This window comes from Bacteroidota bacterium, assembly GCA_018266835.1.
Taxonomy (GTDB): Bacteria; Bacteroidota; Ignavibacteria; order Tepidaquicellales; family Tepidaquicellaceae; genus JAFDZO01.
In genome coordinates this window covers 519043-576713 of record JAFDZP010000005.1, presented here as the reverse complement: position 1 = coordinate 576713, position 57671 = coordinate 519043, and the positions used below count along the sequence as shown (strand labels likewise).

Sequence of the window (57671 nt, the reverse complement as noted above, 5' to 3'; positions counted from 1 at the left end):
AACGGAGAAGGCGCATTGATTCGTGACGGCTTAAGTAAAATTGCAGTGTACAGGGATGAGAGCGGAACGCTTCATAAATTTTCTGCAGTGTGTCCTCACTTAAAATGTATTGTTCAGTGGAATTCATCAGAGAAAAGTTGGGACTGCCCGTGCCATGGTTCGCGATTTGATAAGATGGGAAATGTTATAAATGGTCCCGCGTTAAGTAATCTTGAAAAAATTAAATAAAATTTAAATACAATTATCATGAAATCTATTTGGAAAGGTTCAATCAGTTTCGGTCTGGTAAATATTCCTGTGAAGATGTACTCAGGAACACAGAGCCATAATCTTGACTTGGACATGTTAAGAAAATCAGACCATTGTCAGGTGAGATTTGCGCGCGTTTGCAGAGACGATGGGAAGGAAATTCCCTATGAAGATATCGTAAAAGGTTATGAATATAAGGAAGGCGATTATGTTATCCTTACCGATAAAGATTTTGAAAGTGCAAACGTTGAGAAAACCCATACGATTGATATAGTTCACTTCGTGGATGAAAAAGGTGTCGATACGGTGTATTATGAAAAGCCGTATTTCCTCGAGCCGGAAAAATCAGGTACAAAACCTTATGCTTTATTGATAGAGGCGATTAAGAAAACCAAGAAGGTTGGCATAGGAAGATTTGTTTTGAAGAACAGGGAGCATATAGGAGTTGTGCGAGTTTACAATGATATTCTAATATTTAATCAGATAAGATTTCAGGATGAACTGCGAAGCCCGAAAGATTTAAAAATTCCTGATAACACAAAAGTCTCTGCAAAAGAAGTTGAACTGGCAGAGTCACTGATAAAGCAATTGAATTACAAATTTAATCCAAAGGATTACAAAGATACTTACATCAGTGAACTGAAAAAAATAATTGAGCAGAAAGCGAAAGGAAAGAAAATAACTCCTAAGGGCAAAGCACCTAAGAATACTACATCTAAAAACTTAATGACGCTGTTAAAGAAAAGCGTTTCAAGAAAAGCAGCATGAGCTTAACAAAATATAATAAGAAGAGAGATTTCAAAAAGACAAAGGAGCCTTCAGGGGCAAAGAAGGCTAAAGCTAAGTCAGATAAGAAGCAGCTGATATTTACTGTACAGAAACATTCGGCATCGCATCTTCATTATGATTTTCGATTGGAGCTTGACGGGGTGTTAAAGAGCTGGGCGGTGCCTAAAGGACCATCGCTTGACCCAAGTGTAAGAAGACTGGCAATGATGGTTGAAGACCATCCTTTTGATTACAAAGATTTCGAAGGAATTATTCCTAAAGGAAATTATGGAGCAGGGCAGGTGATTGTATGGGATAACGGATATTACATTCCGGTAGGAGGAAGCGATGATAAAGAAGAAAATGAAAAGATTATGAACAAAATGTTAAAAAAAGGTGATGTGAAATTTGCGCTGCTGGGAAAAAAACTGAAAGGGGAATTTGCATTGGTGAACATGCGTAAGGATGATAACTCATGGCTTATGATAAAGCATAAGGACGAATACGCAAGTAAAGAAGACTTAACCAAGAAAGATGTTTCTGTGCTTTCAAAGCAGACAATTGAAAGTTTAAAGAAAGCTCAGGCGAAGGAAGAGGGTGTTGAGTATGATGAAGAATCAGAAAAGAAAAAATCCGGAGGGAAAAAATCAGCACCGAAGAAACAGCCAAAGCTGAAATTATTGAAACCAAAGGAAGAAAAAAAATCTACTGCGAAAAAAACTACTAAAGAGAAATCATTAAAGAAAACGAGTAAATGAAAAGCAAAGAATCTCCCTATGCATATAATCTGAAACCTATGCTTGCAACTCTGACCGATAAAGCTTTCGACGGTAAAGACTGGGTATATGAAATTAAGTATGACGGCTACCGGGTGATTTCAAAAATTTTTAAAAAAGATGTTAAGCTGGTTTCAAGAAATTATTTATCGTTCGATGAATTATTCCCGCAGATAAGAAAAGAGTTGAAAAAAGTTAAGCACGATGTAGTGCTTGATGGAGAGGTAGTTGTATTAGATGAAAAAGGAATTCCGGATTTTCAGTTAATCCAGAATTATAAACGAACCCGCGAAGGTAATATCGTGTATTATGTGTTTGATATCCTCTGGTATGGTGATGAAAAAATCGAAGAATATCCTTTGCTGGAACGTAAAGAGTTGTTGAAAAAAGTACTGCCTAAATCAGAACTGATACAATTCAGTGAACATTATGAGCAGCACGGGAAAAAACTATTTAAGGAGGCAGCTAAGCAGGGATTTGAAGGACTTGTTGCAAAAAAAATCGACAGCAAATATTATGAGAATGTGCGCACTAAAGAATGGCTGAAGATAAAAGCTGAGCAAAGACAGGAAGCTGTGATTTGCGGATATACTGAACCGAGAAACTCGCGTAGTTATTTTGGCGCGCTTATACTCGGAGTTTATGAAAAAGGAAAATTAAAATACATTGGGCACACTGGAACGGGATTTGATGAAGAAGGATTAAAAGAGCTTTATAAAAAACTGCAGAAATATGTAAGGGAAACTTCACCGTTTGAAAAAAGAGTGCTGCCGAACAATCCCGTTACATGGGTTGAGCCGAAGGTTGTATGTGAGATAAAATTTTCAAACTGGACCGGTGACAGCATAATGAGGCATCCGGTTTACATGGGATTGCGTGAAGATAAGTCTGCTAAAGAAGTAGTAAAAGAAAAAGCAAAAAAATAATATGGATAAAATTGTAAAAGTAAATAAACGTGAACTTAAGCTGACAAATCTGCAGAAAATTTTCTGGCCTAAGGAGAAATATACAAAAGGAGATTTGCTGGAGTATTATGATAAGATTTCAAAATATATCCTGCCTTATCTCAAAGACAGACCGGAATCTTTGCTGCGCAATCCTAACGGAATAAACGGTCACAGTTTTTTTCAGAAAGATGTGGGAGATATGCCGCCTGACTGGGTTCAGACTGAAGAAATTTTCTCAGAATCAAATGATGAAAATATAAATTATCTAATATGCCAGAATAAGGAAACACTGCTTTATATGGTGAATCTTGGCTGCGTAGAAATCAATCCATGGTTTTCACGAATAAAAAAATTAGATAAACCGGATTTTATCGCAATAGATTTAGATCCGCTTGAAATAGATTTTGAATCAGTAATTGAAACTGCAAAGGCTGTAAAGGAAGTAATTGATAAAGCTAAGGCAAAGGGATATTGCAAGACATCGGGAGCAACAGGGATTCATATTTATATTCCGCTCGGCGCAAAGTATGATTATGAAATTGCAAAGGAATTTGCCCACGTAATTGCGCAGGAAGTTCATGATTTGCTGCCTGATATTACCAGCATAGAACGTATGACTAAGAACAGAAATAAAAAAGTTTACATAGATTTTTTACAAAACAGAAAAGGGCAGACGCTTGCATGTCCTTACAGTGCAAGGCCGAAGTCGGGAGCGACGGTTTCTACTCCGCTTGAATGGAAAGAACTGAAGAAAGGGTTGACTCCTCAGGATTTTAATATTAAAAATATTTTTAAACGTCTCGATAAAAAAGGTGATTTGTTCAAAGGCGCATTAGGAAAGGGTGTGGATATAATGAAATGCATGAAAAATTTAGGAAACTGATAACGGTTTACTGCATACATTAATGAGTTATTTATATATTTTAAAAGTACTACCAATTACTACTTAGTTTATAAAGCATGAGATTTTTTCAAAACAAGTTTTTATTTACATTCCTTTTACTGGCACTTCCGTTTTTATCACTTCACTCACAGGAAATTTTAAAGGTCGGAAAAATAGAGTTCATTCATAAAGATACTTCTTCTATAGAAGATAATGCGCTTGCAGATGTAATAGGTATAAATAAAGTTGATGTATTTACGCGCAGTGTTCTTGGTGAAGATATTTTCAAAATGGAGAAATTTTATTTTGATAACGGATATTTTGAAACAAAGGTTGATACTCTTGTGAAGTATGACTTGGAAGAGAAAGAAGCATTTATACAATTTATTATCAAAGAAGGAAGACATTACAGAATTGATAGTCTGAAATATAACGGTCTTGAAAAAATATCTGCTGAAGCGAGGGCTTCTATGGATAGCATTAAATCTATAAGAAGTAAAAGATATTACAATAAAGTTTTAATTATCCAGCAGACAAACCGCATTGTTGATTTACTGCAGAATATGGGCTACATGAATGCCACAGTAAGGCAGGAGCAGGGGACTATCGTAACAAAACATGATACCTCCTGTACAGTGGATATTTATTTTGAGAATGCTGATACTATTTTTTATTTCGGGAAGACGAAAATAAATATTAACGATAACAAATATGGAGTAGATGAAAAACTGATGTATAAAATGATTGAATACGAAGAAGGTGACAGATACAGTAAGGAAGTAAGGCTTATGACTGAAAGAAATATTTCCAAGTATGCAATTGTACAAAGCGCAAGAGCTGTGGTGGAGAGTATAGAGGGTACTAAGGCGAATTTTACAATTAACATTAATCTGACCAACAGAACAGAGATAACACCTTTCATTACAGGGCAATCAATAGACAATAAATTTTTCTTTGGAGGCGGAGCACAGTATGTAAATAAATATTTCTGGAGCGGCGGTAAGGTATTGAATCTCACTGCAAGCGCACTGGTAAATACATTAGATATAAACCGTTTTGAATTTTCCGCAGGAGTAACACAGCCATATGCTTTCAATAAAAGGTCAACTCTTACAGATAAAATTACCTTGGGATTATATAATCTTGAACAGTTTAGAAATTATTATGCAGGTAACTCAACAATACTTAATTATTTTATTTCAGACCATACATTTTATAACAACGCTTCATTAGAATTAAACGAGGAAATTGTCCGCTTTAAATATTACGATAAGGATTCTACTCTGGATCTTTTTAATTCAGTCCTCAGTCTTACGGTAACACATGATAATACTAATGATGCATTTAACCCGACAAAGGGGCTATATCATTCGGTTATAGTTGGAAGCGCGGGATTAATACCCAAATTAGTTTTGAATGCCTTCAACTGGAATTTAAATTATTCACAATATTTGAAAGCATATACCGCTAACAGATTTTATTTTCAGCTGGGTTCAAAGAAAAGAAGTCCTGTGCTTGCAGCTGCTTTTAAAGTCGGGAGTATTTTTGAATACGGTTCGGGAGATAAATTGGTGCCTGTTCAGACAATCTATAAATTTTTCAGCGGAGGGGGAAGCAGCTTACGAGGATGGAATGCACAGGAAAACGGAATGGTAGATAAACCCGAAGATGGCGGAAATTTTTTATTGGAAGGTAGTTTTGAAATGAGAAAAGATCTGTTCCCACGTTCAAAAGGTTTTCTGAAAAATCTGGGCGCAGTTGTATTTGTGGATTACGGTAACATCTGGAACAAAGCTTCTGATTTTAATTTCAAAGAAATTGCACTGGATATAGGTGCGGGTATAAGATATAATTTATTTATCGGACCGATAAGATTTGATGTGGGGTATAAACTATATGACCCATCGAAAAGAGAATTATCTAAATTCGCTTTTCATTTCGGGATAGGTCAGGCGTTTTAAGTTATGAGTTGTAAGTTATAAGATAGAGTTTTAATTATTGGTATATAAAAAACGCAATATTTAAAAGCATCGCGTTTTTGTTTAACAATATTAAATATTTTTTTAAAATTTAATCTTGTAAATAATTTTTACTCCGGTATTTGTAGATGTTAAGTCACCTCCGATAATCGTATTACTTACTTCCTGACGGAAGAACTGCATTAGAAGTGTTTCAGGCAAATCAAGATTAAACATTTTATTCAGCGGGTACTCGACTACAAAATCAAAGTTTTTTACTTCTTTAAATAATTGTCCACCGACTTTCACTGTAGCATCTCCGAACTCCGATGTCAACTGAACATCTGTATCCTGAACTTTCCCTTCTGTATAATTGAACTCTGCATCTACAAGGAAGGGAAGTACATCGCGGACAGTTGATGATAATATAGATGAAACATAATTTGAGCCAACAGTTGTTCCTACTGTTGTTGCTACTGATTGTCTTTCGGAAGCAGTTAACTCATTTTTAAATTTACCAAAGAGTAAATATGTAATTGCATCACCCTGTGCATCTGAGCTTGAAACTTCGCCTCCGTTTTCAAGAAGCTTTAGTTCAACTGTCGGCTTGCTTACTCTTCCTGTAATTGTTGCCATTACCTGAACTTCACTGTTTGAAGATGCGCCAATCTGATTATTTGCTTTTGTACCTGTGTAAATTGCCTGCAAATTTATTGAAGGATCATCAATGGGTCCGTCAAATGTTACGCTGCTGTTACTGATCTTAAAATTGCGATATAGTTTATAATATGAATTGCCGACTACATCAAGTCTACCATTTGCAACGATGTCTTTGCCCTGAGTTTTCATAGTCAAGTCTGCCTGTACTTCACCGAATAATCTATCCTTTGTAAGATTATTAAAATCAATGGAGACGTAAATAGTTTTAGTTGTCTTAACATTTAAATCAAAATCTATCAGGCTCGTTTTTGAGATGCTGTCTATTGTAACATATTTATATTTTTCAAAAGGATTTACTTTTCTGTAATCTTTTTGAGTGATTGCAATCAAAGAATCTTTTCCTTTTGTTGTATCTACTGCAGCATTTACATAGGTGAATTCATCGGATTCAGTATTATATCCTGAGCCATTCATAGGCACTGAAGAAATTGTTGCATCCTTTACTAAAAACTGTCCGCCGATTTTTAATTTATCAAGACTGCCTTTTACGGTTATTGGCGGAGTGCCGGGACCGCCGAGCAGATAACCATAAACTCCCAAATCATTTCGTTCAACACTCTTATCTATGATAACCATATCACCTGAAGTAGTTAAATCGATATCATTGATTTTCATTCCCGTGAAATCGATTGTGCCACGTAAATCTAGATGACGCGAATCTTCATCTATGTTTGAAACACTTAAGTTATCTATAACTAATTTTGAGTTAGAGGTGCTTGCAGCAAAAGTATAATTATAAGGCATACCTGTTGTGCTTAAGAACATATTGCCTTCAGTTATCTTTAATGAGCCGGTAAGATTCGGAGACGATACAGAACCATCGGCATTTATTTTTCCGTTGAGAAGACCTCTCGCATCTGTAAGTCCGGGAATTAATTTTAGAAAGTACTGCAACTGGAAATCTTTTGAATCAAGTTCAACTTTTACCGGGAGACTTGCAAAGTCTGAAGACGATGTATCGCTACCTAACGGATTTGCATATGGCATATTAGCTTTTACCGTTAATGAACCCTTGCTGTCAGTCGCATTTTTTAACACTGCATTTACATCTGCAATCTGATTCTCGTATTTGAAATCAGCCTTCATGCTGCCGAATAAAGTATCACCATATAACAATGAATCTGAAATTACTCTTCCCGTAATCAGAGGATTTTCTTTATTACCTTTAAAATCAATAACAATCTCTTTGATAGAGCCTCCCAGAGGATTGGGAGATTTTCTTACAATGTTTGTTGTATCAGATGCTTCTATTATTGCGAAGACATCTGAGAGCATTAGATTTTGAGATTCCAGTTTTAAATCACTTGCTCCCTTCAAGGCATAATCACCTTTGATGTCTACAATTGCTCCTCTGCTTTGAACTGCAAACTGTTCAAAGTTTACTTTTTCGTTTGGATAATAATTTACAATCCATGCCTTGTTATTAGTTGCATGATAATTTCCGTAATCCATTTTAATCGTATCTATTATTGTTTTTATTTCAGCAGCGGCTAAATTTATATTTCCGTTCATGTAAACTGAACGCGCAGTATCCTGTCTTGCAAAAAGATTTATCTTTCCTTCGCTGTTTGCAAGATTGAATTTCATTACAAGCGAGTCAATAATATTTTTACCAAATTGTGTTTTATCCCCGGTTGCATTCAGATTTAAGTCCACTGAGTTCAATCCATTATCTGCTGATGCCAAAGCATAATTATTTTTAAAATCTATATCTGAGTTAAAATCCTTCAATAATATTACAGTATCCTCATAAACGAAATTCTTTACGTTCAATTTGGTGAGTGAAGCAAATTGCGAATTTGTATTGGAGATTTTACCGTTAACATTGCCGTCAAACTGTATTCCGAATGGAATTAAAATTTTATTTGCTTTTGCCGAGTCAAGAATTTTTAAATCATAAGCTAAATCAAAATTATCGTTTGAAGTAAACGAAGAATAAGAAACAGGAACAACATTATTCTGATTCAAAGAATCCAAAGCAAGTTTTCTGTTAATCCCTTCGGAGATAACTGTAATATTCTGCATCACAACTTTTGTAATTGAAGCAAAGTTAGTGCTTCCGTTTGCGCTGAACTGAAGAAAGTCCGTCTTCGCATCAATAAAAGCAGTGCTGCCGCCGTTTTTTAAATTTACAGTCAGGGGAGTCTGAGGAATTTCATATTTACCATAGTAAGACTGCTTAATATCAAAATTAAAATTACCGTTAATATTATTTAAGCCCGAGCCTCTGCCGTTAACATCGAATGATAAATTGAGATTACTCTTATCTTCTGATTTTTTTGTCAGTGCAGCAAGGTTGAATCTGCTTACGTTTCCTTTAACATTGTAAACAGGATTTTTCATGTTGGCAATATTCACTCTGCCGGCAGCAGAAACACTTCCCATCGATGAAATATGTCTTACATTAAGTCTAATATTATTTCCGGCTGTGTTAATCTTTCCTGTGGATGAACGTATATCGTATCCTGCGAATGATGAACCCGAAATATTATAATTTACATTTGCATGCATTCTGTTCAGGGCGAAGCCTGTCCCATCGAATGATGTAGTCATATTCAGTCTGCTGTTAAGACTGTTGTCCTTTAATATTTTACCGAGATTAAAATTTGATGTCTGAATTTTACCTGAATAATTTTCTTTGTCCAGATCAAGATTTGCATTTCCATAAACACCGCCTGCATTTGTTGTATTTATATCGAACTTAGAATAAAAATTATGGTAAGTGCCCTTGTATTCAATATTTGCAAAAACCTTTCCTACATCAGCATAATTCTTAATTGCAGAATTATAATATACTGCCAGCACATCCGAAGGAAGTACTGCCATATTATTAACAGTTACATCCATGTACATACTATCTGGAGTATCGAGTTTCTGAACTCTTCCTTTTATATTAAGGTATGAGTCAGGTAGTCTTAGCGTTAAATCATTTATATAAAAATCTCCGTACTTGCCTTTTACATTGAGTGAAAGATTTACTGTGCTATCCAACATATCGACCGTTGGAAGAAAATATCTTAAATCTTTAAAATTAAACTTTTCAATTTTTATATCAGCTTCCAGATTTTTATTTTTTATATTGTTGAATGAATTGCTATCGAACGGGTCAAATCTATTCATTTTAAGCTTATCAAATTTTATGTTTGAGCGGTCAGTTATTAAATTGAAATTCCATAAATCCGTTACCGTGTCTTTTATATTTATCCCGGCATCAAAATTCAAATGTTTAATTTTAAAATCTGAATTTGTGTTGAAGGATAAATTCTTCATGCTGATATTTTTGTAATCTTTGAAGTAATCTACCGTAAATTCTATTTCAAGATTTGCAGCAAGGAAATTATTGAAATCAAACTCCTTCATAAATTTTGGCTGTGCTCCGGGAACCGTAACGGAATCTCCAGACGTTCTGAATGTTCCATTCTCAATTTTAAATTTCTTTATTGAGATGCCCCAGTCAAATGCAGATGTGGAAGTATCGTTAGGTTCAGTTGATGAGCTGAACAGTTTTGTAAAATTCCATACAAGACTATCGGCATCTTTTACTTTAGTTAAATTTATTTTTGGAGAATTTATTGTAAGATAATCCAGGCGGATTTCTTTGTTCAGCAAGCCCCATATATCATACTTTAATGTGATATAATTGAATGTAAGTAATGTATCTTTTTCTGTAATAATTGAACCTTTATTTATTGTTAGTCCTTTGAGAATATTTCCATGGAGTGATTCGATTTGTATGTTTGAGTTCTTTCCCGCCCATGATTCGTTAAGTTTATCTTTGCCGAAATTGAGTGCAATATTATTGAAGGTGTCAGTCTGAATAAAAAAGTAAAGTCCAACAACCAGTACTACAACGAAAATAACTATTCCTAAAAGTATTTTTAAAGCTAGTTTGAGATATTTGTTCATAATTGAATATAGTAATTCTCTTAATAATTAATCAATCATTATGCCAATAAATTCATATTAAAACTTCAATTTTACGGAAATTTGAAACAGGGGAGTGACATTTTATTGATATTCTGCTAAAAATGTCACACTATTTTATAGAGGGATATAAAATAAAAAACCCTTCAGAAAAGCTATCCTGAAGGGTTTCTAAATACATATAAATTAAAAACAAATTTACATCATATTACTTCACAAGTACCATTTTCTTTGTGGAAACAAACTTAGAAGCATTGCCGCCTTCTGCAATAATATTGTAGAAGTAAATACCACTTGCTAAATTTGAACCGTTGAATTGTACTGTGTAATATCCTGCACTCTGCGCTGCATTAACTATCAATGCAACTTCTTTACCGGTCATATCAAATAATTTGATTGATACCTTGCTATCGAACGGCAAATCGTAATTAATCTTTGTTGTAGGATTAAACGGATTTGGATAGTTCTGACTTAAATCAAATTTAGAAGGTACACCTACGTTGACTTCATTGGCCAGATTATAATAATTATAGTTTCCATTGAAATCAATTTGTTTCAGTCTGTAGTTGTAATTTCCGGTTTGCAAGTTCAAATCCGTGAAGCTATAGTTATGAGCAGTATTGGAAGTTCCATTTCCTGTAACTCTACCAACTTTAGTCCAGGTTTGTGAAGATGAAAGCTTTCTTTCTATATCAAAGCCGCTGTTATTTTGTTCTGAAACAGTTGTCCATTTTAAATCAACATTTCTTCTGTCAACAACAGATGAGAAAGAAGATAATTCAACAGGCAAAGGATTATCTTTATCTGTTAAAGCAAAAGTTGAGAACGAGCCTAACCCTAAAACGGTAATTGATTTACCGGCATAGTTTAGATTGGATTGTCCAGCTCCTGTACCCGGCTGATAATCAGTCCATGATACTCCGTCATATTTTGCCAGTATAAGATTCGTGCTAGGTGAATTTATAGTACCTGTCTGACTGTCATCGAAATAAATAGTTATATCATAAGTTGCTCCGCCTGACGGCTGAACATCAGGTGTGAGACTCCATGTTCCGTAACCGTATAATGCAGAGCCCGGAGGATTTGGAGGTGTTTGTCCTGAATTATAAACCGCTGTTAAGGTTCCCGGAAGCGTTCCGGCAGGACCCCAGGTGATAGATGCAAAAGTTCTTCCGAATATGGAATAGGTAGTAGTGTTTCCTAAACCAATAGTTCCTGTTTGTGTTGCATTAGGTGCTGAAACAGAAGGTATAACATTGAATGCTCCGATATCACAGACACCATTAGATGTAGTAGGTCTGGGATTTCCTAAGTAGTCATCAGTAACAAGTCCGTTAACTCCGGTTCCGTTTACAACCCAGCAGTTAACATTTGTTGCATCAACGTCACCCGATGTTGCACTTAGATAAGCAGGGTCTCCGCTAACAGAGTGTGCATCTTTCAAAGTTACAGCTGCATAAGCTGCAACCGATGTATAGTTTGTGGAAACTACGTATGCAACTCCTTTAATTCCTGAACCTGATGCATTGCAATAATAATTGTTATTATCTTCAGCTTCTAATTGAGAAACACCACTTTGTAAAAATATACATGTAGTGCCTAATCCTGTTGCTCCAAGAAGTCCAAGATTATTTACAATATTATTGTTTCTTATATCTGCTGTAGTGCCGGTACCAAGTGTAATACCGTATGACATTGCACCGGTCTGGTTTAGAGTGTTTCCGTTAAAATTAATCGAGTTGTTATATAATTTTAATCCTGTCTGTGTTGAGAATGCATATATTCCATGAGTATTATCTCCGAGCGTGGTATTTACCCAGCCGTCACCTGATAAATCACAGAACTGATTATTTCTTACTGTTATATTTGCTCCTGTCACTCCTGTGCTTACCTGAATACCATGGCAGCCGTATCCGCCTGTACCTGTATATTTCAGAGTTCCTACATAGTTTCTTTCAGCTATGGAATTTGACATTCCTGTTGCAAACCATATTCCGTTGTCATCTTCAGCGCTTGTTCCGTCAAAATTCTGAAATACGTTTTGAGATACCAATGCGCCGTTAAGTTGCTGCATATATAGACCCGTGAATCTTATTGAATTAGCTCCTGAGGTAATTAAGCTGTTTCCTATTACTGAAGCAAAGGATGTACTTAATGGGTTTCCGATTATATACATTCCAATATATGCTTTTTGAATACTGTTGTTCTGAATAGTAATATTTGAAAAATATCCTGCAGTACCTAAAGTTGCATCACTTACTACTACTGCAGTACTGGTGTTAAGTCCGTTTATAATATTACAGTTTTTCAGTGTAACGTTATCAAGATATGTTGTTCCTGTCGATGCAAAATGAATCACACTCGGTCCTGTAGCTGATATATTGGTAATCGTCATATCCTTTGTTGTGCCGCCAACAGTGTTTGAGCCATCAATAATGACATAATTATTTAATACCTTTATTAAACCTGCAGAGTTTAATGTACCTGAAATAGTAGGGGATACACCTAATGCGGGTTTTAAAGTTACTGTTGCTGAAGCCGATGGTGTCGGCGCACCTCCTGAAATATTAAACGACAATGGATATGTTTCAGTCGGATATGAAGCATCTGTCAATGAAAATGTTGTGTTTCCGGTAACACCTCTTAGATTGAGATCTGTCAATGCTGCAGTAATTGTTGTATAGACTCCAACCAAATCACTTGATAGACCGTATTGTGTTCTATCAGCCTGTGTTATTGAATAATATTTTGCACCTGCATATTCACTGCCATTTAGCATAAGTACAGAATATTTTTCATCAACAGTTACTCTCTGTGTTCCTTTAGAAGGAGCATTTAAAGATGCAGATGTGGGTTCAGGTCCGGTTGATTTTTGAACAACTGAATTATCTTCAGTTATTGGTACTTCCTGCACTACTTTTCTGGTTCTTTCTTCTGTATAAAGATTTAATCCTGAAAGTTTATTGAACAAAGCAAGACCAACAGTGTATGTACCTGAAAGAGGTGCTCCAATTATATAATAAAAATTTGGAGTTGTTGGGGCAGAAGTTATTGAACCGACACCTGTACCGGTAAAACCTGTTGATGGATTGGAAGATACGTATGGAGTCGGCAGCACAATATCCTGTGCAACAACAAAGTACTGAATTATATCTCCGCCTGTAACTGAGCCTCCGAAAATTATAGAGTTATCAATCGTGAAATCAAAAGGTGAAGAGGCATTTGATGCCTGTACCCATTTCCATCCGTTATCGCCTGATGTATTGCCGCCAAATGTATTTGCATCTGTTGACTTTTTATAATAAACTCTTGGATTTGTACCCGGAGTAACGTTTACTCCTGTAAGATCTGTAATTGTTGCAAAGCCCGTTAAAGTGCGGTTTGATGTTGATGCTGTATTTGTAATATTTGTATATAAAATATTCGGACCTGAAATATCAATCGGCACCATATCAGATTCGCCTGCGCCGAAGTCAGGAGCAATACCTCCTCCGTTTACTGCGCCCGGTTTAGGTCTTGCAAAGCCGTCGATATCTGTTGTTACTGTTGTAATTGTTGTAGCACCTGATTCTAACAGCGTGGCTGTCAGACCCATGTTATATCTTAAATTCCCGGATGATAAATTTGTATATGTAATTGAAATACCTGAAAGACTGTTTGCATCACCGGCTGATGCTGTTCTCCAGCCTGCCAGTGTCTGGTCACCTGTCCAGTAACCTACAGAAGATGCTGAAGCTGAATTTAGAACATTGTAGTTGGAAGCAGTTCCTGACCATCCTGTTGCGCTTGATGTTACTGCGCCATAGTTGTTTGCAATTGCATAGTGCTTTCCTGTACCGCCCGTTCTTGAGTTATCAAAAACGTTATTGAAAATAATTACTCCGGCAGTACGGGCTGTTGCAGAAAAATCTGTTCTTGCCAGACCAAAGCTTGGCTGTGCGCCGCTGGTTACAGTTCCTTCAATATGAATTGTATTATAAAATATATTGCTTACGGGGTCAGGTGTTGAACCGTGATTAAGCATAATACCAAGGAATGCTGTGTTAGTTGTCTGGCCAACTCCTAATGTAACCATGTTGTTTGAAATAGTATCGGAAGCATTTCCTGAACGGATAATTATACCTCCCGCCACACCGGGGGCAGTAGCTGTTGTTGATGTACTGGCATTACTTAGTCCGTAAACAATATTTTTTGTTATCTTTGTTGAAACACCATTTGCGCTGACAATACCGCCGACAGTGTAACCGCCTGTTCCCGTATTCGTATTTCCAATATTGTAAACTGTATTTCCGGATATAACACTTCCGCTTCCTCCGCCAAGAATTATACCGCCGGCACCTACCTGACCGTTTGTATAAGTAGCAAGTGTGGAATTTGTATAAATATTATAAACAGTATTGCCTGTAATTGTATAAGGTGCAGTAGCTGTAGTTCCGGTCCAAAAACCTCTTGCATAACTTGTGGCACCGGTACCATATGATACTAAATTCTGGATTGTATTATTTGTAATGGTTGAACTTGTTGGCTGAGATGTCATGTTAATACCGGATGCAATTGAGCTGCCTGTTGTAAGAGCGGTTGTACCGGCTCTCATGTTTTCTGCAGTTGAGTTTCCGATTGTGTTTCCCGTAATTGTCATAGAAGCAGAAACGCCGGAAACGTTAATACCCGAAACACCTCCTGCAACAGCCGCAGTAATACCTGAAGATGTGAATCCGCCAATAATATTATTCTGTATAAGAATTGTTCCTGTTGAGGAACTGTTAATACCTACAATCATTCCCTGAGTAGTTGTAGGAACTGCAGTAATAAGTCCTGTTCCTGATGAACCTCCGATGGTATTAGGAGTAACATTTCCTATGTTAACATTCCCTGCAGTTACGTTAATACCGCAGATAACTCCGTTTGTTGTTGCTGCACCGCTGGAAGTTGCAAGGCTGATTGCAGTTATTGTATTTCCTTGTACTGAAGATGTTGCAACTGTGGTACTAACCGCAAGGTTAATACCTATAAATCTTGTTGCAATAGTTCCTGCCATAGTATATGTTCCTGTTCCTGCGGAAGAAGAATATCCGATAGTGTTACCCGTGATGGTATATCCTGAACCTGCACTTGCTGCTATACCGTTGTGTATATTTGCCGTTGTATAGGTACATGTAGTTGTCTGAAATAATTTATTATTTGTTATTGTCCATCCTGATGTACCTGTGGACATAAAAATACCGCTTGATAAAAGTGATGCACTGAAGTAATCCTGAATATTGTTACCTGAAATAATGTTGCCTGAGTTATCAATAGCTGCGCTTGTTCCTAATGAATAGATGTCATTGACAGGTAAGATTCCTCCTGCTCCGCCAATAGTTGAGTTGCTGATTGTATTGTTATCATTACCCGTGGTAGTTCCTGTGCTGAAAAGAACAACGCCGTTTGCAGCAGTACTGGATGAACCGCTGAGAGTACAATTGGTAATTGTATTGTTACTTGCATCTGCAATGTAGCGAATACATCCGGAGGCTCCATTAGATGTATTTGAAATAGTAAGAGTATTACCACCGGTGTTTAAACCGTCGATTGTAACATTATCTGCTCCATTCAAATCGATTAAGTAGCCCGTCACTGCTCCTGTGATTAACCTGGCAGCCCCGCCGGTAGGAGAGATTGTAATTGATGTATAAGAAGCAGCTCCGCTTCCGCTTGCATTTAGAACTGCAGATGCTGTTTCTACAGTGCTTCCGTTGATGCTTACAACAATTGCACCGGTGTGAGTCCCGGCATTGATGGCATCAAATGCATCTTTTAATGTAGAATAAGGAGTTCCTGAAATATCAACTTGTGCATAAGACTTTAAGCTGAAAATCCCAAGAAGCAGAACAAAAAGAAGAGTAATTTTCTTTGTCATACAGTTTTTCTTTAGAGGTTAAAAATATATTGTTAAATTTCCTTAGTATGAAAATTTGGTAGTTTATAGCAAACAGATTACATTATCAAAGAAATCAGATTGACATTTAAAATATCAAAACCTAAAATTGATTACATATAATTGTTTCCTGTTAACTTTGCCTGAAGTGGAATGTGAATTTGGCTAGGTGACAGGGGAAATAGAAAATTTTATTTCGCCTCGTTATATGACATGTAGAACCGGAATGGAACTACGTTTTAATTTATAAAAAAATATGATTAAATACTAACAACAAAATAGTTCAGATATTTGTGATACTCAGTATAAATTTTCTGATTCAGTTAAAAAAAAATTAGAAGAACAACTGTCAAAAAAGAAATCTGACCGTTATAATTCTCGATTTTTATTTTAACCGCAGTAATGTATTTGTTATTGAGACGGTTAGTTGACTGAAAGCACTTACCGTAAAGAAAAGCACAACAAATGCAGTTAGAAAAAAGCTATTAGGTCTTTAAAAAAATGTTGACATGACATTCCATTTTTAAATTTCATTTTTTCCCATCTTTTATTTAAAATTTAAAATTAATAATTTTCCTGCTGTCGTAAAACATATCCTGTTAATTCCTCTGATTTAAATCCAATTAAATCTGTTTTACAAAATATTTTTTTCGAATGTTGGTAAAACAATTCTCTGTTCACCCATAGACAGAAGTTTCACATTTGTTTTGCACACACTCATAATTAATTATTAGATTATTACTTGAAGAATTTTCCCCCGTAAAATTCAAAGCATTACTATAGTTTTTTTTAAAAATAACCCCATTTAAAATGAAGAGGAAACCTACCCTTTCTTTTTTATCTTTACTTGCTTTGTTATTTTTGAGCACCAATATATTTGCTCAGAATGTTGAAGTGAGTAATGGAGGTCCTGTAACAAGTTATGCAACTCTTGCAGATGCTTTTACAGCGATCAATACAGGCGCTTTTACCGGCGCAATTACGGTAAACATCGTTGGTAATACCACTGAAACAGTTTCAGCATCGCTCGATTCAAGCGGCAACGGAACTGGTTCAAGCTATACATCTATTTCTATTCAGCCATCAGGCGGAGCATCAAGAACAATTACCGGAGCGTTTGTAGGTAACTTAATCAATCTCAATGGAGCAGATAACGTTACTATCGACGGCTTAAACACAGGCGGTAACTCATTAACAATTTCAAATACTGCGCTCGGAGTATCAAGCAGTATTAGATTTATTAATGATGCGAAAAATAACACAGTGACTAACTGTACTATTTCAGGATCAGAAGTAAGTGCAGCTACAGGTGTTATTTTTCTTTCTACAGGCTCTGCATCAGGAAATGACAACAATACCATAAGTAATAATAATATTACAGCTGCAGGAGTAAACCTACCTCAAAACGGTATTTTTTCTATTGGTACCAGTGCAACGGTCGATAACAGCGGAAATATAGTTTCGGGAAATAATATTTCGGATTTCTTCAACGCTTCAGGCGTCAGTAACGGAGTATCTGTAGGTTCAGGTAACTCAGGATGGACAATTTCAAACAATAAAATTTTCCAGACAGGCAGCAGAACTTATACTACCGGCAATACCCACAACGGAATTGTTGCTACATCAGGTTCAGGTTATACTATAACAGGAAATACAATCGGCTATGCTTCATCAGCTGGCACAGGTACTTACACAATGCTTGGAACAGTTGCAAATAGATTTATCGGTATTTCTTTAACCCCTACTACTGCATCTGCATCTTCAATACAGGGCAATACAGTAACTGCAATCAGTATTGCCACATCAAGCGGCGCGGCTACTGCAAACGGTATTCTTTGCGGTATTAACATTGCCGGTGGTTCTGCCCCGGTTAATATCGGTAATATTACTCCGAACGTTATAGGAGGCTCTACCGGCACAGGACTACTTTCTGCAGTTCCTACAACAACTCAGGGAACAGTTGTCGGTATTCATAGCGCCGGAACGGGAGCAACAGTAATTCAGAATAATGTCATCGGAGGATTATCCTCTTCAGGTACAACGGCTGCTATTGCAGGCGGATTATTTGGTATAAACATTTCCGGCGTTGCAACTTCTGTAACAATTACCGGAAATACGGTTGGTAACTCTACTGCAGAAAATATGCGCGGCGGTACAACTGCTCTGACTACTGGAAGCTCAGTTGTAACAGGTATCAATTTAGCCGCTGCTCCCACAACTGTAAATATTTCAAATAACACAATACAGAATTTTGTTTCTTACGGTACGGGTACAACAGGATTTGTAAGAGGTATTTCAACCAGTTCCGGTGCAGGAAGCTCGGTTGTTTATACTTTTTCAGGAAACACTATAACTAATTTAGCTACAAACTCTGCCCTTGCAACAGTTACAAACGGCTTAGCATCGGCAAACGGAATTGCACTTGCAATAGGAAATGCACCTGTCATTTCAGGTAATACAATTTCAAACCTTTCGAATACTAATACAGGTACAGGCGGATACATTGTTGCAGGTATAGCTTTTGCTAATGCAACAAATCCTTCAGTAAGGAACAATATTATTTACAATTTATCTAATGCAAGTACATCTAGCACAGCAACTACTCCGGGTATTGCAGCAGGTATTTTAATTCGCTCTGCAACAACTTCCGATACAGTTGCAAATAACATGATTACTCTCGGCGCAGGACAAACAACTAATACATCTTTCATAGGTATAATGGGCCAGCACGGAGCAACACCTGACCCTATAAATTATATTTATTACAACACAGTTTCGATTTCAGGTACTGCATCAAGCGGTGCTCAGCCCAGTATGGGATTTTTCAGAGGTGATTTCAGCGTGACTGCAAGAACACAGGTTACTTATTTAAAAAATAACGTATTCGATAATGCAAGAACAGGCGGTACAGGAAAACATTATGCTATAGCTAATAACTATGGCGCCACAACAAGCTCAACAGGATGGACTGCTGCAAATTCAGATTTTAACGTTCTGAACTCTGCTTCTCTATCTACTGTCGGCTACTGGACAACTGACCAGACATTTGCAGGTTGGAAAACTGCATCATCCTGCGATTTCTCAAGTGTTACAGGAGTTGCTATTACATATACAAATGCGGCAACCGGAAACTTAAGATTTAATATGGGTGTAACACCTACTCAGTTAGAGTCAGGCGCAACAACACTCGCAGGGTTTACTACTGATATCGACGGTTTTGCAAGACCTAAACCTGCTCCTGTAAACGGAGGCGGAACATTCCCTGATTTCGGAGCAAGCGAATCAGACATGGTTCCGTTAGATCTAACAGGACCAAACATTTCATACGGAGTTGTTTCCGGTGGAATTGTGGCTGCAAACAGAACACTTACAGGATTTGCTACTATAACAGATAATTCAGGCGTGAACGTAACACCGGGCACAAGACCAAGAGTGTATTATAAAAAATCAACTGATGCAAATGCATTCGTTGGGAATACTTCAGGCGATAACGGATGGAAATGGGTTGAAGCAACAAATACATCTTCACCTTACAATTTTACAATTGACTATACAATTATAAACGGCGGCTCCATAGCAGTTGCAGATGTTATTCAGTACTTTGTAGTTGCTCAGGATTTATCTCCTGCAGCGAATGTTGCAAGTAATCCTATCATAGGCTTTGTTGGTACCAGCGTTGCAGCTATAACTTCTGCACCAACAACTCCGAACAGTTATACAATTGGCGCTACATTCCCTTCAGTAGTTTATCTGGGAACAGGCGCAGGAGTGCCAAACTATCCAAGCTTCTCAGGAGCTGCAGGATTGTTCAATGCAATCAATACAAGTGTTGTTGCATCTGACGTGACTGTAATAGTGCAAAATAATTTAGTCGAAGACGGAACAGTTTCGTTAAATGAATTTGCAAAAGGATTCAGAATAGTAGTTGTACCCGGCGCAGCAAGTGTATTTACAATTGAAGGCACAACGGCTGCTGCAAATGATGCATTACTTGAACTAAACGGCGCAGATGATTTTTTAATTGACGGAAGATTTAACGGCGCAGGAAAATATTTGAGATTTGTAAATAATAATGCGACAGCATCAGGTACAGGACCGATATTAAGATTCCTTAACGACTCAAGAAGAAGCGGCATTGGATATTGTACACTGGAAAGTAATGCATCTGTAACTACTAATCCTATTATAATGTTCGGCGGAACAACAGGAATTTACGGTAATGACAGCTTGCTTGTTGATAGCTGCTTATTCAAAAATTCAACAGGTACAAATCCGGGTTCATATTTTACTGCAATAGGTTCAACAGGTACATCTACAGGTATTCAAAAGAACAGCTCTATTGCAATCATCAATAATAACTTCACCGGATGGACTGCAAACAGTACAGTGCTTATTGATTTCTCTGCAGGCTCAATGGGAGACAGCTTAGTTGTGGACTCAAACAGAGTTTACAATAATATTACATTAACTGCAGGATGGACCGGTATAAAACTAACAGGCAACGGTAATAACTGTACAGCAAACTTTAATAGTATCGGCGGAAGCAACCCTGACAGATCGGGAAGCCCGATATTTGCAAATACCGGTATAGCGATTACAGCTATCGATGTAAAATCCGGTAATACTATTAAATCTGATATACACGGTAACATCATTGCAAATATCAGTAATATGGCACCTGCTACACTTACATCAGGAATTGTGAAAGGTATTAATATACAGGGAGGAAGAATAAATGTTGGAACACTTGTAGGTAATACTATCGGTGGAAAATTAAATCCCTGGGATACTGTAACAACTGCTTATGATAACGGATGGATTGATATAGTGACAGCATCTGCTACTGACACTATATTGATATGGAACAACACTATTTCTTATGCAAATTACTGGAGAAAAAGAAATGACAGAAATGCCGGAATAAATATAGCAGGGACATCAGGAGCATTAGTAGATGTTTATAATAACAACATTAATAATATGCGCGGCAACGGTACAGGAAACTCTGCATCATTCCAGAATTTCGGCATCAGATTAGCTAATACAGGAGCTAACAATGTTATTAATGTTAGAAATAATAACATTAACTCAATGTTCCACACCGGTGATACTGTTCTTACAGGTAACATTCACGAACCGGTTGGAATTATGTTTGCCAGCGGTGTCGCAACACAGACTGTAAATATTTTTAATAATAAAATTTACGATATACAAAGTAATGCAAACTCAGCAAATGATACGGGTTCAACTGCACCAATCGTTTCGGCCATAAAACTTTTTTCAGCGAGTTCTACTCTGAATGTTTATAATAATTCTATTTCTCTTGCCACCCAGAACGGTAATCAGACAAGAGTAATAGGTATTTATCAGGGCGGAACTTCTACTATAAACCCCTGTAACATTTCTTATAACTCAGTTTATTTAGGAGGAACTGCAACAAGTTCATCACCAAACGTCGTTTCATTCGGGTTTGTAAGAATCAGCGGGCTTATTACATTGAGGAACAACATCTTTTACAATGCAAGAACAGGCGGCGGAAGAAACTTAGCGATTGCAAACCAGAGCGCTGTTAACTGGACGTCATCTTCATCAAACTATAATTTATTAGTAACTGCTAATTCTTCTGTATGCGCAGACTGGGTAGCAAGTATAGGAATTGATTTTGCTTCATGGAAATCAAATTCTAGCGGAGATAATTATTCCTCATATGGCACTACAGCTACTATCCCTGCAGCCAGTTTATTTACAGCAACAGCAACTGCAGACCTTAGCTTAGTAGCTTCACAGCCAGTTGTTTGGTACGCATCTGGACAAGGTACACCTGTCCTATCACCTTCTATTGGTACTGATATTTTAGGAGGCGCAAGGTCAACAACTTTAGCAGGCGGTTCAACTGACTTAGGAGCATACAATGTAACACCATCTATAGCTCCGCCAACAGCAACTGAAAGCGCAGCGCCTGCCCCAAGTACAACTACAACGTATTCTGTAGGAGGAAAAACACTTGCTTCAATAAACTGGGGACCGGGAGGAACACCACCTACATCTATGTCACTGATTTATTATCCGGGTACAAATCCCCCTAACGCTGGTGGTTTCAATGTTGGTAACGGATACTGGAGCTTTACAGCAACAGGTGGTACCGGTTACACATACGATATAGTTTTATATTATGACCCTGCACAAATCGGAACAATTCCTGCCGATACAAACGTAGTTATTTCAAAATCAGATGACGGCGGAACAACTTATGTACCTTATACAACTTATGGAAACGCAGCAGGTCAGTATGAAAGAAATTCATCAGGAAAATATATTACACTTTATGGTTTATCTTCATTCTCAATCTTTGCGTTGACTGATAAAGATGTGCCGCTACCGGTTGAACTGGTTTCATTCACATCATCTGTAAACAGAAATGAAGTGAAGCTGAACTGGGCAACATCTATGGAAAAAAATAATTCAGGATTTGAAATTGAAAGAAAAGCAGTCGGAACAACTAACTGGGTAAAAGCAGGAAGCGTTCAGGGCAGCGGAACTACAAATGAAGTCAGGAATTATTCTTTCACTGATGCAGGCGTAGCAAAAGGAAAATATAATTACAGATTAAGACAACTTGATTACAATGGAAACTCACAGTACTTCAGCTTATCAGGTGAAGTAAATGTAGGTGTACCTGCGAAATTTGACCTGAGCCAGAACTATCCGAATCCGTTTAATCCTTCAACAAAGATTAACTACGATTTACCATTCGATAGCAAAGTATCAATCAAATTATTTGATATGACCGGTAGGGAAGTTGCTGTAATTGTAAGCGGACTTCAGTCAGCAGGATATTACACAGTACAATTCAATGGTTCAAATTTAGCCAGCGGTGTTTACTTCTACAATATAATTGCAGAGGGCGGAAACGCGGCTAAATTTATTACCACTAAAAAGATGGTTTTGGTGAAATAATCGCAGAAGTTTCGCGAAAATTTTTCTAGCCAAAATAAATTATTTATAAATCATGGGTTTATTTCCAGATTATGTAAAGTTGGTTTTATACTCATGTTAAAACATATAAATAATTGAACTTAATCTGCATATTTTTATAACAAATCTATTTTTTTCTTAAAACAAAAAAACGGCAAGGATTTTTTCAATCCCTGCCGTTTTTATTTTTATCAAAATTTCTTTTTAAAATTTCTTTGTAAAATTTTTTTATGCTTGCTGCACGTTAGAATTCTCTCCTGAAGCAGCAGCTATATTTTTCTTTATAAAATTTATTTTATACAACACATATATAATCAGCAGCACAGTAAGCACTACCAGTAAAATAATATAAATGCTCATTGAGTTTCCCGGAGCAGGGACTACAGTAACCACACCCTTCATATACGGATGCGGCGCGCACATATATTTGTAGTCGCCTTTTTTATCAAGCTTTATTTTATAAACCTCTGCATGTCCCAGCAATGGTGAGTTAAACGGCACGGGGGCTTCGTAAGTAGATGCAGTATGTATTCCTCCGAACTCGCCATCCATGTAAGTAAAAATATCTTCGTTCTGCCATATAATAGTCGTGCCTTCGCAGACTTTTATTGACTTCGGATAATAACTGTTTCCTATAATCTTTACCGTCACTTCTTTTACTTCAGGACCATATTCTAGTACAGGGTCAACATCAGGTGTACCGGGTTCAAACGGCGCAATCGTTCTTATTATTTTTGATTTAATATCGCTTAATTCTTTTCCTGTGTACTTCGGTCCTTCGGCAGAAATTGTTACAGGTGTCGTTGCATTCTTATCGCAAATCAACAGTCCTATTGCTCCTCTGTCTGCAGCGCTTACTGCATGGTCAAGCATTGTATATGTTCCTTCATCAGGCGGCATTCTGAATTCAATTACCCATGAATCTGATGGACCTGATGTAACAGTCTGTCCGCCTGCCTGAGGCATATCGGGATTTCCCTGCCAGTAAACATAGTCCCACATGATTCCTACGATATGAAAAGTTGATACGTGGTTAGGTCCGACATTAATATAATTTATTCTTACGTAATCACCCGGCTTTGCTCTTATTGGCTGCTCTACATATCTGAAAAGTTTTCCGTTCCACATTGAGTAAATTGCCTTACCGTCAATGGCATCTTTACCGCTGGAATATAATTCATGCTGCAATAAATAAATTTCAACATCGGGTTTTCTTCCGAGTATCTGCTCAAGTTTGTATTGTTTCTTTGGCTTTACTGTCATCATTCCGTACTGTCCGAATAAAATATGCAGCGGAATACCGTGTCCTCCCGGGGCGCAGTGATACATAAATACACCGGGACGTGAAGCCTTAAAAAACATCGACTTCGTTTCGCCTGCATTTATATGACCGAGATATTTTGAAGTTTGAGTTGATGCAGAGTGAATAGAAGCTCCGTGCGGAATTTTACCTTTATTGACTACAGTGAATTTTACTATATCGCCTTCGTTTACTACGATGCTTGGTCCGGGAATTCCTCCGTTAATAACAAATCCTCTGAACAGAACTCCTGCGCCAATGTATGCATCACCTTCAGAGAGCTCAATAGTAACTTCAGCATCGGGTTTAATATCTCCTGTCTGGGGAACGTAGCTTGATGTCGGCAGAGGAAGGGAATTATCTCTTTTAATTATTTCAATGAACTGTGTTGTATCAGTTTTACTCTGAGCATACAGCGGGGATGCAGTTTGTAATGAACTTATAAAAGCTATTATAAATAGTGTTCTCAGTAAGTTATTCAATAAGTTATTCAGTTTCATTTTATTTGTGTTAATTTTCAATTAAAATTTTTTAGTTTTTTTTATCCTAACTGCGGAATACCCACGTTGTAAAAAATAATTTTATAATATCAAAAGTAATTACGGGATTATTTCCGGTTTCATTCTCAGTCATTATTTGTTTCATTCCTTCACTTAAAGGCTCTTCCTGTGTTACATATTTTTTAGGAAGTACAACAGAATTTGCGCCGTCCTGATTTTTAATTGCTTCGAGCAGCTCCTGTCCGCCCAGTGTATTTGCTCTTTTCTCCAGCAGCTCCTGTCTGAAGTCAGCATTGCATTTAGGGCAGGCGTTTGCGTTAGAAATCAAAGCGGCAAATAAGACTGAGATTGTAAAACATATTGCAAAAATTTTTTTCATGATATTTTATTTTTGGATGATTAATAATAACAGTATGGTTGAGAACATTATTAATGCCGAGGCAAGAAGAAATCTGACTCTTTGCAGATCAATGCTGATACCGTTCAATAACTGAAGCGAGCTGCCAATAGCCGTATTGATTTTGTTTCTTACAACAATAACTGAGCTTTGAAGAATTCCGGCTTCGGCTTCGGAAGTATCTTTGTTTCCGTTAATTAAAAAAACTGCAATCATAACAAAGAGCATTACTAAAAATCCTGTACCCATCCAGGTTGCGTATGAGCTCATATCCATTCCTTCAGTATCTGCTGCACTTTGCGCAAAGAGATTATGCGCTGTAAAAATTGAAGCAGTTAAAATGTATTTTAAATATTTTTTCATGGCTGTTAGTTTTTTTGTTAAATAAAAATACTAACTTTAATTGATTTCTCCTTTGACATAGGTCAAATGGATAAAATATATTTGAATGAGCTAAAAGGTAGGCTATTTGAACTGATTTAGATAGGTACCGGAAACAGTATTTAATTAATTTATATGCTTCGGATTGTAATACTATGCTTCGGATTGTAATACTAAAGTGAATGCCTGGAAATAGATTCTGAAATTAATGTTTTAGTTTCTTTATTCTGTTCTTTGATTTCTTTAGATTTGTTTACAATTAATAAATTTGAGTGTTTTAATCACAAAAATCCTTCCTGAAAATTTAATTTCGGACTCTCACTTAGTGAAGCCGGAATTAGTTACGGAAAAACTTTATTCGCAAAAGAATAAAAAATTATTATTACTGAATTCACCCAAAGGATTCGGGAAATCCTGCGCTCTGTCATTATTCGTTACAGAATACATACTCCCATATTCATATTACAAAACCGATGAGGAGGATGTAAATCTATACATCTTTCTGAATTATCTTATACATTCCATTGATAAAGTAATACCGGGCTTCATAGATGAAATGAAAGTTCTGCTGGATTATTATAAGCCGGATTTTAATAAAAAAGAAATTCGAAATATAAATTCTCTGAGTGTGTTTACAAGGACATTAATTAATAATTTATACACATTCTGCAAAGAAGAGTTTTATATAATAATAGAAGATGCAGAGCAGATATCTGAATTTGACTGGGCTCATTCTTTTTTTGATTATTTTATTGAGCACTCTCCTAAAAATATTCATTTTATTTTTGTCACATCATCTAAATACCCGTTCGATTATGTAAAGATAAAAATGAAAAGAAACTACTTTGAACTTACGCACAATGACTTACGCGCCGATGCTTGCATGGTAAAAAAAATATCGGAGAGTGTTTACTCGCTGAATCTTAGCAGGGAACAGATTTCACACATATGCGAAAAAACTGAAGGATGGTTGACGGGAATACATATCCTTTTACAGTCATTGAGCAGTAATACAAATACACCTGACAATTTTTCTTTAAGCGATACCATGAGCTATTTTTTTCAGAAGGAGATAATAGAAGGAATCGATGAAAAATATATTAATATTTTATTTCTATCTTCATTGTTCGAGAGCTTTAATGAGGAATTGCTGGAAAAATTATCCGGAAGGTTATCTAAAGGATTAAATGTAAAATCATTATTAGAAATCCTGAAGGAGAAATATAATTTTGTATTGAAAGCATATCCTGCAGGCGGATATGAATATTTAATTTTCTTTAAGGAGTTTCTATCTGAAAAAGCTCCAGCTGCAATTGGTCACAAGCAGATAAAGCAGGCATACTCAGATGCAGGAAGTTATTATTTAAGTATTAATGATGTTGATAGAGCAATTAAATATTATGCTCTGGCAGAAGATTACAAAAAAATAATTCCGGTTGTACTTGAATGTATCCCGCAGCTTTCCAAAGACGGTGATTTAAACATCGCAGATAAAATGCTCAGCACGATTCCTGATTCGTTTTATGTTTCTTATCCTCTCTTAATATACTGGAAGGGTATAATTTTAAAAAATTATTTTTTCGATTACGAAAATGCAACAAATGCCTTTGACTCTTTCTTAAAACTTAACGCAAAGGCAGTTACTATTTTTACAGTGAAAGCTGTTTGTCACATCGCTGAAATAAAATTCAATTCGGGTGAAGGTAAAAAAGCAATTTCTTATCTGGAGGATTACAAGACTAAAGTAACGAATAAAAAATTACTCCCATCGCTTTTGCTGCGGCTAAGTTCATTTTATTTTAACTCACGGATTCTGGATAAAGTAAGCCCGTGCTGCATTGAAGCACTTACAATTCTTGGCAAAAACAAAGACTCTGAAAGTACGGCTATTCGCGCCAGCATACAGAATAATCTCGGAAATCTGAACTTTATGAAAGGTGATTTTAACGAGGCGAAAATTTGTTATAAAAAATCTCTTAATGATTTGCAGAGCTTATATCATAAAATTCAGACAACAATAAATATTTTTAACATCAGTTGTTACTCCGGTGATTTTAAAAATGCAGGGGAAGAATTAGAAGGTTTATTGAGGATAAAAATTGTAAACCTGATACCTGAACTTAGAATTCAGGCGCTTGAAGCATCTTCAAACTATCATCTTGAGTACGGAAATTTTGCAGAATGTCTGAAACAGATAAACTTACTGGAAGGTGCCTGCAGGGAACTCGAAAACTTCAGAGCGTTAATAACTGCGCTTACAATCAAATGCAAAATCTATTATTATGAGAATAATATTGCGGAACTCAAAAAGCAGTTAAAACTTATTAATGAATTGCGGACTCACGGGCTTGAAAATGATTTAGCAACAGCGGATTTATTTGATGCAATTTTATCAGGCAAAGAAGAGAAAGCAATTAAGCTGTTTGATTTTTTTATTAAGAATGATTTAGCTTCAGATAAAATATTTTTTTCATTCAGGTTGGCAGAGCTCGTAATGAAAAAGAATAAAGAAAAATTTCTTAAGTATTATACTGAAGCAGTTAATGAGTCATTCCGCATCCGTTATTTTAATGTTCTCGTCACAGAGGTAACTAAAAAAAGAAGTTTGCTGGATTGTGCAGTAAATGGAGGTCTTGATAAGGACACTATCTCCGAAATTTACACCGAAATAATCTCAAGGAATGAAGATGGAAATCTTTGTGCAAATATAACAGACATTCAGGATATTTATCTTGTAACGAACGGAGTTCCTGCTTTTTTTATAAGGGGAGTTAAGGTCGATGACAAAAAATGGACGAGAGCAAAATTTAAAGAAATGTTTTTGTATCTGTTCATTAACAGGAAAAATTATGTTACGAAAGATATTTTAATCGATGAGTTCTTTAAAGATTCCGACCAATCTTACAGTGATAATATTTTCCATCAGTTTCTTTCAAATCTCAGAAGCATCTTGAAGAACTATGGAAATATTGAGTATGTAACTTATGAAAATAAAATGTTTGAGTTTAATCCGGGATACATGTATGATTCCGATATAGAACGATTAAAATATTATTCTAAAAAACAGCAGGGACTAAAAGACAGTTCTCCAGAAAAAGAAGCTGTCCTGAAAAAAGCCGCTGAGTTATTCAAAGATATTTTTATGAAAGGATACTATGTCCCATGGGTGGAGGAATTGAGAAGCAGGGTTGATACGGACAAAGTAAGATTGATTAAAGAGCTTATCAAAATTCTTGAATCAAAAAACTCAACCGGTGAGGCAATAGAATATTATAATTTGTTGCTTGAAGAAGATGACTTAAACGAAGATTTATATTATAAAATAATAACTGCTTATGCCGGAACGGGGGAAATAAATACCGCTAAAGCTAAATATAAAATTATGCTGGATAAGTTTGAAAAGGAATTAGGCGAAAAACCTTCCGCCCAATTCCTGAAGAAAATTAAAGATGTATTACTTAATTAACAACATTTTTTTCGTATCGGTAAAACCGTTAGTTTTCAGCTGATAGAAATACACTCCGCTTGCAAGCAGCTTCCCGTCAAATAAAATTTCATACGTCCCTTCATTTTGCATTCTGTTGATATAGACTGCAACAACTTTTCCAAGCATATCAAAAACTTTAAACTCAACAAAACTCTGCTGCGGCAGCTCATATCTGATTTTTGTCACGGGATTAAACGGATTTGGATAATTTTGTTCAAGCTTATAATTCATAGGGAATTCAGAATTCACTTGCTGCACGCTTACCAGTCCGTTTAGCTTTAATACTTTGTGACTATTTACTGAAACATAATTTGAATCCCTTCCTCCCGGAGCAAAAATCCTGACTGACGAATCCGGTATTGAAGCAGTAAACGGAGTTGCTCCAAGATAGCCGTCAACACCTGTATGGCAAATAGGATTTGCAATATCAATTTGTAATTCTGTAAATTGGTCCGTCGCAGAAGTATACATATAAACTTTGGATGAGGGACCGCTTGGACCGTCTAAAAAGGAAAATTGTGTAGTGTTTCCGCCTATAAAGAATGCAATTTTTTTTGAGGGAAATCCTTTTGAACCCATTGCATAACTTCGTATAGGGAAATTTGTTGCGTTCGTTGACCAGCTGATTATATATCCTGCGGCGTTGTTGCTGTCTACCGTACCGATATAAACTTTGTTGCTGATACTATCAGACCTTTCACCGCCGGCAATCATAATTTTATTTTTATCAATCAATGCTGCACCTGGCTCAGCTAATTTAGCCGGCAGGTGAGCACCGAAACTCCAAACATTAGCAAGAGGATTATACCGCATCACACTGTCTGCAATGTTAAAGCCCGTAGTTCTACCTCCCATCACGAAAGCAATTTTATCATTTATTACAGCAGTGCTCGAAAAAACTTCTGCAATTGGAATTGGCAGCGATGCTTTAGTCTGCCACCCGGCAGCTAAATTACCGGCGCTGATTTTATAGAACGTATCGTTTATAATGTATTCAAAGAAAGGTTTATTTGCTTTTACAACCCATCCTTTTACTCCAATTGCCGTTGCAATGCTGTCGTTAGGCGGAATACAAACTTTATTTAATCTGTTGCTACTTACTCCAACTCTTTGAATCCACTCAGTCCCTCCGTTTGTTGTGTAAATAATTAAACCCCTGTCTCCCGATGCGATTAATTTATTTACGTCTATTTTATCAATGCTTCTTAAATTTAAAATTGTATGCGAGCTTTGTGTTATCCAGTTCGTTCCGCCGTTAATTGTCTTTAAAATTATTCCACTGTCTCCAACTGCATATCCCATCAGCGAATCTGAAAAAACTACACTGTTAAGATTTTTTGTAGTGTTAGTTGTCTGCGATATCCAGTTCGTTCCACTGTTAGTGGTTTTGATTATTTTTCCGTTAGCTCCTGAAATAAATCCTGTTGCAGAGTTTGGCAAAAAATAAATTGCTTTGTAATTATCACTTCCGAAATTAATTGTTGTCCAGTTAGTTCCGCTGTTAGTTGTTTTTTTTATGCTGCCGTTATCTCCGCAGAGGAAACCAATATTTGCTCCCTGAAAAAATATGTCATTCAGGTTTGCGCTGCTGAGTTTCGCAGTCCACGAAATTCCTTTATTACTGGTTGAGTACACAGATGATGTTATACTATCTGACCTGTTAAGGATTACAAACCCAACCGAGTCACTTACAAAGCTGATACCTACTGCATTTTTAGTTGTATCCGGTAAAGGTCTTGATACCCAGTTTGTTCCTGAGTTGCTTGTAAAATAAATTTTACCCTTCTGTCCTGAAATATATCCTGAAGAAACAGTCGGGTAAACGCAATCATATAAAGTATCTGCGCTCATACTTGTATCCTTCCAGTTAGTAGTATATCCGCCGCCGTAATAAATGGAATCTTTTATCTTAAAACCGAATCCGTTCATAAGTCTTTTTGGTAATCTTGGAAGTGTAGTATCGTACTGCGCAGTTGAAGCATTGTATAAAAGAATTCTGGAGGAAATGGAGTCGCCTGCAATTCCTCCCATTATTAATATTGAGCTGCTAACTGAGTCTGAACCTACTGTAACATTATGAGATAATGTGTACGGAAGATTTGTAAGGCTTTGCCATGTGGCGCTTATTGCAGATGTACTGAAAAATAAATCTGCTTTATAAATGAATGCTGTCGCAGTAATGCATAAAAAGGAAAAGCATAATAAAAAAATCCGGGGGAATTTCTTCATATGGGGAATAGTTTTTTTAAAGCTGCTTTAAAATTATTTTAAAGATAGATATAAATGAAATTGAAGTAAAGGAGGAAGAATTGAATTTGTGAATCGGCTGAACTGCAGTTTTGTGCGTTTCTGTCCGGTAATCGCAGGAAATTCTGTAAGGTTCCTGTAAGGTTTCAGGTAAGGTTTAAAAATACTTTTGTATCAGGCAATGAAATAACTCACTTGCCCAAACAAAAAATAAAAACCTTATGAAAACCACAATTAAACAATTCGCAGCAGCTTTAATAATCGCAGTTATTACATCTGTATCTATCTTTGGATTTACATCAAATAGTGATGCTAAAATAAGTAAGAGCTTTAAATTATCTTTTGCGCATCTAAGTGATTCGACAGACGGAAACGGCGGCGATACAACAGACGGAAGCGGCGGCGCAGGCTTTCCTCCGAAAGAATGAGATGTTAATCTTTAAACAAAAGCCGGTGAGAGCCGGCTTTACTTTTTAAACTGAAAAGTCTTTTCCAAAAGCCAATCTGAAAAACTAACCTCTCTGCTTTCTTCTTTTAATTCAGTTCTGAATTTATTCAGCTCAAAATCTACATCCTCTCCAAGAGAATTATTTTCTCTTATTTTTGAAAGCCGTAAAATATACTGCATGAACTCTTCTGTACCCGCTCTATAAATTTCCGGGATTTCATTATGTGTGTTTAAATATTTTCTTATCGTATCAGATATGGAGATTATGGAATTCAAATCAGACTCTTCATAAGCAATTCTTAATAAAATTTTTTTTGAACCGATGTAATGCAGATAATCTTTAAAACTTACTTTATTGGAATAGTATTTTGCTTTAGCAAATTCGTTTTTAGCCAGAAATAGTTTTGCGGATGAAAGCGCAAGCATATCGTTTTTAAAATCGGATTTAATTTTGTTCCCGTATTTACTTATAAATCGTTCAATCCAGTCAAATTCTTTTTTGTAAAGCGCTGCCTCCAGCGCAATTTTAAAATAATAATGCACCAATTCTCTGTTTTGTAAAATTATTCCATTCTCATCCATAAGTTTCAGATAAAAAATAATATCATCCATATATTCGTATAAATTCTTATTGATGAAAGCCGTGCAGTAATTTATATAATCCCAATATGGTTTGGAAATTTTTTTTAAATAAAAATTTTGGTCATCTAAAAATTGTTTCATTTCCAATAAATCTGATCTTTGAAAATTGTTAAAAACCAATACTACACCTAAAAAGCTGTGATACAAAAGGGGCTGCTCTTTTTTAATTATGCTGCCGTATTTTTCAAAATATTTTTTTATTTCATCCCAGAAATCATAACGGAATTTTAAATCCTTGTTCACATATTCCCGTGATTGCATATACTGGAACAAAAATAATTTTTTTGATATGAATTCATAGTCTAATGCGTCTGATTTTTCCTGATTGATTTCGTTTCTATCGTCAAATTTTGAAAAATACCAATACTCATATTCCTCGGAAATTAATTTTGTATTTGTTTCGTAGAACTCATCTATCTCCTGTGTGGAATTTTTATGTCCGGCTTTAAATTCTTTTAACCTCTTGAAAAATTTATCGTCATAATGTTCTTTTCTTAATCCTCTCAAAATATATATCTTCTTATCCCATTCGTTTTTATCAAATTCTTCCTGCGCAAGAAATCTTTCAAGCATCCGCGCAAAGTCAGAGAGCAGCTTTCTTATACTCTCATTTTTAAATTCTTCATTGGGGTACATATACAGTGAGATGCTTTCACGTGTAATGGAATCGATTCCTGCAGAAGAGTATTGGCTGTTTATATATTCGTAGAGTTTTATTAATCGCGGAAGCTTATTGAAATAAGGAGATTTGATAAAATCCCCGAATTTTTCAAACTCTTCTTTGGATATACCCTGCAGAAGCTCAGAAATCTCGTTTTTCAATTCTTTTAAAAAAAATTAATTCGTGGAAATTCACGTTTGGACAGTTGCTTTTTCTCTAAAATAGCAAAAATAAAGCAAATAAAAAGATATTAACCGCACAGGCAGGCTTTTTTCAAATTCACAAACTGCATTTTGCTTCTTTGGAAATGTATTTCGGATTTACAATCTTGCTAAGTAATTTTTCAGATAATGAAATAAGATATACATAACTGAAATTTTAAATTTTAGAAAATATAATGAACATACCGTCACATAACCCTAAAACTCTTGGAACACAGCTGAAAAAAATATTATCAGGTATAGAGAAAAATCTACAGGACTGGTCTGGCACTAAACAAGTTAATAATGAAATTCTAAAGAATACAACACAATCGATTGACGATAGATTAAAGGAAGTTGAGAAATATGAAAAATTACTTTCTGCTGAAAGAGCTAATCTTGCACAATATTTAAACGATACGGCTAAGCCATTGTATAAAAAAGCGCGCGACCATGCCTACTCTGTATATGGGAAAAAATCCGAGAAATTAAAAGAATACAGTCTGAATAAAATGTAATTGTAAATATATAAAATATTTTTTTAAAAAAACAAAAAATCAAATCCTGCTTCAGGCGGGAAATTAAAATTAAAAAAATGAAAAAAATTTCATGTGTCTTTCTGCTAATATTCATAGTAATTATTTCGTCATTGCAACTTAATGCGAAAGTAAAGAATATACCGCAAGAAGCAATTCTATCATTCAAGGAGCTGTCATTCGACTTTGGAAAAGTAAAACAAGCGGGAAAACTTGTACATTTTTTCAAATTTAAAAATACAGGTAATGATAATCTAACTATCCTATCAATTCAACCTTCTTGCGGTTGTACCGGGGCAACTATTGGCGAAAAAAAAGAATTTGCCCCCGGAGAGACAGGTGAGATAAAAATCACCTTTGACCCGCAAGGCAGGGAAGGAAAAACCACCAAAACAATCATAGTAACATCTAACGATAAAATTTTACCTTCACAAACACTGACGTTTACTTGTGAAATTTTAAATAATTAAAAAATTCCCCAAATGAAAAAAAATATTCTTTTTTTCTTTATAATTATTATAGTTTTTATTTCCGGTCAACTGTCCGCCCAGTCAGTTACTTTCAAAATGAAACGCCCGCCGTTGAATCAGCTTAAAGCTGCTGACCTTTGGAGCGCAACTATTATAAATTCAGGTGAAGCATTCACTGCTTACTTATATGGTTCGATGACTAATAATGAAAACGGTGAACTAATTGCAACGGGGCAGACGATGACCTTTGAAGTAAAGAAAGGGACTACAAACTTCAAAGTTTCTGATTTGCCGAGAATTCCTGATGTGAATTATACGGCGAAGGATGAGAAGTATAAAAAGTCATTTATGAACACCGGCGGCGCGCCTCCCGGAGATTACAAAATCTGCTGTGAACTCCGCTACACAAATAATACAGTTGCAGGTGAAGACTGCTTTGAACAAAAAATTATGGGCGGTGATGCGCCTCAGTTAATTTCTCCAAGGAATGATGAGGAATTAAAAATTGATAACCCGGTATTTACATGGATGCATATGAAAGGTCCGGGTTCGACAAGCACATATAAACTTAGAATCGTTGAGCTAAAAGGAGATGAATCTCCTGAAAACGCAATGCTGAAGAACAAAGCATTTTTTGAAAAAGAGGGAATCACTGCTCAGCTGTTTCAATATCCTGCTTCAGCATCAAAGTTTGAAGAAGGGAAAAAATACGCATGGCAGATTTCGGTAGGAGATTTAAAAAGTGAAGTTAACATCTTTGACAGATGGGGAAACGGAAAAGCGCCGGGAGTAACAAAATCACTTCCGACTTTCTGCAATGATTTTGAAAACAACAATATTTCGAATTGGTTGACATATAACAATTTTAACGGGGTAATTACAACACAAACTTCAAACTTGGTGATGTCAACGCCGGGCTCTAATACTCCTTCATCAAATTATGCTTTAAATATTACTGATGTATATGGCAGCACCTTCATTTATAATCCTGTGGATTTTGCAGGTGACTACACACAAAAGCTCGGAAATTGTTTGTGTTTCGATTTTAAACTGACCACAAATGATGAAGGAGCATTTGTTCATCCGAGAATTTTTCTTGTCCAGAATTTTAATACATCTCAGCCTATTGCATGGGGCACTAATCCTACATTAGCTGCGACTTTTACTGCAACTGCAACTATTACACAAAATTCAAACTGGGTTCATGTCTGCGCACCGATAGACTTATGTTCTAACGGTTCGCTTCCTTCAAACTCTGATGGAAGCTGGCAAATGCTTAACAATGGTACATGTAATGACTGGCAGACTTTACTTAGCAATGTATCCGGACTTATGTTCTCAGTGGATATGAGCGGATGGGGAGGCACAGAAATTTTTGATATTGATAATGTATGTATTACCAATTGTAGCTGGCCGCCCCCTTCAGGTGGAAATGTCTGCGATTCATTGAATGCTGTTGCAGTCAGTAATGCAGGACCTGTAGGAGGAGATTGCTGCTGGAGTTTAAATCTTTCGCAGCCTGTTAACATGAGTAATATAAACTCAGTTCAGTTTCTTGCTCTCTCTCCAAATTCATTTGTAACAGGAAGCTCGCACTTAGGAAGTTCATCAGGCTGGTTTACTTCTGTCAATAACGGTCAGGAGTTTACCGTTCGCAAAATGGGTACAGGAAGTATCCCGGGAGGTCCGCAGAACGGATTCTTTAATTTCTGTCTGAACAAACTTTCAAGTCCGCAGCACGTTGTAGTGAATTGGAAGAGTGATTCAACTATTGTCTGCTCTGATACAGTAACATTAAATTGTGAAATCCCCTGTGTTACTTTTACAAAAGATACAGTAACTTGTAACGGAAGCAATTATAATCTTAATTATTCATTTACGAATAATGCTACTTACGCAATAAATAAAATTGAAGTGAGCAGTGTTACGCCTTCATCTGTGACAGTAACTCCTAATCCATTAATATTATCAACTCCGGTAAATTCAGGAGCGACTACAAATCTCCCTGCTTTTACTTTAACGGGTGCAATTCCGGGAACTACAGTTTGTGTGAAGTTTAAATTCACGAGTCCCGATGGCTGCTGCTGGTGTTATGACAGTTTATGTGTTGTGATTCCTTCATGTGTTTGTAATGAAGTAGGAGCGACGCTTTCTTCATCTATCGGAGATCCTCTAAACTGCTGCTACAGTATAAATTTACAAAATAATTATCAGGCAAATTATTTTAATCAGGTAATGATACGAACTCTTGAGCCCGGAATATACTTCAGCACATGGAGTACAAACACAGCAAATAATTTTTATTCTTCAAATGTATATCCTGATAATGTAGTATATCTGTGGCATGACCCTGTAAATTACCCGAATAGTTATATACCTACAGGTAACTCTGCAAATGTTCTTAACTTCTGTCTCGGCGGTAATACAACTACAACACAGCATGTTCTTGTTGACTGGATGAGGAATGATTCTATAAAGTGCACTGATACGTTAACTTTGCATTGTACTCCGCTGCCGCCTCCTACTCCGTGCACTCAATTCATAAATGACACGCTAACATGTCTGCCAAACGGAACGTATCAATATACTTTCCATGTGAGAAATAATTCATCGCATACTACTACAGGATTCCAGATTAATCCTGTATCGCCGTCAGGACTGACATTTACTCCGTCTCCTGCTAATTTCAGTAATGTTACTCTTGGTCCGGGAATGATTTCTCCGCAGCAATCAATTATTATAAGCGGAGTAACTCCGGGCTCACAATTCTGTTTCAACATTTCATTGTATGAACATACTCTGATAGCAGGCCAGCAATGGTATGACTGGTGCTGTTACAGCACTGAAATCTGTAAGACTGCTCCAAGCTGCACGCCTGCTAACGAATGTAAATTTGAAGTTATGATTGACTCGGTAAAATGTAAACAAAATGCAGCGGGGCAATGGTATTACAATGTATCCACAAGAATAAATAATATGAGCGGCGCGCCGGCAACATTGAACAGTGTATTAGTAACTAACGGAACGATGAACTGCACGCCAACTAATCTTGCAACGGGAATGAATGTGCTTAACTGCGCTTATACATTTACAGGTGCAATTACAAATCCTGTATGCTTTACCTACAGAATACTCAGACCGGGCAGCGCCGATACCTGCAAATATAAAATATGCAGAGACCTGCCGAACTGCTCGCAGCCAAGCGGATGCAACTGCGGACAATGGCTGGAAATATGGGATGACAATCCGGGACATGCAAAAATTACAAGTACTGACGGAACGTATTATGTTGATTGCTTTGATAACAAAAATATCGGAACCCTTACAGCAGGAAATCAGATTAAATTCGAAGCAAGCTATCAGTGTAATCCATATACATGCGCAGCAGTGTATGACTGGGTTTTAAAAAATACCTCAACATCACAGGTTATACTTTCAGGTACTAATGCTTCAATGCCTTTAACGTTTACTCCGCCTTCAGGTATTGCTGCAAATTATCAGTTCGTTGTCACTCCAATATGCGGTAGCAATAAATGTGACCCTTGCGGATTCTATTTTAGAACAAAAGTGAAACAGGATTGTGACTGCGGCGAATGGAAGAGCAAAGAAATACAGGTTAAAATAAATGAGAAAGAAGCGCATCCATTGATGTGCGGAGATGAATTAACATTAGATGCCGGCTCTCTTTTAAAATTAAAATTTCCTGATTTTGCCTGTAAACCTAAGGACTGCGGAGCAACGTATAAGTGGGATTTGCGAAGAGAAGAACATTCAGTTCTTTCGGATGACGGTAATTCATTCAAGAATGAATTCACCGAAGAAGGTATGTATACGCTTTCCTTTAAAGCATATTGCGGAGGCAAGCTGTGCGATTCATGTTTTATAAAAATAAAAGTGACGAAGGTAAGCCAAACAGGCTGCGATTGCGGACCTAAAGAATATGGAGGACAGATTTTATTTGATACTTACAAAATTAATTGCGGAGTAAATCCCGCAAATGTAATTTTCGCTCCGGGTAATCATACAATTACTGGTCCTTCGTATGTATGCTCAACTACTCAGAACTGTTCACCTGTTTATACATCAACCCTTATAAAAGACGGTGTTCAGATTTTTACTCACACAGGTAATATTTTTGCGGCTAATTTTATGACTAACGGAAATGCAAATTCAACATATACAATAAAATTTTCGGTTACCTGCGGCGGAAAAGAATGCGGTACCTGCCAGACAAGTGTTGTTGTGGGGAATAATACCGGTATAAAGTAAATGAGAATACTGAACATATAAATTTTAAAAAAAAATAAAATGAAAGTTTTTAAAATATTATTAGTGATTATTGTATTGTTGCTCATTTCGGATATCTGTTATTCACAGGTATCTGCAATACTCCGTCCGCCCCCGCCGTTTCAGTTCAAGGCATCGGACTTATGGAGAGTGAGCCTAACAAATTCAGGAGCGCCTGTTGAGGTTTATCTGAAAGCCATAGTAACAAAAAGTACGTCAGTACTTGTGGAAGCTACATCGTCTAAATTTATTCTTCAGACATCTTTAGTGCCAAAACTTGTAGATGCTGCATCAATCTCTCCCATTGATTTAAAGAAAAACTCAACTGAAGTGGATGATGCATTTAAAACTACAGGCTCGCTTCCATCAGGAAAATATAATATATGTATTTATGTTTATTCATCGGCAGGCAATACAGTTCTTTCACAGTATTGTATTGATATTGAAGTGCTTCAGACAATAAAAGGAGAATTAATATCTCCAAGAGATTTGGAAGATATAAAAATCCCTCTACCTATATTTAACTGGATGCCTCCTTCTCCAATTACTCCGGGCAATATTGTTACTTACGAAATTAATATTGTAGAAATTCTTGAAAGACAGACGGCATATTATGCAATGAGCGCAAATCCCTATATTTATTTTAAGAAAAATATAAGTACGGGAATATTTCAGTATCCGATAGCGGCATTACCATTGGAAAATGGCAGAAGATATGCATGGCGAGTTAAAACTTATCTTAACGGTAGCCTGCTTTCAGAAAGTGAAGTGAGAGAATTTTCTTACAACGGAAAATCCGTTTCATCTAAAGATTTCAATGCTGATGCAAAGAAAAAATTCATTGAGGAAAGCAGAACGTTTATTGAGATGCCTTCAACTATTAAACCTAAACCCGGCAGCGGCGGATTTACAAGTTTATCGGGCTACAAAAAAATGAATCTCACTGCACCTGAATATATTGATGTTGGAAAAGATATTAGAAGAGAACTTTCTGAATCTCCTTTTAAATTCTCAGGAAGTTATGACATATCAGGTAAATTTACCGACAGGCAAAAAACAGGTTCACAAATTCCGCGTAACTTACTGAGTGTAAAATTTGATCCGACTATCTCTATATATAATCTGCCATTCACTTTCAATTTTTACTATGATACGCAGCAGCAGGATTTTAAACAGAACATTAACAGTATTGCTTTGCTCTTTGACCCTGCTAAGCTGAAAGAAATGGTATCAAATCAGGTTGAAGAAAAGAAAAAAAGTGCTATGGGACTTTTAAAGGTTTTCTCTGATATCAAAACTCTTGGTATTGGGGAAACATATCCAAGCTATTCAAAATATATTCTGAACGGAACGAAAGTTACAGGACTGGATTTAGAATATAATCCGGGGCTGTTTTACCTTGCCGTCTCCGGATTAAAAAATCTTGATGCAATTGATTCAGTCAGCTTTGGAAGAAAACTCTGGGCAGGGAAAATCGGTGTCGGAGCAAAAGATGATTCTCATTTTCATATCACAATGATGAAGGCGAAGGATAATATAAATTCACTGGATATAAACGATACTTTGAAGGTCACATCAAGAATGTCTCCTATGGAAAATGTTATTGTTGGAACTGACGGAAAAATAAAATTATTAAAAGACAGGATAAGCATAAAAGGAGAATTCTCCGGTTCTGTTATCACGGATGATTTAAGAGCGCCGGATTTAATAAGCGATGATATTCCGGGCATAGCAAAAGACTTCATCAGCATAAAGATGGGCACTCATTATGATTTGATGTACAATATTGAATCGGTTATAAATATCCCTGAGTCAAACACAAAATTAAAAGGCGGGTACAAGTATATAGGTCTTGGATATTCTTCTCTCGGAGCGCCTTCTATGACTAATGGAATTAAAGGATTTAATATAGGTATTGACCAATACCTCGCTGAAAAGAAAATTAATTTGAAGTTATCAACTGAGTTTTTAAGAAGTGAAAAAGCTTCAATGGATAAGAGCAAAGTTGATTTCGGTCTCAGTATGTTTTTTGATGAAGCGCCTTATCTTATCATAAATTACACACCATATTCAGAGAAGAACGATGCAGCTATCGACTCATTAAAAATTGATAATTCCGCTTCAGCATTTTCACTCACAACAGGAATTAATTTACCTGTAAAGAATTATACTCTGGGAACAATGATATCTTTATCAAGCCAAAGCAATCAATCAAAGAAAAGGGCAGGGGACTTTACTATTTATAATTTTCTGTTTAACGAGACGATATCTTTTGAATCTCCATTAAGCATAACGGCTGGAATGAACATTACTGCAATAAATTCCGTTCTGACTGACACATTATCACCGGCTAATACTTACTCATACGATTTAAGCAGCAGCCTGACATTGTTTGAAAAATGGAATAATACACTGGCATTCAGTTACCAAAAGACTTCGGGATTGAACTCTAATGTTGTGCTGTCTTTAAATTCATCATTTCCGGTTTATAAATTCGGAAATTTATCAGTAAGTGTAATGAAAAATTTTTACAGGGAAGTTGTATATAATGAAGGTGATAACAACGATATTATTTTCAGGGCAACGCTTTCTAAAAGCTGGTAAAAGCTTTTGTCATGTTTGCAAACTAACCCTCTCAGGATATTAATCTTGAGGGGGTTTATTTTTGATTTCAAAAGATAATCAGATGATTCTGTGTCATTTCAGCACTTCCAATATATGCTCCAATTATATTGAATGTAAAAATCTTCTTCCGTCGTTTAGTCCTTTATATATAATCCCTTCTATTTCTTTATAAAATTTTTATACTTCCGCCTCAACATTTTATTTTTTACTTACATTAGTAAAAGTAATTTTGTATAACAAAAACAATTATTATGGAATGGCAATATTTTGCAGGATTAATTTTAGTAGCTTTACTGCTGGTTTATTTAGTGTACGTAATTTTCAAACCTGAAAAATTTTAGCATATGAAAACTTTAGATTATATTCAGGTAATATCTTACATTTTAGCAATTACCGCAATTACTCCTTTACTGGGGAAATTTATGTTTAGTGTTTTTTCCGGAAAGAGAAATTTCTTAACTCCGGTTTTCGGAAAGCTTGAACAGTATTTATATAAATTTTTCAAAATAAATCCGGACGAAGAAATGAACTGGAAGAAATATCTCTTCGCAGTTCTTACTTTTAATTTCGCCGGATTTCTTTTCGTGCTTTTACTTCAGCTTGTTCAGCAATGGCTGCCTTTCAATCCTGAAGGATTATCAAGCGTACCTTTCCACCTTGCGCTGAACACAGCAATCAGCTTTACGACTAACACGAACTGGCAGTCATACGGCGGTGAAACTACAATGAGTTATGCTACACAAATGCTTGGGTTAGGGGTGCAAAATTTCCTGAGTGCAGCAACGGGCATTTCTGTACTGCTCGCTTTGGCGAGAGGGATTACTTTTAAACTTAGTGATAAGCTTGGGAATTTCTGGGTCGATATGGTCCGCTCCACGGTATATGTTCTATTGCCGTTATCAATTTTGCTTTCTGTTGTTTTAATGGGGCAAGGCGTAGTTCAATCGTTTTCTCCCTATGAAAAAATTAAAACAATAGAAGGAGCGGAGCAGACAATCCCGGAAGGTCCGGCTGCGTCACAAATTGCAATCAAGCAATTAGGTACGAACGGCGGAGGATTTTTTAATACAAACAGTACGCATCCATTTGAAAATCCTACACCTCTATCAAACATGCTTGAGATGCTTGCGATATTACTAATTCCTGCTGCGCTTACTTATACTTTCGGTCTTATGACAGGCTCTAAAAAACAGGGATGGATTTTATTCACTGTAATGATGATACTTTTTCTAATGGGACTTGCAGGTTCGTTAATATCAGAAAATATTTATAACCCTATACTGCAAACAGCTTCAAATCTCGAAGGAAAAGAATTACGCTTCGGAATTACAAATAGTGTAATATGGTCAACTGCAACTACGGCCGCATCTAACGGTTCAGTAAATGCTATGCATAGCAGCCTATCACCATTAGCAGGAATGGTCGCTATGATAAACATTATGCTCGGTGAAATTATTTTTGGCGGAGTTGGTTCGGGTTTATACGGAATGCTGATATTTGTTTTGCTCACTGTATTCATTGCAGGACTTATGGTTGGCCGCACACCGGAATATCTCGGTAAAAAAATTGAATCACTTGATATAAAAATGAGTGTAGTCGCAGTGTTACTCCCAAGCGCAATGATATTAATATTTTCAGCAATTGGTTCGGTATCTAATATAGGACTCTCCAGTCTGGCAAATAGCGGAGCGCACGGATTCTCAGAAATCCTCTATGCATTTACTTCGGCTTCGGGAAATAATGGAAGCGCGTTTGCAGGTCTGAATGCAAACACAGTTTTTTATAATCTTGCGTTAGGACTTGCGATGATTGTAGGAAGGTTTGGAGTAATAGTTCCCGTAATGGTAATCGCAGGAAATCTTGTAAAGAAAAACAAATCACCTGAAAGCGCCGGAACATTTTCCACTGATAATTACGTATTTGCAATTTTACTCATTAGTGTGATTCTGATAGTTGGCGGATTAACATTTTTCCCGGCTCTTAGCTTAGGACCTATAGTGGAACATTTATTAATGAAAACGGGAATAGCTTTTTAAATTATATGGATAACAATAAAACTTTTAACGGAGTAATAATTAAGCAGGCAATATTTGATGCATTCAAAAAACTAAATCCTGCAGTGCTGTATAAAAATCCTGTGATGTTTATTGTAGAGATAGGAGCAATATTTACGTCGCTTGTTCTTTCATCACAGTTTTCATTATTCAATCTGCAAATTTCTATATGGCTCTGGTTCACAGTACTCTTTGCAAATTTTGCAGAGGCAGTTGCAGAAGGAAGAGGAAAAGCTCAGGCAGATACTTTACGCAAAGCAAGAAAATTTACAACAGCAAGAAGACTAAAGGATGAAAAAAAAGATGGCACAGAAGAAGTTGTCGATGCAGGTGATTTGAAAAAAGGTGACATCGTAATTTGTGAAGCTCATGACATTATACCAATGGACGGAGAAGTTATTGACGGAGTTGCAAGCGTGGATGAATCTGCAATCACAGGTGAATCTGCTCCGGTAATCCGCGAGAGCGGTGGTGACAGAAGCGCAGTTACCGGCGGCACAAAAGTTATAAGTGATAGAATCGTCATAAGAATAACTGCCGAGCCCGGAAATACTTTCATGGATAAATTAATTTTATTAATAGAAGGCGCGAAGAGACAGAAGACTCCGAATGAAATAGCATTAACAATTTTACTTGCAGGGCTTACAATTGTTTTCTTATTCGCAGTTGCAACGTTGCCGTCATTTTTCTCATACAGTTTAGCAGCATCAGGATTAGGCGAGCAAAATAATTTATCTGTAACAGTCCTTGTATCATTATTGGTTTGCCTTATACCAACTACAATCGGAGGACTTTTAAGTGCAATTGGAATCAGCGGCATGGATAGATTAGTTAAACGTAATGTAATTGCAACAAGCGGTAGGGCAGTTGAAGCAGCCGGTGACTTAGACGTTTTATTACTGGATAAAACAGGAACAATTACTTTAGGAAACAGAATGGCAACGGAATTTATTCCTGCTCCCGGGGTGAAAGCAGAAACACTTGCAGAGGCAGCAATGCTTTCTTCTATATCCGATGAAACACCTGAAGGTCGCTCAATAATTAAATTAGCAAAAGAGCAGTTCAATCTTCACTCAAAGGAAATGATTCCGGAGCATGTTAACTTTATTTTATTCTCAGCAGAAACAAGAATGAGCGGAATAGATTTTAAGGATGGAGATAATAAGAGAGAAATAAGAAAAGGCGCAGCAGATGCAATCGAAAAATATATTACAGGAGTAAACGGAATTTATAGCGGTGATGTAAAAAACATCGTACAGAATATTGCAAAGGACGGCGCTACTCCTTTAGTTGTATCTGAAAATAATAAAGTGCTTGGTGTAATCAGACTGAAAGATATTGTCAAAGGCGGAATAAAAGAACGCTTTGCTCAGTTGAGAAAAATGGGTATTAAAACCGTGATGATAACAGGTGATAATCCTTTAACGGCAGCAGCTATTGCAGCGGAAGCAGGTGTTGATGATTTTCTCGCAGAAGCAAAACCTGAGGATAAATTAAAAAGAATCCGTGATGAACAGGCGGGCGGACATTTGATAGGAATGATTGGTGACGGTACAAATGACGCTCCCGCACTTGCACAGGCAGATGTTGGTATAGCAATGAATTCAGGTACTCAGGCCGCAAGAGAAGCAGGGAACATGGTTGACTTAGACAGCAATCCAACAAAACTTATTGAAGTAGTTGAAGTCGGAAAGCAGTTATTAATGACGCGCGGCTCGCTTACCACGTTTAGTATTGCCAACGACGTTGCAAAATATTTTGCAATTCTTCCTGCATTGTTTTCGATTTTGTATGCAGTCGGCGGGGGAGTCGGACCTCTTGATGCCTTAAATATTATGAAGCTTGAATCACCACAGAGTGCAATACTCAGCGCAGTTATATTTAATGCAATTATAATTATTCTTTTGATTCCATTGGCATTGAGAGGAGTGAAGTACAGACCGTTAGGCGCAGCGAGTGTATTGAAAAGAAATATTTTAATTTACGGATTGGGCGGATTGATAATTCCATTTGTAGGCATAAAGTTAATTGATTTACTTATCACAGCTATAAAATTAGTTTAATTTTTTTAAAAGATTTGAAATGAAAACATTTATTATATCATTAAAGGCAGTTCTAATATTAACGATTATTACGGGAGTGTTATATCCGTTGTTAATTTTTGGAATAGGAAAAGCTGCTTTTCAAAACCAGGCAAACGGAAGTTTAATAAGTAAAGACGGTAAAGTTATCGGTTCAGAATTAATCGGTCAGACATTTGACAGCACAATTTATTTTCACTCACGACCATCAGCAATCTGCTACCAGCCTATGCCTTCATCAGGAAGCAACCTTGGACCGATAAGCTTAGTATTACAGCAAAGAGTTGATTCATTAAGAAAGGCATATATAGATTATAACGGCTTACCGGCAAATACGAATGTTCCTTCCGATGCAATATTTGCTTCGGGCAGCGGAATTGATCCGCATATAAGTTTAGAAAATGCAAATTTGCAGATTGATAGAATTGTTAAAGCAAGAGGATTTGACTCAAACAAAAAAGCAAAACTAACTGAACTTGTAAAAAAACTAACTGAAGCCCCTCAGCTTGGATTTTTAGGAGAAGTCAGAATTAATGTCCTTAAATTAAATATTGAGTTAGATAAATTGTAGATATGGAAGATGCATCCAGACCAAATCCCGATGAACTTCTTGCTCAGATAAAAACTTCAGAGCAGAAAGAAAAAAAAGGTAAGCTGAAAATTTACCTGGGGATGAGTGCAGGTGTCGGTAAGACATTTGCAATGCTGCAGGATGCAAGCATGGCATACGGGCGTAAGGTTGATGTTTTAATCGGCTATGTTGAAACGCATAAACGCTCAGATACAGAATTTCTTCTCTTTCACTTACCGCAGTTAGACCGCAAAAAAATACAGTACAAAGGCTTTGAGCTTGAAGAGATGGATATTGATGAAATCTTAAAGCGAAAGCCTAAGCTTGTAGTTGTAGATGAACTTGCCCACACAAACGCTCCCGGCAGCAGACATAAAAAAAGATATTTAGATGTACTTGAGCTTCTCGATAACGGCATAGATGTATTCACTGCATTGAATGTGCAGCATCTTGAAAGTCTGGCAGATACTGTAAGCCAGATAACGGGAATTATCATAAAAGAAAAAGTCCCGGATTCTATTCTTGAGGCGGCTGACGAAATAGAGCTTGTAGACATTTCTCCTGATGAATTATTGCAGAGACTTGCTGACGGAAAAGTTTACACTGCAGATAAAACTCAGGATGCAGTAAATAATTTTTTTAGGAAGGGAAACCTCAGCGCGCTCAGAGAGCTTGCATTAAGACTTACTGCTGACAGAGTTGATAAGCAGGTAAGGCATTACATGCAGGAGAATAAAATTGCCGGTCCATGGAAATCTACACAGAGAATCTTAATAGGGATAAGTGCAAGTCCTAACTCAATTGATTTAGTAAGATGGGCTCGTCGCATAGCTTATACTATGGAGGCAAGCTGGATTGCCGTTAATGTAGAAACTCCGAAAACTTTAACCGAGGAAGAAAAAAAATCTTTAAACAAAAATATAGAGCTTGCGAAGGAACTTGGTGCTGAGGTAATTTCCACGGTAGATGTTGATGTTGTAAACGGATTATTAAGAATTGCAAAAAGGGAGAACGTATCACATATAGTTATTGGAAAATCTCATCATGAAAATTTCTTTCACAGATTATTCAGTAAAGATATTGTCAGCCGATTAATAAATGAAAGCGGAAAGATAGATGTTTATATAGCTTCCGGTGATAGTGTTGTTGATGAAAAGAAAAAATTATTTACATTACCTGAAGCGGAATCGGGGTTTTCAAAGTATCTTCTTTCAACATCGATTGTTTTTGTTACTGCAGCAATATGTTATATCTTTAGTTCCTTTTTAGGATATCAGACTATTGCACTCATATTTTTATTTATAGTTTGTTTAATGCCGCTGATACTGGGACCCGGTCCCGTTTTATTAGCAGCAGTTTTAAGTCCGCTTATATGGAATTTCTTTTTTGTCCCTCCTCATTTTACATTAAACATAAGCAGAACTGAAGACATACTCACGTTTATTATGTTCTTTATTGTAGCTTATGTAACAGGAGTTCTTACTACAAGGATAAGACAAAGGGAACGCTCGGTCAGGCAGAGAGAAGAAAGAGCAGTTGCCCTGTACAATCTTGCAAATGATTTATCACAGGCGAATAATCTGGAAGAGGTAATAAACTACTCAATAAAAAATTTGAAGAAAGTTTTTGAATGTGATGTAGTGATATTTATAACTGATGAAAAATCAAACGATGTTAAACAATTTGTAGTTAACGGGACAGAAATAATTTCAGAGAAAGAACTAAGCGTCGCCCAGTGGATTTATTCTAACGGGAAAAGAGCAGGAAGATTTACGGATTCACTTACCTCTGCAGAATATGTCTATTATCCACTAAAAAACCAAAGAGGTACTTATGGAGTTGCCGGACTAAAAATCCAAAACGAAAATTTTTATCATGAGCATGAAACTCTAATTGATAATTTTATGAATCAGATTGCGGGAGCAGTGGAAAGAGAATTTCTGAATCAGAAGGCGAATAAGACTTTAGTACTTGAAGAATCAGAAAAACTTTACAAAACACTGTTTGACAGTTTATCACATGAGTTGAAAACTCCTATTGCTGCTATAATGGGTTCATCTAATCTGCTGCTTAATATCAAATCTGAAAACAGTGAAGAGATAAGAGTGCAGTTATGTAATGAGATTCATACTGCGTCGTTAAGATTAAACAGACTGGTTGAAAATTTACTTGATATGGCAAGACTTGAGTCAGGTAAGCTTGTTCCTAATTTTAACTTGTATGAAGTAACCGATTTGATAAATTCAGCTTTAAAAGATTTTGACAGTGAACAAAGCCGACATGAAATTACCATATCAATACCTGAAAAAATGCCGCTCATGAAAATTGATTTCGGACTTATGGAGCAGGTGATAAAAAATCTTTTTCAAAATGCATTGATATATACGCAGGAAGATTCTAAAATTGAAGTACAGGCTTCTTACGATGAAAAATTCGGATACATAATGATTTCCGATAACGGTAAAGGTATTCCGGATAAAGATATTCAGAATATTTTCGATAAATTTTACAGAGTGAATAACAAAATTGCCGGCGGTACGGGACTGGGGCTTTCAATTTCAAAAGGAATTGTCGAAGCAATGAAGGGGACTATATCAGTTGAGAATAAGAAGACAGGCGGTTTGAAATTTACAATAAAACTTCCATTAAACTAATGAGCATACCAAAAAATATATTGGTTATCGATGATGAGATACAGATAAGACGTCTGCTGAAGATCGGACTGGAGGATTCAGGCTACTCTGTATTTGATGCCGAAGACGGGAAAAAAGGAATTCAGGAATTGATAAATCACAAGCCTTCAATTGTGCTTCTTGATTTAGGTCTGCCTGATGAAGACGGTTTATTGGTATTAAAAAAAATCCGTGAGTTTTCAGATGTGCCCGTTATAATTTTATCAGTAAGGAATTCCGAGAAAGATATTATCTCTGCATTGGATTCGGGCGCAAATGATTATATAACAAAGCCCTTTAACATAGGAGAGCTTCTTGCAAGGATAAGGGCAAGCTTAAGATATTATCAGCCGGAGCAGACGAATCCTGTTTTTACCAACGGAGATATTTCAGTTGATTTCTCCACCCGGACAGTAAAGAATAAAGATGAGATAATAAAGCTTACCACAACAGAATTTTCACTTCTTACTTTATTTATTCGCAATGCCGGAAAAGTTTTAACTCACCAATATATACTGAAAGAAGTCTGGGGAAAGCCATTCTCCGATGAAACTCAGTACCTTCGTGTTTATATAGCTCAGCTAAGAAAGAAATTTGAAGCTGACCATACTAAGCCAAAAATTTTTATTACAGAATCGGGTGTGGGGTATAGGATGACATTACCCGAATACTGAGTACAAATTTTATACTTCAGGATATTAATTATCATCTCATAAATATGAGATTGATTATTGATTGATAATTATGAAAATTTAAGTATGAGAATTTTGTATTCTGTGCTTTTGTTTATCTGCATTTGTTTAAATCAGAAACTTAAAGCTGATGAGTTTAAAGTTGAGAAAATTGAAAGTGCCGGCGGTTTCCCGTCAAATTTAGTTTTCAAAATTTATCAGGATAGCAAAGGATTTATCTGGTTTGGTACTATGTACGGTTTATACAGATATGACGGAGTAAATTATATTTCATACCGCTATAATCCATTCGATTCAACTTCTATTGGTAACGACGATGTCATCAGCATTTTTGAAGACAGCCGGGGATATATGTGGTTCGGTACCTACCTAGGAGGAGTGAGCCGTTACGATGCAAAAACTTCTTCATTCATTCGTTTTATTCATAAGGAAAACTCAAACAGCATTTGTGATAATACGGTCTGGGCAATTACAGAAGATAAGAAAGGTGTACTATGGTTTGGCACTCAGAACGGTTTGAGCAAATTTGAAAACAATACATTTACAACTTATCGTAATTTCAATGGGAATACTAAGAGCAATTATATTCTGTCTCTTACATCAGATAAGCAAAATAATTTGTGGATTGGCAGTTACATGGGAGGATTATTCAGATTAAATCCTGAACGAAATAAGTTTGATAATTTCAAAAGAAATATTGAACAAGATTCAATAAACGGAAATGTTGTAAGGGAACTTTACTGCGATAGGAAGGGAAATTTATGGTTGGGAATGATACAACGCGGAGTCTGTATGTTAACAGCCGGAGACTTAGAAAAAGGACAATATAAATTTAATAAAAGATTATTTGATTCCACCGTTTCAAACTCTACAGGAAACTCTACCGTGCAGGTAATAGATGAGGACAGGAACGGTAACTTATTGTTCACTTCAGCCAATTATATTTACCGGTACAACTCTGAGCAATCAAAATTTTCAAAAACAGTTTTATCATCTGAAGGCAAAGTGACTTCTGAAAGCATTGCTATGATATGTGATATATCGAATTGCATATGGGTAAGCTCTTATGAAAACTGCTTATATAAAATCGTAAACAGCAATGAAAATTTCACAAGTATTTCTGAAGCATTATACGGGACAAATCTGGGAAGCGTGAAATCATTTTTACGTGATGATGGAAAGGGAATACTTTGGATAGGAAGTAATACAGGTTTATTTGAATTTGAAGAGACAAGTAAAAAATTATCTCAGGTAATTTTAAAAAATAAAAATATATCGGTTAATGCAATAGTAAGAAATGGTGATGAGCTGTACTTAGGCACAGATAACGGAATCATAAATATAACGGGGAGCAAGGAAGAAAAACTATTTTTCTCCGGAATTGCCTTTACAAAACTTATCTCAGATGGGAATAATATAACAGCAGGAACCCAAAACGGAATTTATTTTATAAATCCTGTTTCATTTGATACTCTCGCCTATAGAAACGAACCGGACAATAAAAGCAGTTTGAGCGATAATATAATTTTATCACTCTATAAAGATAATGGAAATAATATCTGGGCAGGTACCTATGCCGGACTGAATAAATATAACAAAGATAAAAATAATTTTACCAGATTTGCTAAAATTCTCAACGATACAAATACATTAAGCAATAATTATGTTTATTCTATTCTGCAAAAAGATGAAAACAATTTATATCTTGGAACTGCGGGAGGAGTTAACATTTTTAATTTCAAAGAAAATAAAGTTCGTTTAATTAGAGAGAGTAATATTCAAAACTCAGTTGTCAATTCACTTCTCATCTATAATAATTACATGTGGATGGGAACAAACAACGGATTGGCAAGAATGAATTTATCAAATTCTACTGTTAAGTTTTATTCTGAAGGAATAAATAATAGTATTTTTAATCCAGGGGCTATAATTAAAACAGAGCAGGGAACTATTCTTGCGGGCAGCAGAACGGGATTGGTTATGTTTAATCCCAATGATTTTAAAACTGATACAACTAAGCCGGTAATTTCATTTGCCAATCTGAAAATATATAATGAATCTGTCAACAATAAATCATCTGAAAATAAAATTGAAAATTTAGATTTATCCCGATTACAAAAAATTGAACTTAATTATACAGAGAATAATTTGCAGGTTGATTTTGCTTTGATGGATTTTAATAATACCCCAAAAAATCTGTATGAATATAGACTTGAAGGCATTGATGATAACTGGATTGCAGCGGGAAATAAAAATTACGTGTTTTATTCTAATCTGAATCCCGGCGATTACGAATTAAAAATCCGGGGAGTAAACTATGATGGTGTTAAGAGTGAAGAGAAATCTTTGCTGCTAATCATTCGTCCTCCTTTCTGGAGAACTTTATGGTTTTATATTTTTATTTCAATATTAGGCATTGCAGTAATTTTCATAATGTACAGATACAGGTTACAAAAAAATATTAAATTGGCATTAGAGATTGAACATGCAAAAGAAGAAGAACGTGAAAAGTGGCGTGAACAGGCATCAATAGATTATCATGACGAGCTTGGTCATAAGCTTACAAGAATTTCAATGTATTCCAGAAGAGTTCTGAAAAGAATGAACGGCTCTGCAAATGAAATCGGTGAAGATGTTAACAATATTATTGAAACCTCGAACAGCCTGCGTATGAGCGCGCGGGATTTGATTTGGTCTCTGAATCCATCTGAGGATTCTCTCTATGATTTTATTACCCGTGTAAATCTTTTTGCGGATGAACTGTTTGAAAACTCAGATATAAAATATCATAAGAGTGAAAACAATCCGGAATGGAAATCAATTGAACTCAAAATGGATGTAAAACGTCAGATGCTGTTTGTAATAAAAGAAGCTATGAATAATGCTTTAAAATATTCTCAGGCAGAAAATATCCGGTTCACTGTTTCTAATGAAGATGAAAGATTGAAAATTGAAATTATTGATGACGGCACAGGATTTGAAAATAAAACAGAGTACTCGGGGTACGGTTTACTGAATATGCAGAAGCGGGCAAAGAAAGCTGGATTTAATTTGGAAATTATTTCTTCAATCGGAAGAGGAACTAAAATTGTAATTTATAATGTAGTATATTCTATTCATTCAAATAAAATTGTGTAATGTTAAAAGTCGCCTTGATAGAAGATGATAAGTTAATAAGAACTGAGCTTGAACAAATGCTGAACGGCTCGGGTACCTGCCAATGCGTTGGCTCTTTTATGAATTGCGAAACAGCGTTAAAGGAAATCGGAAAGAGTGAACCTGATGTAATTTTACTTGATATAGAACTTCCGGGAATATCCGGAATTGAAGGAATAAAAAAAATAAAAGATATTTTACCCGAGTGTGATATCATCATGCTTACAGTACATGAAGAATCGGAATCTATTTTTAATGCATTAAAGAAAGGAGCAGTCGGCTACCTCGATAAAAGCGCCAGTGAAGAAAAAATTCTCCATGCAATTGCCGATGTGTATGACGGCGGTTCACCTATGACTCCGCGTATTGCAAGAAAAGTATTAGGTTCATTTAAAGAAAGCGAAAGCACTTTGTTAACTGATAGGGAAAAAGATGTGCTCGAATCTCTATGTAACGGCAACTCATATAAAGAAATAGCTTACAAGCTAAAGATTACAGTCGGCACAGTCCGCCATCATATAAAAAATATTTATTCTAAGCTTCACGTCCACTCAAAATCAGAAGCTGTGGCAAAGGCAATTAAAGAAAAACTGGTCTAAAATGTGATATTAATCCTACCCATACATATATGAGATGTTAACGTCTTCATCTTATTTGTAATTTTGTACAACTAAAAAAAGACGTCAATGAAAAAACCATCCGTAAATCTTGTAATTAAAATTTTAATTCCTCTCCTTTATTTTTTTATTTCCAACATTTCGTCAGGACAGACCTTTATGAAAGTAACTGATACGAATAATCCGATTGTAACTGACCCGGGTCATACAGCGGGGACATATGTGGGAACTGCGTGGGTAGATATTGATAATGACGGCAAGCTTGATTTATATGTATGCAACAGAAGTCTTTATAAAAATCTTGGCAACGGAAATTTTGCGAAACTTCCGACTGCTCTTGATGAAATCACTTCTACACTCAGCACAACTTGGGCGGATTATAACAATGACGGATTTATTGATTGCTATGTTACATCCACAACTGCTCCTAAATCTTTTCTGTATAAAAATAACGGCAACGGAACTTTTAGTAAAATTACAACAGGTGCCATCGCAGATTCATCTTATAACACAGGCTGGGGCTGCTCATGGGGGGATTATAATAACGACGGATTTGTTGACTTAGTAATCGTTGCTGCAAACGGATTCGGAATAGTAAATCATCCTTCACGCTTCTGGAAAAATAACGGCGACGGTTCATTTACTAAAATTGACACTACACAATTTACTATGATGAATGCTCCTTATACATGCCCTACTTGGTATGATTACGATCAGGATGGTGATATTGATTTATTTATAGGTAGTGGTCCTGCTACAGGTACTCTTGCCCGTGATTACAATTATAAAAATCTTCTGAAGGAAACTGGGAATCCTTTCCTGCAAAGAATAGATACTTCTATTATTGGCAGTGACCCGGTTGACGGGCAGGTCTGGAATTTTATTGATTATGATAACGATGGCGACCTTGATGCCTTCTTGACAAACTATGCTGTAAAAAATAATTTATATCGTAACGAAGGTAACGGCTATTACCGAAAAATGACGGAAGCAGAAGTGGGGAATATTGTTTCTGCCGGTCCTTCAAATTTAACAAATCTCTGGGGAGATTTTGATAATGACGGCTACCTGGATTGCTTCGTGACCAAAGACGGTAATAATGCAAATAAATTTTATCATAATAACGGTAACGGAACCTTTACATATCTGGATACGATTTCAATCTGTACGGGAGGCGGACCGCACTTTGGCGCGACAGCGGGAGATTATAATAAAGATGGCAAGCTTGATATTTTTGTTACAGGTGTTACACAGTTCAAAGGATTATATCAGAACATTTATCAGAACTCAAACAAGTGGGTAAACATAAAATGTACCGGAACGACTTCAAACCGTTCAGCACTCGGAACCAGAGTTAAAGCAAAGGCGACAATTAATGGAACAACTATGTGGCAGACAAGAGAAATAAATGCCGCCAATAGTTTTAATTCAATGAATGCACTTAATGTTCATATTGGATTTGGAAATGCAGCGCAGATAGATTCGCTAATTGTATTCTGGCCAAGCGGGCTGAAGCAGGCTTTTACAAATGTTTCATTAAATAATTTTTATAATCTGACTGAAGGCAGCTCGTTAACATCTGATGTTAAAACAATTTCCACTGAAGTGCCGAATTCAATTTCATTGAAGCAGAATTATCCTAATCCGTTTAACCCTTCAACAAGAATTCAATTTACAATAAATAAGGCATCGGAAGTTTCGCTCAAAGTATTTGATATAAACGGACGCGAAGTAACCGAGTTAATTAAAGGAAGCTATGCTCCAGGGATTTATGAAACTGAATTGGATGCGAGCAGCTATTCGCTCGCCAGTGGAATTTATTTTTACACACTTTCAACAAACGGATATTCCGAAACAAGAAAACTAAATTTAATTAAATAAAATAAATGAAGCTCGAGTGTTTTATTATTCTCTCTTCCCTTTTAATTTTATTTGCCAACATTGGATTCGCGCAGACAGGTATAGATGCTGATTTCAGAAAACAGGCAAATGAGTATTATGTGAATTCAAACTGGGATAAAGCAATTGAATCATACTCAAAAATTGTTTCTGTAGAAGATAAGAACTTAAATGCCTGGGTGCGGTTAACTACATCCTACATTCAGAAAAAAGATTTTGATAACGCCTTTACTTCATTACAAACTGCTGTAACAAAAGGTGACCACCCGAATCTGTGGTACAATCTTTCATGTTTATACGCAAGAAAAAATATGAAAGAAAAATCACTGGAAGCACTGAGAAAATCTATTGCTGCGGGATATGCAGAATCTGAGCAAACGATTAATGATGATGATTTTGCTTCTATAAAAAATGATAAAGATTTTCTTGCAGTAATTGAAGAAATGAAACGGCAGGAGTTTCCGTGCCAGTACAATGAAAGATTAAAAGAATTTGAATTCTGGGTTGGAGAGTGGAATGTATATACAACATTCGGGAATAAAGCAGGTGAAAGTAAAATTGAAAAAATATTAAACCAATGTGTCATTATGGAAAACTGGACAAATACAGGTGGACGAAAAGGAAAGAGCTTTAATGTAATTAATAGCAATACGGGTGACTGGGAACAGACATGGGTAGATGATTCCGGTAACACTACTGAATTTAAAAAAGGGAAGTTTGAAAACAATGCTCTTTCATTTATTGCGGAAGGCAAAGACCAGAATAATAAGCAGCAATATCAAAGGCTTACATTTTACAAAAATGATGACGGCACAGTGAGGCAGCTTGGTGAATTTTCAAGTGACGGAAAGCAGTGGCAGGTGAGTTATGATTTACTTTATAAAAAGAAATAAAACAAATTTAATACCCGGCAAAATAAAATAGTACGTATCAGTATTATTTTTCATTTCGAACGAAAACTCTGCAGTGAATAATGCTGCAGGGTTTTTAAACTATTAATTATAATTCAACGTACATGATATTATAACATCAGCACAAACTTCAGAGCCTACCATCAAGTATTCTTATCAGCCATGTAAGTTTTTAAAAAATAAAAAACCCCTCAAGATGTTAATTCTTGAGGGGTTTATCTTGAGCTGGCAGAGGGACTTGAACCCCCGACCTGCTGATTACAAATCAGCTGCTCTACCAGCTGAGCTATGCCAGCACAAATAACGAATTACAAATATACCGTTATATCACAAAACTTTCAATTACTAAATTACACTTTTTTTATTTTTTCTTGCTGTCATCATAAAGATTCAATACCTGTCCAATCATTACCGTATCTTTCTTCATTCCGTTCCATTTTTTCAGTTCCTTTATTGATATCCCTGTTTCTTCCGAAATCGATGCAAGAGTGTCGCCTTTCTTTACTTTATATGTTTTCTTCTTTACACCTGTTGTTTTGTTCTTGGTTTCTTTTGTTGATACAGGTTCTTTTACAACAAGTACCTGACCCGGAATAATTACATCGTCATCCAGATCATTCCAGTCTCTGAGCTCTTCCAGCGTAACTTTATACTTCTTTGCAATCAATGTTAAGTATTCGCCGTCTTCGACTGTATGCGTCTTTGCTCCTTTGTTTTTTGCATCTTCTTTTTTCGGGTCAATTTTCACATCTGAATATATTTTCAACTTCTGCCCGATTAATATCTTATCGTCTTTTAAATTATTCCATTCCTTTATGTCATTCATATCAACTTCATACTCTTTTGCAATCGTGCTTAAGTAGTCGCCTTCTTTAACTGTGTATGTCTGCGATTTTTCCTTCGGAGTTGTTACTTTCTTTTCTTTAACTTTTGTTTCTACTTTTGTCTCTACCTTTGGAGTCTTTACTTTCGTTTCAACTTTAGGTGTCTCAATCTTTGTGACTTCTGTAACAGGAGGAGAAACACTTTCAGGCGAACTATTCTCAGGTGAATTATCTTCAGGTGTTGAAGATGTCGTTGTTTCAGTTACCTGAGTTTTTGTCTTTTCTTCAGTCTTAGTAGGAGTATTATCTACTATGTTATCTTTTGTTGGAGTAATGCCGTACATTGCATTGTAATCGGATTCTGACATGTATATACTCAGCTCCTGGTCCTTTGCCGGGTACTTGCCGTAGTCTATTGCATTCCACATTCTTACATGCACGGGACATACAGAGTACTTCGATGAAACTGTAAACAGTCCATCTCCCATTGCGCATTTATGCGTAACTTTTTTTCCTGATGCAGATGAGCCGATTGCTCTCTTATCTTTTACTTCGTAATCTTTAACTCTGAACTCAACTGATGTAATAGATTCCCCAAAGCTGTTCTTTTCATTTCCCGCAAACTCGCACGAAACTATTGAAGCATCTTTATCTTTCTTTACATTAGCTGCAAATGTATCGTATGATTTATGAGGTATTCTTAACTGATAAGGAACATCGTACTGCGGTAAGCTTTCATTGAGTAATTCCGGATTTAATTCCATTATAACATCAACATCAGTATCGCAGAATTTTGCGATCTGCTCGAATGTAAGATTTCCTTTTATGTTAACTCTGTCGAATGAAATCGCTCTGCCGTACTCCGGTGCTTTGAAGCCGTAGCTCTCAGGATTTCT

The 57671-nt window shown here is 36.2% G+C and carries 29 protein-coding genes, 1 tRNA gene and 1 pseudogene (2 of these 31 only partly in view); 22 read left to right on the top strand and 9 right to left on the bottom strand.

The window, feature by feature from the left end:
* The 5 genes and pseudogenes from JST55_15145 to JST55_15125 form a co-directional block, all read left to right on the top strand.
* On the top strand, positions 1-228 hold the 3' portion of the coding sequence (locus JST55_15145) for an FAD-dependent oxidoreductase (protein MBS1494848.1). The gene continues 1278 nt to the left of window position 1, outside the view; only the last 228 of its 1506 coding nucleotides appear in the window; its start codon lies beyond the left edge, outside the window; the stop codon is at positions 226-228.
* An 18-nt stretch (positions 229-246) separates the two neighbouring features.
* The gene (locus JST55_15140; GenBank protein ID MBS1494847.1) at positions 247-1017 is read left to right on the top strand and encodes a Ku protein; all 771 of its coding nucleotides are present in this window, start codon (positions 247-249) and stop codon (positions 1015-1017) included.
* Positions 1014-1775, top strand: a complete 762-nt coding sequence (locus JST55_15135) for a 3'-phosphoesterase (GenBank protein ID MBS1494846.1) — start codon at positions 1014-1016, stop codon at positions 1773-1775. The genes JST55_15140 and JST55_15135 overlap by 4 nt, the downstream gene beginning before the upstream one ends.
* A gap of 38 nt (positions 1776-1813) precedes the next feature.
* Positions 1814-3623 (top strand): annotated as a pseudogene (ligD, locus tag JST55_15130) (DNA ligase D).
* A 77-nt stretch (positions 3624-3700) separates the two neighbouring features.
* Entirely contained in the window at positions 3701-5584 is a 1884-nt protein-coding gene (locus JST55_15125) for a BamA/TamA family outer membrane protein (GenBank protein ID MBS1494845.1), read from the top strand.
* A gap of 102 nt (positions 5585-5686) precedes the next feature.
* Here JST55_15125 and JST55_15120 read toward each other — a convergent pair whose 3' ends face one another.
* Both JST55_15120 and JST55_15115 read right to left on the bottom strand, forming a co-directional pair.
* On the bottom strand, positions 5687-10207 hold the full coding sequence (locus JST55_15120) for a translocation/assembly module TamB domain-containing protein (protein ID MBS1494844.1): 4521 nt from the start codon (positions 10205-10207) through the stop codon (positions 5687-5689).
* Positions 10208-10433: 226 nt separating this feature from the next.
* Positions 10434-16124, bottom strand: a complete 5691-nt coding sequence (locus JST55_15115; protein ID MBS1494843.1) for a T9SS type A sorting domain-containing protein — start codon at positions 16122-16124, stop codon at positions 10434-10436.
* Positions 16125-16952: 828 nt separating this feature from the next.
* Here JST55_15115 and JST55_15110 point away from each other — a divergent pair.
* Positions 16953-23099 (top strand): T9SS type A sorting domain-containing protein, encoded by a 6147-nt coding sequence (locus tag JST55_15110; GenBank protein ID MBS1494842.1) that lies wholly within the window; start codon positions 16953-16955, stop codon positions 23097-23099.
* A 246-nt stretch (positions 23100-23345) separates the two neighbouring features.
* Here JST55_15110 and JST55_15105 read toward each other — a convergent pair whose 3' ends face one another.
* The 3 genes from JST55_15105 to JST55_15095 all read right to left on the bottom strand — a co-directional run bounded on the left by JST55_15105 (position 23346) and on the right by JST55_15095 (position 25677).
* Entirely contained in the window at positions 23346-24869 is a 1524-nt protein-coding gene (locus tag JST55_15105; protein MBS1494841.1) for a multicopper oxidase domain-containing protein, read from the bottom strand.
* Between the two features lie 94 nt (positions 24870-24963).
* Positions 24964-25296 (bottom strand): hypothetical protein, encoded by a 333-nt coding sequence (locus JST55_15100; protein ID MBS1494840.1) that lies wholly within the window; start codon positions 25294-25296, stop codon positions 24964-24966.
* A 6-nt stretch (positions 25297-25302) separates the two neighbouring features.
* Entirely contained in the window at positions 25303-25677 is a 375-nt protein-coding gene (locus JST55_15095; protein MBS1494839.1) for a hypothetical protein, read from the bottom strand.
* Positions 25678-25963: 286 nt separating this feature from the next.
* Here JST55_15095 and JST55_15090 point away from each other — a divergent pair, with 286 nt between their 5' ends.
* A complete protein-coding gene (locus JST55_15090; GenBank protein MBS1494838.1) occupies positions 25964-29161 on the top strand; it encodes a hypothetical protein in 3198 nt (1065 codons plus the stop codon).
* Here JST55_15090 and JST55_15085 read toward each other — a convergent pair.
* Complete coding sequence (locus tag JST55_15085; protein ID MBS1494837.1) at positions 29150-31411, bottom strand: T9SS type A sorting domain-containing protein; 2262 nt, start codon at positions 31409-31411, stop codon at positions 29150-29152. The genes JST55_15090 and JST55_15085 overlap by 12 nt on opposite strands.
* Before the next feature lie 239 nt (positions 31412-31650).
* Here JST55_15085 and JST55_15080 point away from each other — a divergent pair, with 239 nt between their 5' ends.
* Positions 31651-31857: a hypothetical protein gene (locus JST55_15080; protein ID MBS1494836.1), complete on the top strand. Its 207-nt coding sequence runs from the start codon at positions 31651-31653 to the stop codon at positions 31855-31857.
* 38 nt (positions 31858-31895) lie between these two features.
* Here the strand turns inward: JST55_15080 and JST55_15075 are convergent, their stop codons facing one another.
* Positions 31896-33341: a hypothetical protein gene (locus JST55_15075; GenBank protein MBS1494835.1), complete on the bottom strand. Its 1446-nt coding sequence runs from the start codon at positions 33339-33341 to the stop codon at positions 31896-31898.
* A gap of 236 nt (positions 33342-33577) precedes the next feature.
* On the opposite strand from JST55_15075, the gene JST55_15070 reads away from it, so the two are divergent.
* The 14 genes from JST55_15070 to JST55_15005 all read left to right on the top strand — a co-directional run bounded on the left by JST55_15070 (position 33578) and on the right by JST55_15005 (position 55933).
* Positions 33578-33898, top strand: coding sequence for a hypothetical protein (locus JST55_15070; GenBank protein ID MBS1494834.1), 321 nt, complete (start codon positions 33578-33580; stop codon positions 33896-33898).
* A 77-nt stretch (positions 33899-33975) separates the two neighbouring features.
* Positions 33976-34386, top strand: coding sequence for a DUF1573 domain-containing protein (locus JST55_15065; protein ID MBS1494833.1), 411 nt, complete (start codon positions 33976-33978; stop codon positions 34384-34386).
* Between the two features lie 12 nt (positions 34387-34398).
* Positions 34399-38655 (top strand): hypothetical protein, encoded by a 4257-nt coding sequence (locus JST55_15060; protein MBS1494832.1) that lies wholly within the window; start codon positions 34399-34401, stop codon positions 38653-38655.
* A gap of 39 nt (positions 38656-38694) precedes the next feature.
* A complete protein-coding gene (locus tag JST55_15055) occupies positions 38695-41277 on the top strand; it encodes a hypothetical protein (GenBank protein ID MBS1494831.1) in 2583 nt (860 codons plus the stop codon).
* A 272-nt stretch (positions 41278-41549) separates the two neighbouring features.
* Positions 41550-41639: a K(+)-transporting ATPase subunit F gene (kdpF, locus tag JST55_15050; protein MBS1494830.1), complete on the top strand. Its 90-nt coding sequence runs from the start codon at positions 41550-41552 to the stop codon at positions 41637-41639.
* 3 nt (positions 41640-41642) lie between these two features.
* Entirely contained in the window at positions 41643-43334 is a 1692-nt protein-coding gene (kdpA, locus tag JST55_15045; GenBank protein ID MBS1494829.1) for a potassium-transporting ATPase subunit KdpA, read from the top strand.
* 5 nt (positions 43335-43339) lie between these two features.
* Positions 43340-45415, top strand: coding sequence for a potassium-transporting ATPase subunit KdpB (gene kdpB, locus JST55_15040; GenBank protein ID MBS1494828.1), 2076 nt, complete (start codon positions 43340-43342; stop codon positions 45413-45415).
* Positions 45416-45434: 19 nt separating this feature from the next.
* Positions 45435-46004, top strand: a complete 570-nt coding sequence (gene kdpC / locus JST55_15035; GenBank protein ID MBS1494827.1) for a potassium-transporting ATPase subunit KdpC — start codon at positions 45435-45437, stop codon at positions 46002-46004.
* A gap of 2 nt (positions 46005-46006) precedes the next feature.
* Positions 46007-48658, top strand: a complete 2652-nt coding sequence (locus tag JST55_15030; protein ID MBS1494826.1) for a sensor histidine kinase KdpD — start codon at positions 46007-46009, stop codon at positions 48656-48658.
* Entirely contained in the window at positions 48658-49350 is a 693-nt protein-coding gene (locus JST55_15025) for a response regulator (GenBank protein ID MBS1494825.1), read from the top strand. The genes JST55_15030 and JST55_15025 overlap by 1 nt, the downstream gene beginning before the upstream one ends.
* An 84-nt stretch (positions 49351-49434) precedes the next feature.
* On the top strand, positions 49435-52506 hold the full coding sequence (locus tag JST55_15020; protein ID MBS1494824.1) for a hypothetical protein: 3072 nt from the start codon (positions 49435-49437) through the stop codon (positions 52504-52506).
* A complete protein-coding gene (locus JST55_15015) occupies positions 52506-53123 on the top strand; it encodes a response regulator transcription factor (protein MBS1494823.1) in 618 nt (205 codons plus the stop codon). The genes JST55_15020 and JST55_15015 overlap by 1 nt, the downstream gene beginning before the upstream one ends.
* A gap of 87 nt (positions 53124-53210) precedes the next feature.
* Positions 53211-55022: a VCBS repeat-containing protein gene (locus JST55_15010; GenBank protein MBS1494822.1), complete on the top strand. Its 1812-nt coding sequence runs from the start codon at positions 53211-53213 to the stop codon at positions 55020-55022.
* A 5-nt stretch (positions 55023-55027) separates the two neighbouring features.
* Positions 55028-55933, top strand: a complete 906-nt coding sequence (locus JST55_15005; GenBank protein ID MBS1494821.1) for a hypothetical protein — start codon at positions 55028-55030, stop codon at positions 55931-55933.
* 241 nt (positions 55934-56174) lie between these two features.
* Here the strand turns inward: JST55_15005 and JST55_15000 are convergent.
* Positions 56175-56247 (bottom strand) — tRNA-Thr (locus tag JST55_15000).
* 65 nt (positions 56248-56312) lie between these two features.
* Positions 56313-57671, bottom strand: partial view of a LysM peptidoglycan-binding domain-containing protein gene (locus JST55_14995; GenBank protein MBS1494820.1) — the 3' portion only. The gene runs 1002 nt beyond the window's last position; the window shows 1359 of its 2361 coding nt (coding positions 1003-2361); the start codon falls outside the window, past its right edge — the gene reads right to left on this strand; the stop codon is at positions 56313-56315.

Coding starts and splice junctions, on each gene's coding strand:
- JST55_15085 (MBS1494837.1), bottom strand. CDS start 31,411: ATGAAGAAATTCCCCCGGATTTTTTTATTATGCTTTTCCTTTTTATGC.
- JST55_15015 (MBS1494823.1), top strand. CDS start 52,506: ATGTTAAAAGTCGCCTTGATAGAAGATGATAAGTTAATAAGAACTGAG.
- kdpC (MBS1494827.1), top strand. CDS start 45,435: ATGAAAACATTTATTATATCATTAAAGGCAGTTCTAATATTAACGATT.
- kdpB (MBS1494828.1), top strand. CDS start 43,340: ATGGATAACAATAAAACTTTTAACGGAGTAATAATTAAGCAGGCAATA.
- kdpA (MBS1494829.1), top strand. CDS start 41,643: ATGAAAACTTTAGATTATATTCAGGTAATATCTTACATTTTAGCAATT.
- JST55_15100 (MBS1494840.1), bottom strand. CDS start 25,296: ATGAAAAAAATTTTTGCAATATGTTTTACAATCTCAGTCTTATTTGCC.
- JST55_15055 (MBS1494831.1), top strand. CDS start 38,695: ATGAAAGTTTTTAAAATATTATTAGTGATTATTGTATTGTTGCTCATT.
- JST55_15135 (MBS1494846.1), top strand. CDS start 1,014: ATGAGCTTAACAAAATATAATAAGAAGAGAGATTTCAAAAAGACAAAG.
- JST55_15140 (MBS1494847.1), top strand. CDS start 247: ATGAAATCTATTTGGAAAGGTTCAATCAGTTTCGGTCTGGTAAATATT.
- JST55_15065 (MBS1494833.1), top strand. CDS start 33,976: ATGAAAAAAATTTCATGTGTCTTTCTGCTAATATTCATAGTAATTATT.
- JST55_15020 (MBS1494824.1), top strand. CDS start 49,435: ATGAGAATTTTGTATTCTGTGCTTTTGTTTATCTGCATTTGTTTAAAT.
- kdpF (MBS1494830.1), top strand. CDS start 41,550: ATGGAATGGCAATATTTTGCAGGATTAATTTTAGTAGCTTTACTGCTG.
- JST55_15005 (MBS1494821.1), top strand. CDS start 55,028: ATGAAGCTCGAGTGTTTTATTATTCTCTCTTCCCTTTTAATTTTATTT.
- JST55_15070 (MBS1494834.1), top strand. CDS start 33,578: ATGAACATACCGTCACATAACCCTAAAACTCTTGGAACACAGCTGAAA.
- JST55_15095 (MBS1494839.1), bottom strand. CDS start 25,677: ATGAAAAAATATTTAAAATACATTTTAACTGCTTCAATTTTTACAGCG.
- JST55_15115 (MBS1494843.1), bottom strand. CDS start 16,124: ATGACAAAGAAAATTACTCTTCTTTTTGTTCTGCTTCTTGGGATTTTC.
- JST55_15010 (MBS1494822.1), top strand. CDS start 53,211: ATGAAAAAACCATCCGTAAATCTTGTAATTAAAATTTTAATTCCTCTC.
- JST55_15080 (MBS1494836.1), top strand. CDS start 31,651: ATGAAAACCACAATTAAACAATTCGCAGCAGCTTTAATAATCGCAGTT.
- JST55_15110 (MBS1494842.1), top strand. CDS start 16,953: ATGAAGAGGAAACCTACCCTTTCTTTTTTATCTTTACTTGCTTTGTTA.
- JST55_15060 (MBS1494832.1), top strand. CDS start 34,399: ATGAAAAAAAATATTCTTTTTTTCTTTATAATTATTATAGTTTTTATT.
- JST55_15125 (MBS1494845.1), top strand. CDS start 3,701: ATGAGATTTTTTCAAAACAAGTTTTTATTTACATTCCTTTTACTGGCA.
- JST55_15120 (MBS1494844.1), bottom strand. CDS start 10,207: ATGAACAAATATCTCAAACTAGCTTTAAAAATACTTTTAGGAATAGTT.
- JST55_15025 (MBS1494825.1), top strand. CDS start 48,658: ATGAGCATACCAAAAAATATATTGGTTATCGATGATGAGATACAGATA.
- JST55_15030 (MBS1494826.1), top strand. CDS start 46,007: ATGGAAGATGCATCCAGACCAAATCCCGATGAACTTCTTGCTCAGATA.